We start from the raw sequence: 56,565 nt of genomic DNA on the forward strand, positions 1-56,565 counted from the left end.
CGGGGTTGCCCTTGCCTGGGCAAACGTCACTTCCACGCAACTGCGCGTCGGGACTGAAGTCCCTCCCACAGTGCACCAAGCGCGTTCGCCGCAAGCCCCTGTGGGAGTGACTTCAGTCGCGACGCGTGGAGGCCGAAGCGTCCGGCACTGCAGTCCTTTCCACATCCTCATGCTTACCGATGCGGCAGGGATGGCGGCAGCGTCGACAGACCGGGCATTACCGGCACGCCGGTCGCGGCTGAAGCCGCTCCTACGACGATACTCCCGACTTACTGCGCGTCGGGCTGGTTTTCCGGGCGCGCCGCGTCGAAGGCCGGCAGCGCCAGGCAGGCGCGCTCGATCCGCTCCAGGGTCGGGTAGACCTGCAGGTCCACGCCGAAGCGGCGCGCGTTGTACAGCTGCGGCACCAGGCAGCAGTCGGCCAGCCCGGGTTGCTCGCCATGGCAGAAACTGCCGGTGTCCGGCGATTCGGCCAGCAGTTGCTCCAGCGCATCGAAGCCGACCTGCATCCAGTGCCGCATCCACTCCTCGCGCTCGGGCTGCGGCACGTTCCAGGCGCTCTCGAAGAACTGCGCCACGCGCAGGTTGTTGAGCGGGTGGATGTCGCAGGCGATCAGTTGCGCCAGGCCACGCACGCGGGCGCGATCGATCGGCGCGTCCGGCAGCAGCGGCGGCTCCGGCCAGCGCTCGTCCAGGTACTCCAGGATCGCCAGCGACTGGCGGATCGGCTGGCCGTCGTGGCACAGGGTCGGCACCAGCTCCTGCGGGTTCAAGCGAGCATATTCCGGCGAATGCTGCTGCCCGCCATCGCGCACCAGATGCACCGGCAGCGACTGGTAGGCCAGGCGCTTGAGCTCCAGCCCGATGCGCACCCGGTACGCGGCACTGGAGCGCCAGTAGGTATAAAGCTGCAGTGCCTCGTCCATGCCCGCCTCCGTCTGCGCAATCGACAACGATACCGGTGGACACCGGCGTCGCGGCGCCGCCGGTCGCCCCGGGAGCGCCGCCGGCCGGGTCAGGGCAGCGGCGCCTGCTCGATGCGCTGCTCGATCGCGCCGAAGATGCTCACTCCGTCACGGTCCAGCATTTCGATCCGTACCACGTCGCCGAAGGACATGTACGGCGTGCTCGGCTTGCCGTCGCGCAGGGTCTCCACGGTGCGCTGCTCGGCGAAGCAGGAGGCGCCGCGCGCGGTGTCCTGGTTGGCGATGGTGCCCGAGCCGACCACCGCGCCGGCCGCCAGCGGCCGCGTCTTGGCCGCGTGCGCGACCAGCTGCGCGAAATCGAACTGCATGTCCTCGCCGGCTTCCGGCGCGCCGAACCAGGCGCCGTTGATGTGGGTCAGCAGCGGCAGGTGCACCTTGTTGTCGCGCCAGGCCTCGCCCAGCTCGTCGGGGGTGACGAACACCGGCGACAGCGCCGAGCGCGGCTTGGACTGCACGAAGCCGAAGCCCTTGGCCAGTTCCGGCGGAATCAGGTTGCGCAGCGACACGTCGTTGACCAGGCCGATCAACTGGATGTGCGCGGCGGCCTGCGCCGGCGTCACCGCCATCGGCACGTCGTCGGTGACCACCACGATCTCGGCCTCCAGGTCGATGCCGTAGTCCTCGCTGACCACCTTGACCGCATCGCGCGGGCCGTAGAAACCGGCGCTGACCGCCTGGTACATCAGCGGGTCGGTGTAGAAACTCTCCGGCACCTCGGCGCCGCGTGCGCGGCGCACGCGTTCGACGTGCGGCAGGTAGGCGCTGCCGTCGAGGAATTCGTAGGCGCGCGGCAGCGGCGCCGCCAGCGCCGCCATGTCCAGGTCGAACTGGCCGTCGGCGCTGCCGTCGTTGAGCGACTCGGACAGGGCGTTCAGGCGCGGGGCGAGGTTGCTCCAGTCCTCCAGCGCGCGCTGCAGGGTCGGCGCGATGCCGGTGGCGCGCACCGCGCGGGTCAGATCGCGGGACACGACGATCAGGGTGCCGTCGCGACCGCCTTCCTTCAGGGAACCTAGCTTCATGTCCGTCCAGTGCTGGGGGCTGAGCCGGCGATTGTACGGCCAGACGGCGGCTTGGTTTCAACTGAAACGGACCCGCATTTTGTGCAGCGCGCCAATTCAGGTACACTGCACCGGTCTGCATGCGGCCGTCCGTTTCCCTCAGGGACCGCCGGCGAGGCCAGGATCGCAACGATCCGACTCGCCCGCCCCGCCCGACGCCTTTCGTGGTGCCGACGAACCCCAGCCTCGCGCTGCGGGTTGATCCACCCTCTCGCAGCGCGGTTCACGGGAACGCTCCGAGCCTCACCTACTTGCGCCTGCGCGCCGGGTCCGTCCCGGCGTCGGCGCGTTATCCGGAGCATTCTCATGTCGTTCGAATCCCTGGGCCTTGCGCCCTTCCTGCTGCGTGCGCTGGCCGAGCAGGGCTACGAAACCCCCACCCCGATTCAGGCGCAGGCCATTCCCGTCGCCCTGGAAGGCCATGACCTGATGGCCGGCGCGCAGACCGGCACCGGCAAGACCGCCGCGTTCGGCCTGCCGCTGCTGCAGCACCTGGGCACCTCGCCGCAGCCGGTGGGCACCGGCCCGCGCAAGCCGCGCGCGCTGATCCTGACCCCGACCCGCGAACTGGCCACCCAGGTCCACGACAGCCTGCGCGGCTACAGCAAGTACCTGCGCATTCCCAGCACCACCATCTACGGCGGCGTGGGCATGGGCAACCAGCTCGACGCGCTGCGTCGCGGCGTGGACCTGCTGATCGCCTGCCCGGGCCGCCTGCTCGACCACCTCGAGCGTCGCAGCGTGGACCTGTCGGGCATCGAGATCCTGGTGCTGGACGAAGCCGACCGCATGCTCGACATGGGCTTCCTGCCCTCGATCAAGCGCATCCTCGCCAAGCTGCCCAAGCAGAACCGGCAGACCCTGCTGTTCTCGGCCACCTTCGAGGACGGCATCAAGCAGTTGGCCCGCGAGTTCATGCACGATCCGCAGGAAATCCAGGCCACTCCGAGCAACACCGTGGCCGACACCATCACCCACCGCGTGCACCCGGTGGACGGTGCGCGCAAGCGCGAACTGCTGCTGCACCTGCTGGCCGCCGACTCGCGCAAGCAGACCCTGGTGTTCGCCCGCACCAAGCATGGCGCCGACAAGCTGACCACCTTCCTGGACAAGTCCGGGCTGAAGACCGCCGCGATCCATGGCAACAAGAGCCAGGGCCAGCGCCTGCGTGCGCTCGGCGACTTCAAGGCCGGCCGGATCACCGTGCTGGTGGCGACCGACATCGCGGCGCGCGGCATCGACATCGACCAGTTGCCCAAGGTCATCAACTACGACCTGCCGATGGTCGCCGAGGACTACGTGCACCGCATCGGCCGCACCGGCCGCAACGGTTCGACCGGTGAGGCGATCTCGCTGGTGGCGCAGGACGAGGCCAAGCTGCTGCGCGCGATCGCACGCATGCTCAAGCGCGAGATGGACATCCGCGACGTGCCGGGCTTCGAGCCGGTCACGCCGATCCGCTGGGGCAACAACAACCCGCCGGACGAGCGTCCGGGCGGCCAGCGCCCGCCGCGTCGCGGCAGCCACGCCCGTCGCGGCCATGGCGATGCGCCGGTGCACGCGCATGCGCACGCCGGCAGCAAGAAGCCCGCCGACGGCGCCCGCCGCCAGGGTCAGGGCCGCCGCCAGGGCAACGGCGGCGGCAACCGCCCCGCCGCGCCGCGCTGAGCCTTCCGCGGCCGCGCACTGCGCACGCACCCAGGCCGCCCTTCGGGGCGGCCTTTTTATTCCGCTTCACCTGGCAGCGCGCAGATCGCCCGCCCTGCAGCATGACGCCACCGCCGTCGTTGCGCGCGCCCAGCACCGCGCCATGCCGCCCCACCCCGACCGTAGAATGCCTCCCATGGATATCTTCAAAGTCTTCACCCTCGAAGCCGCGCACCGCCTGCCCAACGTGCCACCCGGCCACAAGTGCGCGCGCCTGCACGGGCATTCGTTCCGCATCGAGCTGCACGTCAGCGGCGAACCCGGCGCCGAGAGCGGCTGGGTCATGGATTTCGGCGACATCAAGGCGGCGTTCCGTCCGCTCTACGACCAGCTCGACCACCATTACCTCAACGACATCGAGGGCCTGGACAACCCCACCAGCGAACGCCTGGCGATGTGGATCTGGGACCGGCTCAAGCCGGCGCTGCCGCTGTTGAGCGAAGTGGTGGTGCACGAGACCTGTACGTCCGGCTGCCGCTATCGCGGTCCGGGCTGAGCAAGGCTGGGATTGGGGAATGGGGATTCGGGAATCGCAAGGGCGGCACCGCGCCTTCTGAGGGGTTTCGATGCCGCCCGCCTTGCGTTGCGTCGTCGCGCGCATCTGGCGCTTTCCAGGCTCGCGGAGGCGTCCGGCAAGGGCTGGCGGAATTGCGCCAAACCATTGAGCAGAAAAGCAGTTTGAACGGATCCTGAGCGGCTTCAGAAAATTTTGTTGCATCGCAGCAGAATGGGCGTATGTTGCACTGCAACAGCAGTCGGCATTCCAATGGAGTTGCATGATGTCCGCTCAATTCAACGACCAGTTCAGCAGCTACACCCAGCAGTTCGCCGCCGCTGCAGCGCGGGCCAACCGCCTGGCGCTGGAGAGCGCCGAGAGCGTGTTCGGCGTGCAGTTGAAGACCTTCGAAAAGAATGTGTCGGCCACCACCGGCTTCCTCGGCGAACTGACCGAGGCGCGCGACCTGGGCACCGTGCAGGCGCTGTGGCCGAAGGGCCTGCAGATCGCCCGCGACAACTTCGAGCGGCTGGCCACGGCCAACCAGGAAGTGTTCGGCCTGGGCCTGAAGACCTCCGAGGCCATCGGCCAGCTCGCCAAGCACCAGTTCGAGGCGGCGACCGAGCAGGCCGCGCCCAAGGCCAAGCCCGCCGCCAAGTAAGACCCGATTCGACGTCGCTGCGGTTCGCCGCCCGACGCACCCTCGGTCTGCACGGGTCCCTCCCCCCGTGCAACCCCAAGGCCCGGTAGATCCCTCCCTCTACCGGGCCTTTTTTATGGGCGGGATTCGGGAGTTGGGGATTGGGGATTGGGGATTGGTCGATCGCGTGCGTCCCGGCGTTCCTGTCTTTCTTTGCGGGAAAGCTGCGGCACCGATGCTTCGTTGGTGAGGCGTCGGGACTGAAGTCCCTCCCACACAACCCGCCCGGCAGTTGGTCAGCCCGGCGACATTCCTGCCCAAGGCTGCAACTGCGCGGCCAGTTGCTCGGCCTGCGGTTGCGGCCGGTACGGCAGGCGCCCCCAGCACGGCATCGGCAGGCGCGCGCGCAGCATCGCCATGTTGTCGTCGATGCGCTCCATCGCCGGGTCGATCTCGTTGCCGATCCAGCCGATGCACTGCAGGCCGTCGTCGGCGATCGCCGCGGCGCTGAGCCGGGCGTGGTTGAGGCAGCCCAGGCGCAGGCCGACCACCAGCACCACCGGCAGCCGCAGCGCGCGCGCCAGATCGGCCTGGTCCAGGCTCGCCGACAGCGGCGCCGCCCAGCCGCCCACGCCTTCCACCACCACCACGTCGGCCTGCGCGCGCAGGCGTTCGAACGCGGCCGCGATCGGCGCCAGTTCCAGTTGCACGCCGGCGTCGGCGGCGGCCAGTTCCGGCGCCAGCGGCAGCGGCAGCGCGTAGGGATTGAGATCGTCATAGCGCGGGCGCGGCGCGCTGGCCTCCTGCAACGCCAGTGCGTCCTCGTTGCGCCAGCCCTCGGCCTCGCGCGTGCAGCCACTGGCCACCGGCTTCATGCCCACCGCGCGCTGGCCGCGCGCACGCAGGGCATGCAGCAGCGCGGTGCTGGCGATGGTCTTGCCGATGCCGGTATCGGTGCCGGTGACGTAGAAGGCGGGAACAGCCATGCGAACGAAACCCTGTCGGTTGGCCGGCGGGACGCGCGGCGGCGCGCAGGATAGCCGGGCGCGCCGCGCGCGTCAGCCGCGGCGGTGCCGGCGGACCCAGCGCGCTGCTAGACTCGGGCGATGTTCGCCTCGTCCTCGCTCACCGGCAGCAAGCCGGAACAGTACGCCCAGTTGCTCGACCAGGCCCGTGCCCTGGTCGCCGGGGAGCCCGACCGCATCGCCAATGCCGCCAACCTGGCGGCGCTGGTGTATCACGCGCTGCCGCGGCTGAACTGGGTCGGTTTCTATCTCTACGACGGCAAGGAACTGGTGGTCGGGCCGTTCCAGGGCCTGCCGGCCTGCGTGCGCATTCCGCTGCACAAGGGCGTATGCGGCGCGGCCGCCAGCAGCGGCCAGACGCAGCGCATCGACGACGTGGAGGCCTTCCCCGGGCACATCGCCTGCGATGCCGCCTCGCGTTCGGAGCTGGTGGTGCCGCTGCTGCGCGACAGCGCGCTGGTCGGCGTGTTCGACCTGGACAGCCCCGACCTGGCCCGCTTCGACGCCGACGACCAGCGCGGGCTGGAAGCGATCGCCCAGGTCTTCGTCGACAGCCTGCGATGAGCACCACCAAGCTGCGCAACATCGGCCCCAAGAGCGCGGCCTGGCTGCGCCAGGTCGGCGTGCGCACGCAGCAGGACCTGGAGGCGGCCGGCGCGGTCGGGGCCTTCGTCAAGGTCAAGCGCGCCGGCTTCAAGCCCAGCCTCAACCTGCTGTACTCGCTGGAAGGCGCGCTCAGCGGCTGCCACTGGCAGGAACTGTCCGAGGCGCGACGCGCGCAGTTGCTGGGCGAGCTGGAAACGGCGACGGCGGCGCTGCCGGCGCAGCGCGGCCTGCCGGTCGCCGGGCCGGTGGCGACCACCCATTTCGACCGCGCCGACACGCGCGGCGACGATGACGCCGACGGCGCCTACGCGCCCGACCCGCACGACGCGCCGGCGAGCGACCATCACGGCGACGACGACGGCCACGGCCCCCACGCCGACTGAGCCGCGCAGGCAGCGGCGATCGCGTACAATCGCGCCGCTTCAAGGTGACCCGCCGGCTCCGGCCAGCGGGTTGAAACGGGAAGCCGGTGCGTCTTGCGACAAGGCCGGCGCTGCCCCCGCAACGGTAAGCGATCCGCGCTGACGACCTGCGCCACTGTGCCTGGGCATGGGAAGGCGTCGCAGCCGGGAGGTCCGCCTCCCCGATCGCCAGCCCGGAGACCGGCCTTGCAGTTCACTGGTTGCGATGCGGAGGGCGTCGCGGCGTGCCGCGCCGTGTCCGGCGCCGTCCGCTTGCACCTTCCGTTCGCGACTCCCTTGCCGTCACAGCGCGCAGCCGCGCGCCGGAGTTGCCACCCATGTCGTCCCGCCTGCTTTCGGTCGCGATCGCGTCCGCCCTGTCCCTGCCCGCGCTGGCCCACGCCGCCGATGCCGCCACCGACCTCGACCAGGTCCTGGTCACCGCCACCCGTACCCAGATCTCGGTGGAGGACAGCGTGGTCCCGGCGCAGGTCATCGACCGCGCCGAGATCGAGCGCAGCCAGGCCGATTCGCTGGCGCAGCTGCTGCAGGGCCGCGCCGGCATCGGCATCTCCAACCAGGGCGGCCTGGGCAAGCTGACCACGCTGAACCTGCGCGGCAGCGAATCGGACCACGTGCTGGTGCTGGTGGACGGCGTGCGCATCGGCTCGGCCAGCGCCGGCCTGGCCGCGTTCCAGGACCTGCCGCTGAGCCAGATCGAGCGCATCGAGATCGTGCGCGGCCCGCGTTCGAGCCTGTACGGCTCCGACGCGATCGGCGGCGTCATCCAGATCTTCACCCGCCGCGGCGGCCAGGGCTTCCAGCAGAACCTGAGCCTGGGCGGCGGCAGCCACGGCCTGCGCGAGGCCGGCGCCGGCTTCAGCAACCGCGGCGAGCGCGGCTGGCTGGCCGTGCAGGGCGGCTACCAGAAGACCGACGGCATCAATGCCTGCAACGGCTCGGCCACGCTGTTCGCCGGCTGCTTCGTCGACCAGCCCGACCGCGACGGCTACCGCAACGTCTCGCTGAGCGCGCGCGGCGGCTACGCCCTGACCGACACGCTGCGCATCGAGGGCCAGGCGCTGAACATCGACAGCCGCAACGAGTACGACGGCGACGCGCTGTTCGCCGGCAACGAGGCCGACAACACCCAGCAGGTGTTCAGCGGCAAGCTCGACTGGACGCCCTCCGATCGCCTGCACCTGGCCGCGCAGCTGGGCCGCAACGTCGACGACGCCGACAGCTACTACCGTGCGCCGGGCGCGCGCACCCGCAGCTTCATCAGCACCTTCGACAGCCGCCGCGACACCGCCGCGCTGCAGGGCGACATCACCCTGGCCGAAGGCCACCTGCTCAGCGTCGGCAGCGACTGGCAGCGCGAGCACGTCGCCAGCACCACCGCCTTCGACGTCGACAGCCGCGACAACACCGGCGTGTTCGCCGAGTACCAGGGCCGCTTCGGCGCGCAGCAGGTGCAGGCCAGCGTGCGCAGCGACGACAACGAGCAGTTCGGCGAGCACACCACCGGCAGCCTCGGCTGGGGCCTGGCGTTGGCGCATGGCCTCAAGCTCACCGCCAGCGTCGGCACCGGCTTCAAGGCGCCGACCTTCAACGACCTGTACTACCCGTTCGCCGGCAACCCTGACTTGAAGCCGGAGCGCTCCAAGAGCGGCAACCTGGGCATCGCGCAGTATGCCGACAGCTGGAACTGGACCTTCAACGCCTACGAGACCCGGGTCAAGGACCTGATCTCCTACGACGCGGTCAGCTTCCTGCCGGTCAACGTGGACGAGGCACGCATCCGCGGCGCCGAACTGACCGGCTATGCGTTGCTGGCCGGCTGGGAACTGTCGGCGCAGCTGAGCCACACCGACCCGCGCAACCGCAGCGACGGCGACAACCGCGACAACTGGCTGGCGCGGCGCGCGCAGAACACCGCGCGCCTGGACGTGGACCGCGGCATCGGCCCGGTCAAGCTCGGCGTCACCGTGTTCGGCAGCGGCCACCGCTTCGACGACGCGGCCAACCGCGTGCGCCTGGCCGGCTATGGCACCGTCGACCTGCGCGCGGAATACGCGTTCACCCCGGACTGGACGCTGCAGGCCAAGGCCAGCAACGTGTTCGATCGCGACTACCAGACGGTGAACTGGTACAACCAGCCGGGCCGCGAATATGCGCTGACCCTGCGCTACGCGCCGGCGGCGCGCTGACCGCACGCAGCACGCTGCAGGAAGAAACGCAGCCGCGAACGGGGATCACCAGCAACGCTCCGTTCGCGGCTGAAGCCGCTCCTGCAGGGGCGGTGACGCGGCTGCCTGCGGGCGGGCGCAGCGTGCCCATGGCATGCTGCGCACCCACCGGCAGTGCCGGCCGATGCAACGGATTGCCAGCATGCATGTCGACTATCGCCCTGCCGTTCCCGCCGATGCGGCCGCCTGCATCGACCTGCGCGCACGCACCCGCGAGAACGCATTCTCCGCCGAGCAGTTGGCCGCGCTCGGGATCGATGCGGGCAGTTGGCAGGCGTGGATCGCCGATGGCAGCGTGCCCGGGCACGTGGCCGAGGTCGCCGGGCGCATGGTCGGCTACTGCTTCGGCGACCGCCACAGCGGCGAGATCATGGTGCTGGCGCTGTTGCCCGAATGGGAGAACCACGGCATCGGCAAGGCGCTGTTGGCGCGGATGATCGAGGATTTCCGCCGCTGGGGCTTCGCACGCCTGTTTCTGGGCTGCGCGGCCGACCCGGCGCTGCGCTCGCATGGGTTCTATCGCCACCTCGGCTGGCGCCCGACCGGCGCGATCGACGCCCTGGGCGATGAAGTGCTGGAGTATCGGCTGCCGCACTGAGCGACTCGCGCCGCCATCGGCGACGCCGCGCTCGTCGCGGTCAGTGCGCAGTGGCGGTGGCGCGCGCCTCCTCCAGCAGCCAGTCGACGAACCGCTGGAGCGGCGCATCGCTCAGTTGCACCGGCTCCGGCAGCACCAGGCAGAAGGTCTTGGCGATCGAGGTGGCCGCGGGCCACGGACTCAGCAAGCGGCCGTCGGCCAGTTCGGCCTCCACATACAGGCGCGGCACCAGCGCGACCCCCAGGCCGGCCAGTGCGGCTTCGATCGCCATGGCATGCAGATCGTAGCGTGCGCCGCGCGCGGGGTGGCTCAGGGCGATCCCGGACTCCTGCGCATAGCGTTGCCAGGCATCCGGATTCTGCCGGCGCTGCAGCCGCGGCAGCGCATCCAGCGCGCTGGTCGCGTCCTTCCCGTGCAACAGTCGCGGATGGCACACCGGCACCAGCACTTCGTGCAGCAGGCGCTGCACGCGCATCCCCGCCCAAGCCGGGTGCTCGAAATGCAGCGCGGCATCGAAGCCGCTGCCAACGAGCACGAACGGCTCCATCCGTTCGGCCAGATGCACGGTGATCTGCGGATGCCGCGCCTGGAACCGGCCCAGTCGTGGAATCAGCCAGCGCATGGCGAACGTCGGCAGCGCGGCGATGTCGAGACTCGCGCCGTCGCGCGGCCGCCCCATCAGATCGCGGCTGTCGCGCTCCAGCCGGTCCAGGGTCTCGCGGACCTGCGCCGCATAGCGCCGGCCGTTCGGCAGCAGCCGCACGCGATTGCCGATGCGCTCGAACAGGCCCACGCCGAGGAAGCTTTCCAGGCGGCCGATCTGGCGGCTGATGGCGCCTTCGGTCAGGACCAGTTCCTCGGCCGCGCGCGCGAAACTGCCATGGCGGGCCGCCGCCTCGAACGCCATGAGCGCGGAATGGCTGGGGATCTTGCGGCGCATGTCGGGTCCCGTGGCAGGCGGCGCACTTTACCAGCCCGAGCATGACATGCAGTCACGGAAGGGTGACCGAATATCGATATCAACGCGGAAAACACAGGACTAGGATGAGTCATCCTCAACCATGACACGCCGGCACGCACCGTTCCGGCCCAGGACGATCCGATGCTCTACACCGTGGAATGCAGCTTCGCCGATCCCGCCAGCGAAGCGGAATGGAACGACTTCTACAGCCGGGAAAAACTGCCGGCGCTGATCTCGGTCGAGGGCTTTCGCAGTTCGCAGCGCTTCAAGGCGCTTCGCGACGGCGGTCCGACCTATCTTGCGCTGCACGCCATCGACGGCCTGCACGTCCTCAGCGGTGCGGAATACCGGCACAAGGGCGGCGGCAACTTCGCCCGCTGGCAACGCCACATCGCCGACTGGCACCGCAATCTCTATGACGGCCTGGAGCGCGCGCCGGCCGTGGCGCGCGACGAGGTACTGCTGGTCAGCGCCGACGGCCCCGCATCGCTGCTGCGGCTCGGTCTCGCGCCGCATGGCCTGCATGCGGTGGAACTGGACAAGGTGCCGGCGCAGCGCTGGCTCGCCAGGTGTGACCGCGCCCGGCTGCCGGCCATCGGCGAGCTGGCGCAGGATCTCCAGGCCTATGCGCCAATGACCGCGCAACTGGTCGCAGCCCGCGGCATCGCCAGCACGCTACCGCAGTAGGCGCACGATGCCGAACCTCACCCTTTTCATCCCCGCGCAGGCCATGCCGGCCGATCCGGTGCTGGCCGCGCTGACCGACCACTGCACCGCGCTGTGCACGGACGTGCTGTTGGCCGCGGTGCAGAACGTGCACATCATCTATGTGCCGGTCCGGCACGGTCGCGGCCACCCGGTGTTCGCGGAACTGCGCTACCGACGCGCCGACGCGCGCACGCCGGCGGTCATGCAGCGGTTCATGGCCGCAATCGACGACGCCATCCGCGGTGCGACCGGCGCCACCGCACGCATCCGCTGCGTCGGCCACGCGCCCGCCGAACTGCACGCACGCAACTGAGCCCCGGGATCCGCATGTCCATCCCCACGTTTCCGCACCTGCAGCTCGGCGATGTCAGCGTCACCGCCCTCAGCGATGGCTATCTCGCCACCGGCCTCGAGATCCTGTCGCCCATCGCCGCGGCCGATGCGCTGCAGATGCAGCAGGCCGCGCGGGTGCTGCAGCCCAGTGCGGTGCACATCAACTGCTACGTGGTGCGCATCGGCGGCCGCACCGTACTGATCGATGCCGGCGCCGGCGGCTTCCGCGACGGTGCCGGCCGGTTGCGCGGCAACCTGGCGTCGGCCGGGCTGCAGCCGGCGCAGATCGATGCGGTACTGCTGACCCACGCCCATCCCGACCATGTCGGCGGGCTGATCGAGGCATCCGGAGACGCCGCGTTCCCGAATGCGGAGTTGCTCGTGCAGCGTCGCGAAGTCGGGTTCTGGCAGGACGACGCCAACCTGAGCCGCGCGCCCGCACGTGCCCGCGGCAACTTCCTGCTCGCGCGGCAGGTGTTCGCGGCCTATCGCGACAGGTTGCGCAGGTTCGACGACGGCGAAATCCTGCCCGGCATGCACGCGTTGCCGCTACCGGGACACACCGCCGGGCACACCGGCTATCGGCTCGATTCCGGCGGCCGCGGCCTGCTGGTATGGGGCGACATCGTGCATTTCCCCGACATCCAGATCCCGCGCCCGGACGTGGCGGTGGTCTTCGACCACGATCCGCAGCTCGCCACCGCGACCCGCGCGGCGCTGCTGGACCTGGTCAGCGCGGAGCGGCTGCCGATCGCCGGCATGCATCTGCGCGAGACCGGCTTCGCCCACATCGAACGCCGCGGCACCGGCTACGCAATCGCCAACGTTCGGTCGTGACCGGTCGATGGCGACCTGCGGCCGATGTCCGTCGGCACGCAGGCAGCGGCCATGCCAGCCGCGTTCCATCGCCGGCATCAACGCAGCGTCAGCAACTCGCGCAGATCGTCCATCAGCAGCACCACGTCGGCGGTGGCCAGATCCAGGTCGCGCGGATAGCCGTAGCGCACCAGCGCCACCGGCATGCCGGCGGCGTGGCCGGCCTGCAGGTCGGTGGGCGAATCGCCGACCATCAGGCAGTGCGCCGGCGGCTGCCCGAACTGCTGCGCCAGGTGCAGCAACGGCGCCGGGCTGGGCTTGCGCTCGGGCAGGCTGTCGCCGCCCAGCACCGCGGAAAACAGCGCGGCCACGCCCAGATGCTGCAATAGTGGCGGCACCATCGCCGCCGGCTTGTTGGTGCACAGCGCCAGGGTCACGCCTTCCGCACGCAGCTGCGCCAGCGCCTCGGCCGCCCCCGGATACAGCCGCGGGCTGCGCAACAGGCATTCGGCGTAGTGGCGCATGAAGGTCGGCATCACCGTGTCGAGCGGCGTGGCGTCGCCGGCGTGCCGCCAGGCGATCTCGACCAGTGTGCGCACGCCCTCGCCGATCCAGCCGAGCACGGTCGTCTCGGGCACGCGCGGCAGGCCGAAGTCGACCAGGGTGCGGTTCAGCGCCTCGGCAATGTCGGCGCCGCTGTCGACCAAGGTGCCGTCCAGGTCGAACACCACCAATGCGTACGGGAACGTCATGTCGTGCCAATGCGGGAGAAGAAGTGCGCATTGTAGGTGGCGCCTACCCGCCGCGCCGCCGCGCCGCCGCGAGGCACTGTCCTTGTAACCGTTTCAATCAACGCACCCGTGAGGGTGCGACGCACTAACCATCGCCGTCTGCCAGCGCGTGTATCCGGATGCCCGCTGGTTGAATCCCACCGTTCAGACCAGCCGGCCGCCGCCGTCGATGTGCAGGATTTCGCCATTCATGAAGCGGTTTTCCAGCAGGAACGCGATCGCTTCGCCGACTTCGTCGGCGCGGCCGACGCGGCCGCCCGGTAACGCCGCCGCGGCGCCCGCGAGGATCGTGTCGCGCGCTTCCGGGCCAAACGCATCGTACAACGGCGTCTCGACGAAGCCCGGCGCGACAACATTGACACGAACCGGCTTCAGTTCCAGCGCGAGCGATTGCGCCAGCGCCTCGACGCCGCGCACAGCGGCGGCGATGACGGACGTGCCGTGAGCGGCCGGACGATCAGACAATTGTCCGCCGGTCAGCACGATGGAGCCTGTCGCGGGCATCAGCGGCAGCACCGAGCGAATCGCGTACACCGGCCCGGCGATGCGCTCGTGCAGCGCGGCGAGAAGATGGTCTGGATCGGTCTCGTTCAGCTTGCCGGCAATGAAGCGGCCGGCCGTGACGACCAGATGATCGACCCGCGTCAGCGTGTCGAATACGGCCTGCACCGCATGCCGATCCGCGATATCGGCCATTGCGATGCTCGCGCCGCCGAGCGACCTTGCTGCGGCCTCGAGTTTCGCGCGGGTTCGGCCGACCAGGGTAACGCTGGCGCCTCGGGCCTTCGCGGCGGCCGCAGCCCCGAGCCCGATGCCGGAACCGGCGCCAAAAATCACCACGTGCGCGCCGTCCAGCGCCGAAGATTGCAGGGGTTCGTTCATGTCGACTTAATCAAGGGATTGATGGTTCGCGAACGCTAGGTCATTGTTTAATGCACCGTAATACGGTAAATGTGCATATAGTTCATTCCATAAAGGAATAAAGTGGATTCACTGCGCGCCATGCGCGTGTTCGTTCGCGCGATCGAACTGGGCAATTTCTCAGCGGTCGCGCGCGAGGAAGGCACCGGACAGCCGAGGATCAGCAAGCTCGTCGCGGCGTTCGAGCAGGCGCTGGACGTGCGCCTGCTCGAACGCTCGACGAAGAGCCTCGCACCGACCGACGAAGGCCGCCGGTTCTACGATCGCTGCAAGCGCGTGCTCGACGAATACGACAGCGCTGTGGCCGACGTGCGCGGGCAAACGAGGCGGCCGGCCGGCAAACTAGTCGTCAACGCGCCGCTCGGACTCGGCGAACTGAGGCTGAATGCGCTGGTGCTCGAATTCCTTGCCGCGTGGCCGGAGATCGACGTCGAACTGCACCTGACCGATCGCATGATCGACTTGGTCGAGGAAGGCGTCGACGTCGCCATTCGTCTCGGCCACGTGCTGCCGCCGGACGTCGTCGCGCGCCCCATCGCGGCGTCGCCGCGCCTGCTGGTGGCTACGCCCGCGTATGTGGCGCGCGCGCCGAAAATCCGCCGCCCGGAGGATCTGGCGAAGCACGAGTACGTCGGTTATGCACGTGCGGACATCATCGGCAGCGAACTGGTCTTCGCGCGGAGCGGCGAGAAGGTGGGCGTCGCGGTACGCGGCCGATATCGCGTGGACAGCTCGATGGCGCTGCGCGAATGCTTCCTGGCCGGGCACGCGCTCGGCAGCGCGCCGGCATGGCTCGTCCAGGATCTGATCGACGCCGGGCAACTCGAGCGGCTGCTGCCGAAGTGGGACATGCCGCCGCCGCATACACTGCATCTCGTCTACGCGTCGCGCCGGCATCTGCCGCTACGGACCCGCACTTTCCTGCAGTTCATGGCGCAACGCATTCCGGAACTGCCCGGCTTCCGCGCGGTCGCAACGCCAAACGCGATCGCCACGCAGCCGATGCGCTGATCGCCGGGTGCCGATCACGCCACTCTTCCGCGCTCGACAGAATCTCACTATTGCGGCAAGTCAAGGCCGCACTTGGGTCGGGTTTCAATCCACGTCCCCGTGAGGGTGCGACTCCGTTCTTCCGACCCGATCAAGGTCGCCCGCCTGTTTCGATCCACGTCTCCGGAGCAGCACGATGCGGCGGCACAGCAGCATCAGCCGAACAACTGCCCCTGCGCCTGCCCCGGCTCGCGCTCGTGGAAGCCCGACAGGCCCACGCCGACCAGGCGGTAGCGGGTGGACGCCGGCAGGTCCACGCGCGCGCGCAGCGCCAGGGCGATGTCGATCAAGGCCTGCAGCGATTCGGGCGGATGCTCCGGGGTGAAGCTGCGGGTGAGGATGCGGAACTGCGCGGTCTTCAGCTTCAACACCACGGTGCGCGCGATGCGCTCGGTGCGGCGGGTGGCGTTCCAGGTCTTTTCCGCCAGTTGCCGGATCGCCGGCTCCAGCGCCTCCAGCGCCAGGTCTTCGGCGAAGGTGTCCTCGGAGGAGATCGACTGCACCGGCTGGTCCGACTCCACCGGGCGTTCGTCGATGCCGCGCGCGCGCTGGTACAGGCGCAGGCCGAAGCTGCCGAAGCGCGCCTCCAGTTCCGCCTCGCTGCGCCCGCGCAGATCGCCGACGGTGGCGATGCCCAGTTCCGCCAGCTTGGCCTCCATGACCTTGCCCACGCCGGGCACCTTGTTCACCGGCAACGGCGTCAGGAACGCGTCCACGCGATGCGGACGGATCACGAACTGGCCGTCGGGCTTGCGCCAGTCCGAAGCGATCTTGGCCAGGAACTTGTTCGGCGCGATCCCGGCCGATGCGGTCAATTCGGTTTCGGCGCGGATCTGCGCGCGGATGGTCTGCGCGATCTCGGTGGCGGTGCGCAGTTCGCCCTTGGGCGCGGTGACGTCCAGGTAGGCTTCGTCCAGCGACAGCGGCTCGATCAGGTCGGTGTGGCGCTGGAAGATCTCGCGCACCTGCCGCGACACCGCCTTGTAGCGGGCGAAATCCGGCGGCACGAAGATCGCGTCCGGGCACAGCCGCTCGGCGCGCAGCGCCGGCATCGCCGAGCGCACGCCGAACACGCGTGCCTCGTAGGAGGCGGCGCACACCACCGAGCGCATGCCGCGCCAGGCCACCACCACGGGCTTGCCGCGCAGCGCCGGATCGTCACGCTGCTCCACGGACGCGTAGAACGCATCCATGTCGACGTGAATGATCTTGCGCATCGACCCCAACCCTACGCCTGCGAACGGTGAGCACATGATAAGCCCGGCACTGCGCACGGATTGAGAACGCGCGCCTTGATCCGGCGCAGTGCGCGCGCCGTCGCCGCTGCCGACACTACGCGTGCGTACGGATAAAACGTTTGATTGAACGCGCGACGCTCATGCACTCTTGCGCGCCTCGACTGTCTCGCCTGGGAATGTTCCGCTCATGAGTCGTCTGTCCTCCTATTCGCGCGAGCAATTGCTTGCCAGCGCACGCGGCGAGTTGTTCGGCGCCAATGCCGGGCGCCTGCCCAATGATCCGATGCTGATGTTCGACCGCATCGTCGCCATCGACGAGACCGGCGGCGCGCACGGCAAGGGCGTGATCCGCGCCGAACTGGATATCCGTCCGGACCTGTGGTTCTTCGGCTGCCATTTCATCGGCGATCCGGTGATGCCCGGCTGCCTGGGCCTGGATGCGATGTGGCAGCTGACCGGCTTCTTCCTGACCTGGTTGGGCGCACCCGGTCGTGGCCGTGCGCTGGGCGTGGGCGAGGTGAAGTTCACCGGCCAGGTGCTGCCCACCGCCAAGCAGGTGGTGTACGAGATCGACATCAGCCGGGTGATCAACCGCAAGCTGGTGATGGCGGTGGCCGACGGCCGCATGTCGGTGGACGGGCGCGAGATCTATACCGCCAAGGACATGCGCGTGGGCCTGTTCACTTCGACGGAGGCATTCTGATGCGGCGCGTGGCCATTACCGGGATGGGCATCACCTCGTGCCTGGGCAACGATCTGGACAGCGTGGCGCGCGCCTTGCGCGAGGGCCGCTCCGGCATCCGCTACAACGCGCAGGCGGCGGAGTTCGGCCTGCGCAGCCAGGTCGGCGGCGATGTGCAACTGGACCTGGACGCGGCGATCGACCGCAAGCTCAAGCGCTTCATGGGCGACGCCTCGGCCTACGCCTACCTTGCACTGCGCGATGCCTTGGCCGACGCCGGCCTGGACGAAGCGGCGATCAGCGATCCGCGGATCGGCCTGATCGCCGGTTCCGGCGGCGGCTCCAGTCACTGGCAGGTGGAAGCGGCGGACCTGCTGCGCAACCGCGGCGTGCGCAAGGTCGGCCCGTACATGGTGCCGCGCACGATGTGTTCGGCGGTGTCGGCCAGCCTGGCCACCGCGTTCAAGATCAAGGGCGTCAGCTACTCGCTGTCGGCCGCGTGCGCGACCTCGGCGCACTGCATCGGCGCGGCGGCGGACCTGATCCGCCACGGCCAGCAGGACGTGATGTTCGCCGGCGGCGGCGAGGAACTGGACTGGACCATGAGCCTGATGTTCGACGCCATGGGCGCGCTGTCCACCGGCTTCAACGACACGCCGGCGGTGGCCTCGCGGCCCTACGACGTCGCGCGCGACGGCTTCGTCATCGCCGGCGGCGGCGGCATGCTGGTGCTGGAGGACTACGACCGCGCGGTGGCGCGCGGCGCGCGCATCCATGCCGAACTGGTCGGCTACGGCGTGACCTCCGACGGCGCCGACATGGTCGCCCCGTCCGGCGAAGGCGCGGTGCGCTGCATGCGCATGGCGCTGCAGGGCGTGGACGCGCCGATCGACTACCTCAACACCCACGGCACCTCCACGCCGCTGGGCGACGTCACCGAACTGGAGGCGGTGCGCGCGGCGTTCGGCGACGCGGTGCCGCCGCTGTCCTCGACCAAGGCGCTGTCCGGGCATTCGCTGGGCGCGGCCAGCGTGCACGAGGCGATCTACTGCCTGCTGATGCTGCGCGACGGCTTCATCGCCGGCTCGGCCAACATCGACACGCTGGATCCGCGCGCCGAGGGCTTCCCGATCGTGCGCGAAAGCCGCGACGCCGCGTTGCGCACGGTGATGTCCAACAGCTTCGGCTTCGGCGGCACCAACGCGGCGCTGGTGTTCGCCAAGACCTGAGTCGGGCCACGCCTGCACGGTGCCGGCAGCGGCAGCGTGCCGCGCGTCAGCGCTCCAGTTGCCGGACGTCGCGACGCCCGGCGTCGTCGTCCTTGTGCGCTTCCGGCTTGGTCGGTGGCGCTGAAGGCGGTGGCGGTGGCGGTGGCGGTGGAGGCGGTGGCGGTGGCGGTGGTGGCGGCGGAGGCGAGGTCGGCTTCGGCGAATGCCGCTCGACCCACTGGATGGTCGCCGGCGACGGCGGCCACGCCGGCGATGCCGACGGCGCGGACGCAGCGGGCGGCACCGGCTGCAGTCCCATCGCTTCGCGCTGGCGGCGGTCGCTGTCCTGGCGTTGCAACTCCTTCGCCAGTTCCTTGTTGTAGCGGGGATTGAGCGCATCCGGCGGCGGGATCTGATGCATCCGTTCGCCCGGCGGCGTCCATTGCGGCGCGCTGCTCACGGCCTCGGAGGCAGACGCCGCTGGCGGCGGCGCCCGCCATTGCGGCCCCAACTGCCGCTGCAACGGGGCCGGGATCTGCGCCGGCCCGGCCGCGCTCGCGGCGCTTTCCAGTGGCCGATAGCGCGCGCGTTCGCGCGCCCACGGCTGACCGCGATAGTGCGTGTCCCAATAGCGATCCAGCGCAAAACCGACGGTGGGCACGCCGGGTGCGATGCCCTGTTCCTGTGCGCTGAAATCGATCGCGCCGGCCGGCAGCCAACCGCGTTTTTCGCGCCAACTGACATCGCACCAGGTCCAGTCGCGGGTGCAGCCATGCACCCGCAGTGCATCGTCGGTGACCGGCGTGGCCACGCGCGGATACTCCGGCGCCGGGCCGGCGCGCAGGCTGGCGCCGATGCGCACCGTGCCGCTGCCGTCCTGCGCCAAGGCCGGCGCGACCATGCTCAACAGCAACGGCGTCCACCACCCTGCTCGCTTCATGCGGTCCTCCTTGTGCGGTGCGGCAGTGTCCTATGCCGCGATCGCGGCGGCGACGATCGCCGTGCCGCTGTGCTGTGTTCTAGCACAGAGGAGCTGGGATTGGAGATTGGAGATTGGGGATGACCAGCCTGCGGCTGTTGAGAGCCGGGATTGGGGATCGAGAACGGGAACGGGGTCGTCCTGCACGGAACAACATCGCCATCAAGCGATCTGACGAACGTGGCCGCCTTCCGATGAAAAGTCGCCGCTTTTTGTGGGAGGGGCTTTAGCCCCTCCCACAAGATCCTCGCAACTGCCCGAAACCCGCGAAGAATCCCGACTCCCTAACCCGAATCCCGGCTTTCAACAGCCGCAGGCTGGTCATCCCGAATCCCGAATCCCAGCTTATCCCGCCATGCCGCTGTGCCGCAGCAACGCCTCCAGCTCCGGCGCGCGGCCGCGGAAGGCGGTGAAGTTCTCCAGCGCCGGGCGGCTGCCGCCGCGCGAGAGGATCTCGCGCAGGAAGCGCGCGCCGGTGTCCGCCAACTGGTCCGGCGCTTCCTCGAATGCGGCATAGGCATCGGCGCTGAGCACCTCGGCCCATTTGTAGCTGTAGTAGCCGGCCGCATAGCCGCCGGCGAAGATGTGGCTGAACTGGTGGGGGAAGCGGTTCCATGCCGGCGGCCGGTTCACCGCCACTGCGTCGCGCACGCGCTCGAGCAACTGCAGCACGCTGTCGGTCTGCGCATCGAAGCTGTGGTGCAGTTGCATGTCGAACAGCGCGAACTCGAGCTGGCGCACGGTGAACATGCCGCTCTGGTAGTTCTTCGCCGCCAGCATCTTGTCGAACAGCGCGCGCGGCAGCGGCTCGCCGCTGTCCACGTGCGCGGTCATCGCCTGCAGGCGCGGCCATTCCCAGCAGAAGTTCTCCATGAACTGGCTGGGCAGTTCCACCGCGTCCCATTCCACGCCGTTGATGCCGGCCACGCCCAGTTCGCCGACCTGGGTCAGCAACTGGTGCAGGCCGTGGCCCATCTCGTGGAACAGGGTGGTGACCTCGTTGTGGGTGAACGTGGCCGGCTTGCCGTCGCTGCCGCGGCCGAAGTTGCAGACCAGGTACACCAGCGGGGTCTGCACGCCGTCGGCGCGCTCGCGACGGTTGCGGCAGTCGTCCATCCAGGCGCCACCGCGCTTGCCTTCGCGCGCGTACAGGTCCAGGTAGAACTGCCCGACCAGGCGCCCCTGCGCGTCGCTGAGGCGGAAGAAGCGCACGTCCGGATGCCACACCGGCGCGCTGTCGGCCTCCACGCGCAAGCCGTACAGGTCGTGGATCAGGCCGAACAGGCCGTCCAGCACCTTGGGCTCGGTGAAGTAGCGCTTCACCTCCTGCTCGGAGAAGCTGTAGCGCGCCTGCTTGAGCTTTTCGCTGGCATAGAGCAGGTCCCAGGCTTCCAGCGTGTCCAGGCCCAGGTGCTCGCGCGCGAAGGCTTCCAGTTCGGCGCGGTCGCGCTGCGCGTAGGGCTTGGCGCGTGCGGCAAGGTCGTGCAGGAACTCCAGCACCTGGGCTGGATCCTGCGCCATCTTGGTCGCCAGCGAATACTCGGCATAGCTGGCGAAGCCGAGCAGCGCGGCCAGTTCGCCGCGCAGGGCGAGGATGCGGCCGATCGCCGCGCTGTTGTCCAGCGCCGCATCGCCGAACTCCGAGGCGCGGATCGCGTTGGCGCGGTACAGCGTCTCGCGCAGCGCGCGGTCCTCGGCATACATCTGCACCGGCAGGTAGCACGGCATCTGCAGGGTCAGCTTCCAGCCTTCCTGGCCGTCGCGCTCGGCCGTTGCGCGCGCAGCGGCGACGCTGTCCTCGGGCAGGCCGGCCAGGCGCGCCGGGTCGTCGATCAGCAGCGACCACGCGTCGGTGGCGTCGAGCACATTCTGCGAGAACTTGGCCGACAGCGCCGACAGCTCTTCCTGGATCGCGGCGAAGCGCTGCTTGTCGGCCTCGCCCAGTTCGGCGCCGCCCAGGCGGAAGTCGCGCAGCGCGTTGTCCAGCACCTTGCGCTGCGCCGGGCCGAGCGTGGCCGCCTCCGGCGATTGCGCCAGCGTGCGGTACTGCGCAAACAGCGCCAGGTTCTGCCCCAGCGCGCTGGAGAAGCGCGTCACCTTCGGCAGGTTGGCGTTGTAGGCCTCGCGCAGCGCCGGCGTGTTGACCACCGCCTGCAGGTGGCTCACCTGGCCCCAGGCGCGCCACAGGCGCTCGGTGGCATCGTCCAGCGGCGCCACGAAGCTGTCCCAGCGCACCGGCGCCACCGTCTCGGCGGCGGCCACGGCGGCCTCGGCCTGCGCCAGCAGCGTGTCGATCGCCGGGCCGATGTGCTCGGGCTGGATCGCATCGAAGCGCGGCAGGCCGGAAAAATCGAGCAGGGGATTGGTCATCGCGGAACTCTCGGTAGCGGGGAAAGGACCGGCACGGCCGGCCATGGAAGACAGATGGCGGTCAGTCCAGCGCGGCACAAGGCAGCGGCGGCAAGCCGGCGCCGGCCACCGCCGCGGCCAGCTGCGCGTCGGCCTGTTCGACGTCGATGCCGTGCTCGGCGTACCACTGCGGCCGGTAGTAGCTGTGCACGTAGCGCTCGCCGCTGTCGCACAGGATGGTGACGATGGCGCCACTGCGGCCCTGTTCGCGCATGCGCGTGGCCGCCTGCAGCACGCCGACGAAGTTGGTGCCGGTGGAGCCGCCCACGCGCCGGCCCAGGCGCGCGCTGACGTAGCGCATCGCCGCCAGGCTCAGCGCGTCGGGCACCTTGACCATCGCATCCACGCAGCTGGGGATGAAGCTCGGCTCCACCCGCGGCCGGCCGATGCCTTCGATACGCGAGCCGCCGGTGCTTTCCAGGCCGGCATAGTCGCGCCCGGCCAGCGCCTCGCGGTAGCCGTCGAAGAACAGCGACACCTCCGGGTCGGCGCACAGGATGCGGGTGGGATGGCGCCGGTAGCGCACGTAGCGGCCAAGCGTGGCCGCGGTGCCGCCGGTGCCGGGGCTGCACACGATCCACGCCGGGATCGGATGCGGCTCCTCCTGCATCTGCCGGAAGATCGACTCGGCGATGTTGTTGTTGGCGCGCCAGTCGGTGGCGCGTTCGGCGTAGAGGAACTGGTCCATGAAATGGCCGCCGGTCTCGCGCGCCAGCTGCACCGAATCGGCATGCAGATCGCAGGCGCGCCCGACCAGGTGGCAGCGCCCGCCCTGGAACTCGATCGCGGCGATCTTCTCCGGCGAGGTCGTTGCCGGCATCACCGCGATGAACGGCAGCCCCAGCAGGCGCGCGAAGTACGCCTCGGATACCGCGGTGGAACCGCTGGAGGCCTCGATCACCGGCCGCCCCTCGCGCAACCAGCCGTTGGCCAGCGCGTACAGGAACAGCGAGCGCGCCAGGCGGTGCTTGAGGCTGCCGGTGGGATGGCTGGACTCGTCCTTGAAGTACAGGTCGATGCCGGGAAACCCGGGCAGGTCCAGCGGGATCAGGTGGGTGTCGGCCGAGCGGTTGAAGTCGGCGTCGATCTTCTGGATGGCGGCGGCCACCCAAGCGTGATGGGTCATGGCGATGCGGGAGCGGAGAAATCGCGCCCACGATACACGCCCAGCCAGGCGCCAGGACCATGCGCCGCGCAGGCCGCCACCCCGGCGTTCACCCGGCGCGGCGCACGGCCCAGCGGCGGCGCTCAGCCGGCGGCGGCCACGCTGAAGCCGGCGTCGGCGATCGCCTGCTCCAGCGCGGCCACGTCGATGCGCGCGGGGTCGTAGTCGATGCCCACGCGCCCGCCCTCCAGCACCACCGTGCTGGCGGCCACGCCCGGGCAGGCGTCCAGCACCCGCTGCAGCCGTGCGCTGCAGCCGCCGCAACTCATGCCGTGGACGAGAAGATCGAGATGTTGCATGTCAGGCTCCAGGAAGAAGAAATCGAGTCCGCGCTCACCGCGCCCGCCAGCGATTCAGCAGCAGCGCGTTGCCCAGCACCGAGACCGAACTCAGCGCCATCGCCGCGCCGGCGATCACCGGATTGAGCAGGCCGAACGCGGCCAGCGGGATGCCCAGGCCGTTGAAGACGAAGGCGAAAAACAGGTTCTGGCGGATCTTGCGCACGGTCGCCGCGGACAGGTCGATGGCGGCGGCGACGCCGGCCAGGTCGCCGTGCATCAGCACCACGTCGGCCGCTTCGATCGCAATGTCCGAGCCGCTGCCGATGGCGAAGCTGACATCGGCCGCGGCCAGCGCCGGGGCGTCGTTGATGCCGTCGCCGACCATGCCCACGTGCGCGCCCGGCACGGCCTGCAGCTCGCGCACATGCGCGGCCTTGTCCTGCGGCAATACCTCGGCCTGCACCTGGGCGATGCCGAGCCGCGCGGCCACCGCCTGCGCCGCGTGGCGGTTGTCGCCGCTGAGCATGGTCACCGCGATGCCGCGCGCCTGCAGCAACGCCACCGCCTCGGCAGCGCCCTCGCGCAGCGGATCGGCGATGGCGATATAGCCGGCCACGGCGCCGTCCACCGTCACCCCGACCACGCTGTGGCCCTGCGCCTGCGCCGCCTCGGCCTGGCGGCGCAGCGTCGGGTCGGCCGGCACGGCGATCAGGCCATCGAGCCACGCCAGCGCGCCCAGCGCGACCTCGCGCCCGTCGACGCGGCCGCGCACGCCTTGCCCCGGCAGGGTCTGCACCGCCTCGGCGCGCGGCGCCGGCGCAGCCGTGCGCACCCCCAGGTCGGCGGCGCGCTGCACGATCGCACGCGCCAGCGGATGCGCCGACCCGGTCTCCAGCGCGGCGGCCAGCCGCAACAAGGGCGCGGACTCGGCCTCGTCGGCGACCAGCACCGCGGTCACCTGCGGCTGGCCCAGGGTCAGCGTGCCGGTCTTGTCGACCACCAGCGCGGTCAGCGCGCGGGCGCGTTCCAGCACCTCGGCGTCGCGGATCAGGATGCCGGCGCGCGCGCCGACGCCGGTGCCGACCATGATCGCGGTCGGCGTGGCCAGGCCCAGCGCGCACGGGCAGGCGATCACCAGCACCGCCACCGCGTGCACCAGGGCGTCGGCGAAGCTGCCGCCCAGCGCCCAGGTCGCGCCCAGGGTGACCGCGGCGATGGCCAGCACCGCCGGCACGAACACCGCGGCGATGCGGTCGACCAGGCGCTGGATCGGCGCACGCGAGCCTTGCGCGGCATCGACCATGCGCACGATCTGCGCCAGCAGGGTGTCGGCGCCGACGCCGGTGGCGCGCGCGCGCAGCAGGCCGAGCTGGTTGACCGTGGCCGCATGCAGGCGACTGCCCGGCGCCTTGGCCACCGGCAGCGCCTCACCGGAGAGCATCGCCTCGTCCACGCTGGAATGACCCTCGAGCACCTCGCCGTCCACCGGCACGCGCTCGCCGGCGGCGACCACGAACACGTCGCCGACCACCAGTTCCGCCGCATCCACCTCCACCATGGCGCCGTCGCGCTCGACCCGCGCGGTGGTCGGCGCCAGGTCGAGCAGCGCGCGCACCGCGGCGGTGGTGCGGCGCTTGGCGCGGGCCTCCAGCAGGCGCCCGAGCAGCACCAGGGTGATGACGCTGGTGCTGGCCTCGAAGTACACGTGCTGGCCGTGCAGGCCGGCGACGGTGACCACGGCGCTGTACAGATAGGCCATGCCGGTGCCCAGCGCGACCAGCACGTCCATGTTGGCGCTGCCGTTGCGCAGCGCGCGGTAACCGGCGCGATAGAAGCGCGCGCCGATCCAGCACTGCACCGGCGTGGCCAGCAGCAGTTGCAGCCAGCGCGGCAGCGGCTCGGCATGCGCACCGCGCAGGGCGTCGCCATCCAGCATGCCGAGCATCTGCCCCCAGAACGGCAAGGTCAGCAGCACCGCCGCGGCGAACATGCCCAGTTCGCGCCGCCAGGCACGGCGCTCGCGGCGCTCGCGCTCGGCCAGCTGCGCCGCGTCCATGGCCTCGGCGACACGCGCACCGAATCCGGCGCGGGCGATCCGCGCGATCAGCTCCGCCGGCGCGACCGCGCCCGGCAGGATCTCCACCCGCGCCTTGGCCGAGGCCAGGTTGGCGTGGCCGCTGAGGACGCCCGGGGTCTTCGCCAACACGGCATCGATCGACGCCACGCAGGAGGCGCAGTGCAGGCCGCTGAGTTCCAGGGTCAGGGTCTGGGTCGGTACGGCATAGCCAGCCTGCTCGATGCGCTGCCGCAGCGTCGGCAGGTCCACCTGCTGCGGGTCGTAGTCCACCTGCACGCGCGCGCCGGCATAGCTGGCCTGCGCCGCCACCCCGGGCAGGCGCTGCAGCGCCTTTTCCACGCCAGCCGCGCAGGCGGCGCAGGTCATGCCCTGCACCGGCAGCGTCAGCGACGTGGTGGTCCGGTCCGCACTCATCGCGACGGCTCGCCGGCGGCATCGCCACGGATGTCGCCCAGGATCGGGCAGGCGTCCGGCACGCCGCGGCCGGGGCAGTCCTCGACCAGGGCGGCCAGGGTGTCGCGCATCTCCGTGAGTTCGGCGATGCGCCGGTCCAGTGCCTGCAGGCGCGCATTGGCGCGCTGCTTGATGCCCTCCACGCCGTGCACCTGGTCGTCCTGCAAGGCCAGCAGTTCGCCGATCTCCTCCAGCGAGAAGCCCAGTTCCTTGGCGCGGCGGATGAAGCGCACCCGCTGCACCGCCGCGGCGTCGTACTCGCGGTAGCCGGAGGCGCGGCGCGGGGCCGGTGGCAGCAGGCCCTGGCGCTCGTAGTAGCGCACGGTATCGATGGCGACGTCGGCCTGGCGGGCGAGCGCGCCGATGGTGAAGCGGGCGGTGGCGGGGTCGGATCGCATGCGCACACCCTACTCCCTGGAGTCGGGTCCAGAGTCAAGCCTTGCCGTGCGGCGGTCGCTTGCCGCGCACGCCGGCTTCGGTATCCTCTGCGCTTCCTGCCGCCACGCTGCTGCCTGTGCCGACCTTCGCCGTCCTGCTGCGCCTGCTGCTGTGCCTGAGCCTGCTGCTCAACGGCACCGCGGCCGCCATGGCGATGCCGGGCATGGCGGCGCACGGCACCTCGATGCACGACACGGCTGTCACGGTCGCCAGCACGGCGCCGGCGCATGCGGCGATGCCCTGCCACGACGCGCCGCCACCGCCGCCAATGGATCACGACGGCCACTGCCACGACCATGCCGGCAAGCATGGCGGCTGCGGCGGCATGGCCGGCTGCCAATGCCCGCATGCGCAACCGCTGCCGGCCCTGCTGGCGATGCCGCTGGCGCTGCCGCGCCTGCCCCGCGCCTTGATCTCCTCCACTCCCCAGGCTGCGCACGGCGCGCCCGGCCTGCCGCGGCTGGAACGCCCTCCCAGCGCCTGAGCGCGCGCGGCCGCCCCGCGGGCGGCCTCCTGGCGGCGGCGCACAGGCGCTGCCGCGCCCGTGCCTGCAGCGCCGCCATCGGCGCTGCCTGGCGCATCGCATCCGCTTATGGACATCGCACATGAACGCATCTTCTTCCGGCCTGCCGGCGCTGCCGTCGCGGCGCCGCTTCGTCACCGGGCTGGCGCTGGGCGCCGCCGCCGGCCTCACCGGGCTGCCGCTGCGCCACGCCCAGGCCAGCGCGCTCGCCCGCAACGGCGCCGCGCCCTACGTGCTGCACGGCACCGACCTGGACCTGAGCATCGGCAGCACGCGGGTCAATTTCACCGGGCGCGAGCGCCCCGCCATCGCCGTCAACGGCAGCGTGCCGGCGCCGCTCCTGCGCTGGCGCGAAGGCGACACGGTGACCATCCGCGTGGCCAACCGCCTGCCCGGCCACACCCAGACCTCGGTGCACTGGCACGGCCTGCTGCTGCCGGCCAACATGGACGGCGTGCCAGGCATGAGCTTCGACGGCATCTACCCGGGCGAGACCTACCAGTACCGCTTCGCCCTGCGCCAGTCCGGCACCTACTGGTACCACAGCCATTCGCTGCACCAGGAGCAGGCCGGGCTGTACGGCGCCATCGTGATCGACCCGCGCGAGCCGCCGCCGTACCGCTACGACCGCGAACACGTGCTGCTGCTGTCGGACTGGACCGACCTGGATCCGGCGGCGCTGTTCCGGCGGCTGAAGCAGATGCCGTCCTACGACAACCTGTACCAGCGCACCGTCGGCGATTTCCTGCGCGACGCGCGCGAGGACGGGCTGCGCGCCACCCTCGCCGACCGCGGCATGTGGGGGCGCATGCGCATGACCCCCACCGACCTGTCCGACGTCAACGGCAACACCTACACCTACCTGCTCAACGGCATGACCCCGGCCGGCAACTGGACCGGGCTGTTCCGCCCCGGCGAAAAGGTGCTGCTGCGCTTCATCAACGCCTCCAGCATGAGCTACTTCGACGTGCGCATCCCCGGGCTGAAGATGACCGTGGTCGCCGCCGACGGTCAGTACGTGCATCCGGTGAGCGTGGACGAGTTCCGCATCGCCGCGGCCGAGACCTTGGATGTGCTGGTCGAACCCAGCGGCCAGGACGCCTACACGGTATTCGCCCAGGACATGGGCCGCACCGGCCACGCGCGCGGCACCCTGGCCGTGCGCGAGGGGCTGCAGGCGCCGGTGCCGGCGAACGACCCGCGCCCGCTGCTGCGCATGCAGGACATGGGCCACGCGATGGCCGGCCACGCCGGCATGGACCACGGCGCAGGCGCAGCCATGCACGGCATGGAGGGCGGCTGCGGCGCGACCATGCACATGGCGGGCATGCCGGGCATGGAGCACGCCGCGCACGCGCCTGCCGCCGCACCTGCGCATCCGCGCAGCGAACGCGGCAATCCACTGGTGGACATGCAGTCCTCCGCCACTGCGCCACGGCTGGACGACCCCGGCATCGGCCTGCGCGACAACGGCCGCCGCGTGCTGACCTACGCCGACCTGCACAGCCTGTTCGAGGACCCGGACGGACGCGAGCCGGGACGCGAGATCCAGTTGCACCTGACCGGCAACATGGAGAAGTTCGCCTGGTCGTTCGACGGCATTCCCTTTGCCAGCGCCGAACCGCTGCGACTCAACTACGGCGAGCGCCTGCGCATCGTGCTGGTCAACGACACGATGATGCAGCACCCGATCCACCTGCACGGCATGTGGAGCGACGTGGAGGACGCCGCCGGCCGCTTCCAGGTGCGCAAGCACACCGTGGACATGCCGCCGGGCACGCGCCGCAGCTACCGCGTGCGCGCCGACGCGCTGGGCCGCTGGGCCTACCACTGCCACCTGCTGTACCACATGGACGGCGGCATGATGCGCGAAGTGCGGGTGGACGCATGAGCCGCCGCCACTTGTCGCCGCTCGCGCAGGCCACCGCTCTGGCGCTGCTGCTCGCCCACGCGCCGGTGTATGCGCAGCATGTCCACGCGGCCGGCAACGGCACGGACGTACCGGTAGCGCGCTGTGCCTGCCCGGCGTCCACTGCCACCATGCCCATGGCGAACGCGGAGACGGCACAGCCCGACACGGCAATGCACGGCGCCATGGACCATGCAGCCATGGGGCATGCCACGCAGGCGCCGGCCATGCACGGCGCGCCTGTGACGCGGACCACGGCAGAGCACGCCGACGCCCTGTCGCACGAGCACATGGACCACGCCACGCTGGACCACGCGGCGGCACCGCCGTCGCAGGGCGATCACCGCGGGCACGCACACGCTGCACACGACGGCATGGACTATGACGGCATGGGCAATGCGATGCCCACCGCGCCGGCACCGACCGCGAGCGCGAGCGCGTGCCAGTGTCCTGCGCGTGCCGGTACGCCGCTGCCACGCGACCCCATCCCGCCGATCACCGCCGCCGACCGTGCCGCCGCATTCCCGGTGCTGCGCGACCACGGCATGGCGCACGGCGCGTCGCGCACCGGCTACCTGCTGGTCGACCGCCTGGAGGGCTGGGACAACGCGCACGGCAGCGGCCAGGCCTGGGAAGCGCGTGGCTGGTACGGCGGCGACATCGACCGGCTCTGGCTGCGCAGCGACGGCGAACGCGAGGGCGGCCGCACCACGGCGTCGACGCTGGAACTGGCCTATGGCCGCGCGATCTCGCCGTGGTGGGACGTGCTGGTCGGCGCCAGGCAGGCGTTCGCGCCCGGCCATGCGCGAACCTCGGCCGCGTTCGGCGTGCAGGGCATGGCGCCGTACAAGTTCGAGGTGTCGGCCATGCTGTACGTCGGCGAAGGCGGCCATGCCAGCGTGCACCTGGAGGGCGAGTACGACGTGCTGCTGACCAATCGCCTGATCCTGCAGCCACGGCTGGAGGCGGAACTGGCCGCGCGCGACGATGCGGCGCATCGCACCGGCAGCGGGCTGACCACCATCGAAGGCGGCGTGCGCCTGCGCTACGAGATCACCCGCCGCTTCGCGCCGTACATCGGTGTGGACCACGTCCGCAGCTTTGGCGATACCGCCGACCTGCGCCGCGCCGACGGCGACGCGGCACGCGAGACGCGCTGGGTCGCCGGCCTGCGGTTCTGGTTCTGACCGGCAGCAGCGCGCCGTAGGACATGGCGAACGGCGGCGCGGAAAACGCGCCGCCGCAGGATGCCGGCACTGCCGCCAAACCGACGTTCGCGATGCGCCAGGGCATGTGCGCCCATCGCCCCCCCAGCCACCGCGAACGGCTGTGCATTTGTAGGCGCGGCTTCGGCCGCGACCGGCGTTACCGGGAATGCCCGTCGCGGCTGAAGCCGCGCCTACGACACACCGAACCGGATCGCGGCACGGCGCATCCCGCATGGACGGCGCAGGATGGACCGCGCGCCGCGCCGCCGCTCACGCGTGCAGCGCCGCCTGCAGCGCCTCCACCTCGTGCCGTGGCGGGCGCAGCGCCCCCAGCGTGCCGACCAGCTCGCGATAGCTGCGCGCGAGCTGCGCGAACAGCCCCGCATCGCTGGCACGGGTCTCGGCGACTTCGGCATAGGCGCCGCGGCCGAGATCGATGAAGTAGTCCACGCTGACCCGGCGCCGCGCCGCCACGCCCGGGAACAGCCCGGCGATCAGCAGGCAACCGTCACCGACCTCGCGCAAGGCATCGGCGCGGGCGCGCCCGACCTGCTCCTGCGCATGCAGCCAGGCCAACGCCTGGATGCGCGCCAGCAGCTGCGCGTCGCGCTGGTACCGCAGCAGCACGAACACCAGATAGTGCTCGCGCGATTCGTCCAGCGGCCGGCCCAGGCGCTGCCCGGCCTCGTGCACCAGCGCCTGCCACACCTCGGCCGGCGCCCCCTGTCTGAAAGACTCGTACATGCGTCCTCCTGCGTGGTGGGAACCCTCGCAGGAAGCTTATGCACAACCCGGGCCAGTGCGCTGGCAGCCGACCATGCCGTCTGCCAAGGCACCGCTGCGGCGGTTATTCCACCGTCACCGACTTGGCCAGGTTGCGCGGCTTGTCCACGTCGGTGCCGCGCGCCAGCGCGGTGTGGTAGGCCAGCAACTGCACCGGCACGGTGTGCAGCACCGGGCTGAGCACGCCGGCGTGGCGCGGCGTGCGGATCACGTGCACGCCGTCTGATTCGTTGAAGTTACTGTCCTGGTCGGCGAACACGAACAGCTCGCCGCCGCGTGCGCGCACTTCCTGCATGTTCGACTTCACCTTCTCCAACAGGGTGTCGTTTGGCGCGATCACCACCACCGGCATGTTGGCGTCGACCAGCGCCAGCGGGCCGTGCTTGAGTTCGCCGGCCGGGTAGCCTTCGGCATGGATGTAGGTGATCTCCTTGAGCTTGAGCGCGCCTTCCAGGGCGATCGGGTAGTGCAGGCCGCGGCCGAGGAACAGCGCGTTGTGCTTGTCGGCGAAACGCTCGGCCCACACCGCGATCTGCGGCTCCAGGTTGAGCACGTGCTGCACGCTGCCGGGCAGGTAGCGCAGCTGTTCCAGGTAGTCGGCCTCCTGCTCCGCGCTCAGCCGCCCGCGGCGCTTGGCCAGCACGCAGGTGAGCTGGAACAGCGCCGCCAGCTGGGTGGTGAAGGCCTTGGTCGAGGCCACGCCGACCTCGGCGCCGGCGCGGGTGTACAGCACCATCGCGCTGGCGCGCGGGATCGCGCTCTCGGGCACGTTGCAGATCGACAGGGTCTTGGCATGGCCCAGTGACTTGGCGTACTTGAGCGCCTCCATCGTGTCCAGGGTTTCGCCGGACTGGGAGATGGTCACGATCAGCTGCCGCGGATTGGCGCAGGCGTCGCGGTAGCGGTATTCGCTGGCGATCTCCACGCTGCACGGCAGCCCGGCGATGCCCTCGATCCAGTAGCGCGCGGTCAGGCCGGCGTAGTAGCTGGTGCCGCAGGCCAGGATCTGCACGGCGTCCACGTCGGCCAGCAGCGCCTCGGCCTTGCTGCCGAACAGCGCGGTGTCGAACCCGCCGGCGTCGAACAGCGCCTCCAGCGTGTCGGCCAGCGCGCGCGGCTGCTCGTGGATTTCCTTCTGCATGAAGTGGCGGTAGGGGCCCAGTTCCAGCGAGGCCAGCGACACGTCGGACACGTGCGGCTCGCGCTGCACCGGCTGGTCCTGCGCGTCGTACACCTGCACGCCGTCGCGGCGCAGCTCGGCGGTATCGCCTTCTTCCAGGAAGATCACCCGGCGCGTGGCCTGGATCACCGCCGAGACGTCGGAGGCGATGAAGTTCTCGCCCTCGCCCAGGCCAATCAGCAGCGGGCAGCCCATGCGTGCGCACACCAGCAGGTCCGGGCACGACTTGCTGACCGCGGCCACGGCATAGGCGCCGGTCAGCTCCTTCACCGCCGCCTGCAGCGCGCCGAGCAGGTCACGGCCCTGGGCGATGTAGTGATGGATCAGGTGGGCGATAACCTCGGTGTCGGTCTGCGACTCGAACACGTAGCCCAGCGCGGTCAGGCGCTCGCGCTGCTGTTCGTGGTTCTCGATGATGCCGTTGTGGACCAGAGCCAGGTCGCCGTGGCTGATGTGCGGATGCGCATTGGCCTCGGTGACGCCGCCATGGGTGGCCCAGCGGGTGTGGCCGATGCCCAGCGGCGCATGCAGGCCCTCGGCCAGCGCGGCACTTTCGGTCTCCGCCACGCGGCCGGTGCGGCGCACGCGGCGCACCTGCCCGTCGGCGATGGCGGCGATGCCGGCCGAGTCGTAGCCCCGGTACTCCAGGCGCTTGAGCCCTTCGATCAGGACCGGAACCACATCGCGATCCGCGATCGCACCGACGATACCGCACATAGCCACGCCCTTCGCCGAAAAGTCCGCCATTCTAGCCAAGTCCGCTGAATGTCTCGCCGCTGTCCGCTGCAGGACCTGGCGTGTCACCAATTCCCCAACATGCCGCGTTGGGTCTGGCAGGCGCGCGGCCGGCGTTGCGGGGCGCAGCGCCTGACTGGCCGTCAGGTCAAGCCGCGCGGCGCCGGCCGCGCGCCTGCCAGGCCCAACCCGAAGGGCCGCGGTTGCGCGCGCCCGTGGCCGCGTCACCGCTCGGGCGTGGACGGACGTCCACGTCCTCGCGCTTCCTTGCCACAGGCACGCGCAATCGCGGCGCGGCATGCTCGGGAATTGGTGGCACGCCCGAGTGTCCGCGAACGTGTCCGCGGACACTCGGACACCTGTCCGCGCCGGCCACCTCCATGCAATTCAATGGGTTGCAGTTGGCACGCGCTGTGCTTTGGAGTTCCCGTCCTCACCGCTGCGACCGTACCGATGATCCGTGACACCTCCGCCCAGGACCAGGTTCTCGCCCGCCCCCGCTCCGCGGCCTGGCGCCGCTGGCTGTGGCCCGGGCTGATCGTCGCGCTGGTGCTGCTGGGCATCGCCTTCGCCGCCCGCGGCTGGATCGCCGGCAGCCGCTCCTTCGACGCGCAACGCGTGCGCATCGCCACGGTGACCCGCGGCGACCTGGTCCGCGACATCTCCGCCGACGGCCGCCTGATCGCCGCCAACAGCCCCACCCTGTACGCCATCTCCGGCGGCACCGTGACCCTGAAGGTGGTCGCCGGCGACGTGGTCAAGCAGGGCCAGGAACTGGCCGAGATCGACAGCCCCGAATTGCGCAGCAAGCTGGCCCAGGAAGAGGCCACCCTGGCCGGCCTGCAGGCGGAGGCCGGCCGCGCCGACCTGGACGCGACCCTGGCCCGCGCCAACGCCAGCAAGCTGATCGACCAGGCGCAGATCGAGCGGCAGGCCGCCAGCCGCGACCTGGAGCGCTACCAGCGCGGCTACGAAGGCGGCGCGGTGCCGGCGGTGGAACTGGCCAAGGCCCAGGACACGCTGAAGAAGGCCGACATCGCGATGAGCCACGCGCAGAAGGATTCGGGCCTGCAGGCGCAGGGCGCGTCGCTGGACGCGCGCAACAAGCGCCTGCTCGCCGAGCGCCAGCGCGCGGTGGTAGCCGAGGTGCAGCGCCAGGTCGACCTGCTGACCCTGCGCTCGCCGTTCGATGGTCAGGTCGGCCAGGTGCAGGTCTCGCAGCACACCAACGTCGCCGCCAACGCGCCGGTGCTGAGCGTGGTCGACCTGTCCAAGTTCGAACTGGAGATCAAGGTGCCGGAGAGCTTCGCCCGCGACCTGGCGATCGGCATGCCGGCGCAGTTGACCAGCGGCGCCGGCGAACCGTTCGCCGGGGCGATCTCGGCGGTATCGCCGGAAGTGGTCAACGGCGAGGTCAATGCGCGCATCCGCTTCACCGACAAGCAGCCGCCGGGCCTGCGCCAGAGCCAGCGCATGAGCGCGCGGGTGCTGCTGGATACCCGCAAGAACGTGCTCAAGCTCGAGCGCGGCCCATTCGTCGAACAGTCCGGCGGCCGCTACGCCTACGTCATGGACGGCGACTCGGCGGTGCGCCGCCCGGTCGAACTGGGCGTCACCAGCCTGGGCGAAGTCGAAGTGCGCTCGGGCCTGCAGCCGGGCGACCGGGTGGTGGTCTCCGGCAGCGATCTGTTCGGCGACGCACCGCAGGTCACGGTGCATTGAGAGCCGGGATTGGGGAGTCGGGATTGGGGATTCGTCAGCCCCTCCCGTTCTCCTTTCCCGACTGCTGATTCCGAATCCCGACATCCCCAATTCCCAATTCCCAATCCCCGCTCCACCACCACAGGAACTCATGCCATGCTCGAAATGCGCGCCGTCTCCAAGGTCTTCCGCACCGAACAGGTCGAGACGCATGCGTTGCGCTCGCTGGACCTGCATGTCCGCGAGGGCGAGTTCGTCGCCGTCACCGGGCCGTCGGGCTCGGGCAAGACCACCTTCCTCAACATCGCCGGGTTGCTGGAAACCTTCACCAGTGGGCAGTACCTGCTTGATGGCCAGGACGTCAGCAACCTCAACGACGATGCGCGCTCGCGCATGCGCAACCAGAAGATCGGCTTCATCTTCCAGGGCTTCAACCTGATCCCCGATCTCAACCTGTTCGACAACGTGGACGTGCCGCTGCGCTACCGCGGCATGGGCGCGGCCGAGCGCAAGCAGCGCATCGAGGAGGCGCTGAGCCGGGTCGGGCTGGGTTCGCGCATGAAGCACTATCCGTCCGAACTGTCCGGCGGCCAGCAGCAGCGCGCGGCGATCGCCCGCGCCCTGGCCGGCAGCCCGCGCCTGCTGCTGGCCGACGAACCGACCGGCAACCTCGACTCGCAGATGGCGCGCGGGGTGATGGAACTGCTGGAGGAGATCAACGCGCAGGGCTCGACCATCGTCATGGTCACCCACGATCCGGAACTGGCCGCGCGCGCCCAGCGCAACGTGCACATCGTCGACGGCCAGGCCACCGACCTGCAGCGCGAACCGGTGCTGGCGCACGGCGGCAGCGACGCCGCGGCCGCGCGCTGACCGGCACGGCGACGGCGCGGGGACCGGCATGCTCGGCTACTACTTCCAGCAAGCGTGGCGCAGCCTGCGCCGCAGCCCGGTGCTTACCGCGCTGATGGTGCTGTCCATCGCGGTGGGCATCGGCGCGGCGATGACCACGCTGACGGTGATGCGGCTGCTGTCCGGCGATCCCTTGCCCGGGCGCAGCCAGCAGATCTTCTTCGCGCAACTGGATCCACGGCCCAGCAACGGCGCCAACCAGAAGCCGTACGACAAGCTCGACTACATCTCGGCCTTTGACCTGTGGACGCGCGGGCGCGCCGATCGCCAGGCCATGGTCGCCGAGAGCGAGATCAAGGTGCACGCGGCGGACAGCGCCGCCCCGCCCTTCATGACCCAGTTGCTGATGACCCAGGCCGATTTCTTCCCGATGTTCCAGGTGCCGTTCGCCTACGGCAGCGGCTGGCGCGCGCGCGACGATCAGGACCGGGCGCGGGTGGCGGTGATCTCGTCCGACCTCAACGCCAAGCTGTTCCAGGGCCGCAACAGCGTCGGCCGCAGCCTGCTGGTGCGCGGCACCGCGGTGCGCATCGTCGGCGTGCTGGCACCGTGGCGGCCGTCGCCGCTGTTCTACACGTTGGCCGGCGGCAGCTTCGCCCATGGCGATACCGCCAGCTTCTATGGACGCACGCAGGACGTGTTCATGCCGCTGTCCAGCAGCCTGGAGGTCAACGACGGCCACATCCAGCCGTGGACCTGCTTCAGCAAGCCCGAGGCCACCATGGACCTGCGCAGCGCCCCGTGCGTGTGGCTGCAGTTGTGGGTGCAGTTGGACACGCCGGCGAAGGTCGCCGACTACCGCCGCCTGCTGGCCGACTACGCCGCGCAACAGCAGGCCGCCGGGCGCATCGGCCGCGCCGACACCGCGCGCCTGCTGTCCCTGCCGCAATGGCTGGACCACAACCGCGTGGTGCCGGGCGACGTGCGCCTGCAGAGTTGGCTGGCGCTGGCGTTCCTGGGCCTGTGCCTGTTCAACAGCGTCGGCCTGCTGCTGGCCAAGTTCCTGCGCCGCGGCGGCGAGATCGGCGTGCGCCGCGCGTTGGGGGCTTCGCGCCGCGCGATCTTCGCGCAATGCCTGACCGAGGCCAGCCTGATCGGCCTGATCGGCGGCATCGGCGGCTGGCTGCTGACCCTGCTCGGCCTGTGGAGCGTGCGCCAGCAGCCGACCGCCTACGCCGACCTGGCGCATCTGGACCTGACGACCTTCGCCGGCACCTTCGCGCTGGCGATCGCCTGCAGCCTCGCGGCCGGCCTGTTCCCCGCCCTGCGCGCCAGCGGTATCGCGCCAGCCATGCAACTCAAGAGTCTGTAAGCGGGGGACGCGACGATGCAGATCACTCCCATCCTCAGCGCGCTGTCGCGCCACCGCGTCGCCGCGACGCTGATCGCGCTGGAAGTGGCGCTGGCCTGCGCCGTGCTGTGCAACGCCTTCTTCCTGATCGGCAACCGCCTGCAACTGGTGCACCTGCGCAGCGGCATCGACGAGGCCGCGCTGGGCCTGGTGTCGCTGTCCGGCTGCGACGGCTGCAACGATGCCGACGTCAACGCCCGCGCCCTGGATGCGGTGCGGCGCACGCCCGGCGTGCGCGCGGCCGGCGCCATCAACACGGTGCCGTTCGCGCCGCCGGCGTTCAACAACGGGCTGTGCCTGGACCAGGACTGCACCCAGGTGGGCGGCGTGCCGCACTTCTACATGCTCAGCCCGGGCGCTGTCGCCGCGCTGGAACTGAAGCCGGACAGTGGCCGCGCGTTCGGCGACGCGGACTACCAGCCGCTGGTCAACGGCATCCCGACCGCGGCCGGCGTGTGGATCACGCGGGCGCTGGCCGCGCACCTGTGGCCGGGCCAGGATCCGCTGGGGAAAGAGTTCTGGGCCGGCGGCCATTTCCGCGTGATCGGCACGCTGGCGCACCTGGCGCGCCCCGATCCGGGCCGCAGCGAGGATGGCGTGATCGGCAGCGACTGGTCGGTGGTGATCCCGGTGCGCGAGGCCGCGCAGTCCGGCACCTACGTGCTGCGCGCCGATCCGCGCGACCTGCCGCGGGTGTTGGCCCAGGCGCGCGCGGCAGTGGCGCGAGCAGTGCCCGAGGCCGTGCTGGACAACGCCAACAGCAAGCCGCTGGGCGAACTGCGGCAGACGTATTTCCAGAGCGACCGCGCGATGACCGGGCTGCTGGTCGCGATCATCGTCGCGATGCTGCTGGTGACCGCGCTTGGCATCGTCGGCCTGGCCAGCTTCTGGGTGCAGCAGCGCACCAAGCAGATCGGCATCCGCCGCGCGCTCGGCGCCACCCGCCGCGACATCCTGCGCTATTTCCAGACCGAGAACCTGTTGCTGGTCGGCGCCGGCGTGGCCCTGGGCATGCTGCTGGCCTACGGCGGCAACGTGCTGCTGATGCACGTCTTCGAACTGGAGCGGCTGCCGGCCAGCTACCTGCCGGTGGGCGCGCTGCTGCTGTGCGCGCTCGGCCAGCTCGCCGTGCTCGGCCCGGCCCTGCGCGCCGCCGCGGTCGCTCCCGCCATCGCCACCCGCAGCGCCTGACCCGGAGTCCGCATGCTCGCTTACTACCTACGCCTCGCGCTGCGCAGCTTCGGCCGCAACCGCATCCTCACCGCGCTGATGGTGCTGGCCGTGGCGCTGGGCATCGGCGCGTCGATGACCATGCTGACGGTGCTGCACACACTCTCCGGCGATCCCTTGCCCGGGCACAGCGCCACGCTGTTCCACCCGCAGCTGGATCCGCGTCCGCGCAACCTGCCCAGTGCCGACCCCGAGCCGCCGGACGAGTTGACCTGGCAGGACGCGACCGCGCTGTACCGGGCGCAGGCGGCGCCGGCGCAGACCATGACCAGCGGGAACTGGCTGCCGGTGCGCCAGACCGTGTCCAACAGCCCCTTGCGCATGCTCACCACCCGCGCCGCCACGGCCGATCTGTTCGGCATGTTCGGCATGCGCTTCCTCTACGGCAGCGGCTGGAGCCATCGCGACGATACGCAGCGCGCGCTGGTGGTGGTGCTGAGCCGCCAGCTCAACGACGCGCTGTTCGGCGGCGCGGACAGCGTCGGCAAGACCCTGACCATCGCCACCCGCCCGTTCCGGGTGATCGGGGTGATCGACGCCTGGGATGCGCAGCCGCGCTTCTACGATCTCAACTCCGGCGCGTACACGCCGCCGGAGGCGCTGTACATGCCGTTCGAGACCTGGCTGGACCTGCCGCAGGACTACGGCTACGGGCCGATGCAGTGCTGGGGCAAGGATGGCGAGGCCGGCCTGCACGACCCCAAGGCCGCGCAATGCACCTGGGTGCAGTACTGGGTGCGGTTGGACACGCCGGAGCAGGTGCGGCGCTACCGCGCGGCGCTGGATGCCTACAGCGCGCAGCAGCGCCAGCTCGGCCGTTTCGAGCGCACGCCCAACACGCGCCTGCGCAGCCTGGTCGCGTGGCTGGATTACAAGCGGGTGGTGCCGGCCACGGTGCGCATGCAGACCTGGATCGCCTTCGGCGTGCTGTTGGTGTGCCTGCTCAATGCGGTCGGCCTGCTGGTCGCCAAGTTCATGCGCAAGGCCGGCGAGATCGGCGTGCGCCGTGCGCTCGGTGCCAGCCGCCGCGCGGTGTTCGCGCAATGCCTGGCCGAGTCGGCGCTGATCGGCTGCCTGGGCGGCCTGCTCGGCATTCCGCTGACCTGGATCGGCCTGTGGCTGGTGCGCCAGCAACCGGTGGCCTATGCGCAACAAGCCCATGCCGATCCCGCGATCCTGGGCATCGCCCTGGCCGTGGCCACGCTCTCGGCGCTGGCCGCCGGCCTGTGGCCGGCCTGGCGCGCCTCGCGCATCGCCCCCGCCCTGCAGGTGAAATCGCTATGACCTCGCTGCCTCCGGTACGCCCCATCCTGTCCGCGCTGGGCAGCCATCGCGCCGCGGTGGTGCTGATGGCCCTGCAGATCGCCCTGACCCTGGCGGTGCTGTGCAACCTGGTGTTCATCATCGCCCGCACCTACCAGCGCGTGCACACGCCCACCGGGGTGATGGAGCAGGACATCGGCCTGATCCAGAGCATCGGCGTGATCGGCGAGCCGGGCAACGTCAGCAGTGTCGGCCGCAACCTGGACCTCCTGCAAGCGGTCCCCGGTGTGGAAGCGGCGGCGTTCGGCCCGCCGCCGCTGGCCGGCCCCAACCGGGCACAACTGTTCCTGCAACCGCAGGCCACGCAGCCGGTCGCACGGGCGACGCTGTTCAACGGCAGCCAGGGCCTGAACCGGACCCTGGGCATCCGCATCGTCGCCGGCCGCGACCTGCGCGATGCGGAACTCCCTGGCGCCTCCGCATTGTTCGGCGCGCCTGCCGGGGTCGAGCGGCGCCTGCCGGCGCTGATCACCCCGTCGCTGGCCGCCAAGCTGTTCCCCGGCGTCTCGCCGCTGGGACGCACGCTCTACGCCAGCCTCTTCAACCAGCAGGTGGGTCTGGACGTCGTCGGCGTGATGGCGCCGGTACGCGGCAGCATCACCGGCCACGACGACGACGCCGACGCGCTGCTGACCGAAGTCGCCGCCCGCAGCGAAGGCTGGGGTGGCATCTACCTGATCCGCAGCAAGCCCGGGCAACTGGCGCAGGTGCTGCCGCGCGCCGCGGCGGCGATGCAGCGCGCCAATCCCACCTACGTGCAGCAGGAGGTCTCCACTCTGCAGGAAATGCGTGCGGATTACTTCAAGAGCGACAGCGCAGTGGCGCGGATGCTGCTGGCGATCATCCTGATCCTGCTCACCGTCACCGCACTGGGCATCGGCGGGCTGGCCAGCTTCTGGGTGCAGCAGCGCACCCGGCAGATCGGCATCCGCCGCGCGCTCGGCGCCACCCGCGGCGACATCCTGCGCTACTTCCAGTTGGAAAACCTGCTGATCGTCGGCGGCGGCGCGCTGCTCGGCGCGGTGCTCGCTTACGTCATGAACCAGTGGCTGATGCAGCGCTTCGAACTGGAGCGGCTGTCTTCGCCCACCGTGCTGACCGGCATCGTCGCGGTGTGGCTGCTCGGCCAATGCGCCGTGCTCGGCCCCGCCCTGCGCGCCGCCGCCGTCCCGCCCGCCACCGCCACCCGCAGCGCCTGACCCCGGAGCTCCCATGTTCGGCTACTACGTCCGCCTCGCCTTGCACAGCTTCCGCCGCAACACCGTCCTCACTGCGCTGATGGTGCTGGCCATCGCCTTGGGGATCGGCGCCAGCATGACCACGCTGACCGTGTTCCACGTGCTCTCCGGCGACCCGATCCCGCAGAAGAGCGATCGCCTGTTCTACGTGCAGGTGGATGCCCAGCCCAAGGCCGGCTACCAGCCGGGCGAGGAACCGGATTCGCAGAACACCCGCTTCGATGCCGAGGCCCTGCTGCGCGAGAAGCGCGCCAAGCGCCAGGCGCTGATGACCGGCGGCAGCGTGGCGATCGAACCGCGCAAGAGCGGCCTGAAGCCGTTCAAGTCGGAAGCGCGCTTCACCTCGGCGGACTTCTTCCCGATGTTCGACACGCCGTTCCTGTACGGCCACGGCTGGACCGGCACCGAAGACAAGCGCCACGACCGCGTGGTGGTCATCAGCAAGACGCTCAACGAGAAACTGTTCGACGGCGCCGACAGCGTCGGCCGCGAACTGCGCGTGGACCAGAACACTTTCCGCATCGTCGGCGTGCTCGACGCCTGGGACCCCAAACCGCGCTTCTACGACGTCACCAACACCTACGGGTCGGACGAACAGGCCTACCTGCCGTTCTCGGTGGCGATGGACCTGAAGATGGACCGCAACGGCAGCATGAACTGCTTCGGCGACAGCAACGGCGACCAGACCGCGCTCAATGCACCCTGCACCTGGGTGCAGTACTGGGTGGAACTGGAAAACCCGGCGCAGGCCGCCGACTACAAAGCCTACCTGGAGAACTATTCCTCGCAGCAGCGCGCCGCCGGCCGCTTCCAGCGCCCCAACAACGTGCGCCTGCGCAACGTCATGCAGTGGCTGGACCACAACGAAGTGGTGCCCGGCGACGTGCGCCTGCAACTGTGGCTGGCGATGGGCTTCCTGCTGGTGTGCCTGCTCAACACCGTCGGCCTGCTGCTGGCCAAGTTCCTGCGCCGCAGCGGCGAGATCGGCGTGCGCCGCGCACTGGGCGCTTCGCGCGGAGCGATCTTCGCGCAATGCCTGGTGGAGGCCGGCGCCATCGGCCTGGTCGGCGGCATGGCCGGCCTGGCACTGGCCACGCTCGGCCTGTGGGCCGTGCGCCAGCAGCCGGCCAGCTACGCCAAGCTGGCGCACCTGGACCCGAGCATGCTGGCGCTGACCTTCGCGATGGCGGTGGGCGCCAGCCTGCTCGCCGGCCTGTTGCCGTCGTGGCGCGCCATCCAGGTCGCGCCCGCCCTGCAGCTCAAGTCCTGATCCTGCGCGCCCTGCGCCTTCCACGCATCCTCACAAGGTCATCGCCATGGATATCCGCCCCATCCTGTCCACCCTGCGCCGGCACAAGACCGCCGCCGCGCTGATCGTGCTGGAGATCGCCCTGGCCTGCGCGATCGTGTGCAACGCGCTGTTCCTGATCGGCAACCGCATCGAGACCCTGCACCGGCCCAGCGGCATCGCCGAGTCGGAACTGGTGACGATCTCGCTGGGCGGCATCGGCCAGCAGGTCAACGCCGCCGCGCGCACCCGCGAGGACCTGGCCGCGTTGCGCGCGGTGCCCGGCGTGCGCAGCGCCACGTTGCTCAACCAGGTGCCGTTCGTGCACTACTCCTGGAACACCAGCCTATCGCTGACCGCGGACCAGGAGCGGCCCACGCTCAACGCGGCGCAGTACATGGCCGAGGAAGGCACGTTGAAGACCCTGGGCCTGAAGCTGGTGGCCGGGCGCGATTTCGCCCCCGACGAATACATGGATCTGGAAGCCGCCCAGACCGACAAGCGGATCCAGGAGAAAGGCACCGCCATCATCCTCAACCGCGCCACCGCCGAAAAGATGTTCCCGGGACAGAACGCGCTGGGCAAGACCGTGTATACCGGGCCGGTGGGCGCCCGCGTGGTCGGTATCGTCGAGACCCTGGCGCGGCCCACCGCCACCAGCGGCCTGGCCGAGATCGATTACGCGATGCTGCTGCCGTTTCGCCTGAACTACACCGACGGGCTGTACGTGCTGCGGGTCACCGACCCGTCACGGCGCCAGGAAGTACTGAACGCGGCCACCGCGGCACTGATGAAGGTCGACAGCAGCCGGCTGGTGCTCAAGCAGCAGACCTACAGCGAGATTCGCGACGCCTACTTCCAGGGCGACCGCGCGATGGTGTGGCTGCTCGGCGCGGTCTGCGTGGCGTTGCTGGTGGTGACCGCGCTGGGCATCGTCGGCCTGGCCAGCTTCTGGGTGCAGCAACGCACCAAGCAGATCGGCATCCGCCGCGCGCTCGGCGCCACCCGCGGGCAGATCCTGCGCTACTTCCAGACCGAGAACTTCCTGCTCGCCAGCACCGGCATCGTGCTCGGCATGCTGCTGGCCTACGCCATCAACCAATGGCTGATGGGCAAGTACGAACTGCCGCGGCTGCCGCTGTCCTACCTGCCGATCGGCGCGGTGGCGCTGTGGCTGCTCGGCCAGCTCGCCGTGTTCGCGCCGGCGCGCCGCGCCGCCGACGTGCCGCCGGCCGTCGCCACTCGCAGCACCTGACCCATCCCGTTGGCCGGCTTCGGCCGGCCTTTTTTCCTCAGGACGCACGATGCTCGGCTACTATTGCAAACTGGCGCTGCGCAGTTTTCGTCGCAATCGCCTGCTCACCGCCCTGATGGTGCTGGCGATGGCGGTGGGCATCGGCGCGTCGATGACCACGCTGACCGTGTTCCACGTGCTGGCGGCCGATCCCATTCCCGGCAAAAGTGCGCAGCTGTTCAACGTCGAACTCAATCTTCAGCCGGACGACCACTACGATCCGAACGACACCGATCCGCAGCAACTGAGCCGGCGCGATGCCGAGACGTTGCTGCGCGACCGGCGCGGCGACCGCCAGGCGATGATGTCGGCCGGCGGCGTGACCGTGATCCCTGCGCAAGCGGCGCAGACCCCGTTCGGCGCCGAAGCGCGCTACACCAGTGCCGATTTCTTCCCCATGTTCGCGGTGCCGATGCGCTACGGCCACGCCTGGACCGCGGACGACGATGCCCGGCGCGCGCGCGTGGTGGTCATCTCGCAACGCCTCAACGCGCAACTGTTCGGCGACGTGGACAGCGTCGGCCGCGAACTGCAGCTCGGCGATAGCGCGCTGCGGGTGGTCGGGGTGATGGACGACTGGAACATGAATCCGCGCTTCTACGACCTGACCAATACCGAGTACGGCAACAGCGAGGACGTCTTCGTGCCGTTCTCCACCGCACGCGACCTGGACCTGGACGTCAGCGGCTCGATGTCCTGCTGGGGCGACACGGCCGATGGCAAGACCAGCGAAAACGCGCCGTGCGCCTGGATCCAGTACTGGGTGGAACTGGACAGCCCCGGCAAACGCGTCGCCTACCTGGACGCGCTGCAAGCGTATGCGCAACAGCAGCGCGATGCTGGCCGCTTCAGCCATCCGCCGGACATCCGCCTCAGCGACGTGATGACCTGGTTGGACCGCAACCACGCGGTGCCCTCCGACGTGCGTCTGCAGGTGTGGCTGGCGCTGGCGTTCCTGGGCATCTGCCTGCTCAACACCGCCGGCCTGATGCTGGCCAAGTTCCTGCGCCACAGCGGCGAAATCGGCGTGCGCCGCGCGCTGGGCGCCTCGCGCCGGGCGATCTTCGCCCAGCACCTGGTCGAGGTGGCGGCGATCGGCGTGGCCGGCGGCAGCGCCGGCCTGCTGCTGGCCTGGATCGGCACCTGGCTAGTGCGGCAGCAGCCGGCCGAGTACGCGTCGCTGGCGCACCTGGATGGCCGCATGCTGCTGCTCGCGCTTGGCCTGAGCCTGGGCAGCAGCCTGCTGGCCGGCCTGCTGCCGGCCTGGCAGGCGATGCGCGTGCCCACCGCCCTGCAACTCAAGTCGCAATGACGCGCCGCGTGCGCCCCTCTCAGCCAGGACTCCCGCCGTGTCTCTTCATCCCATTCTCTCCAGCCTGCGCAAGCACCGCGTCGCGGCCAGCCTGATCGTGCTGGAAATCGCCTTCAGCTGCGCTGTGGTCTGCAATGCGCTGTTCCTGATCGACCAACGGCTCGAGCGCATGCACCGGCCCAGCGGCGTCGCCGAGCAGGAGCTGGTGCAACTGCGCACCCGCAGCGTGGTCAAGGACGGCAACAGCGCCGCATTGACCCAGTCCGATCTGGACGCGCTGCGACGCATTCCCGGCGTGCGCGATGCCAGCAGCATCAACATGGCGCTGTTCGGCGATTCGATCGGCTACAGCGGCGTGTCGCTGCAGCCGGACCAGGAGCGCAGCACCCTGCATGCCGTGCACTACTTCGGCGATGCGCATCTACTCGACACATTGGGGCTGCGCCTGATCGCCGGACGCGGTTTCCGCCCCGACGAGTTCGTCGACGAAGCGCAGTTGACCAGCACCGTCGACAAGCGCGCGCCGCCGGCGGTGATCCTCAGCCAGGCGCTGGCGCAGCGCCTGTTCCCCGGCCGGGACGCGGTCGGCCGCAACCTCTATGTGTTCGGCGAACATCGCGTGGTTGGCGTGGTCGAGCGCCTGGTGCAGCCGCGCGACATGGGCGCCGAGTCCCAGTACGACTTCGCCATGCTGTTCCCGGTGAACGTGGCCTCCTCCAGGAGCACCTACCTGCTGCGCGTGCGCGACCCGGCGCAACGCGAGGCGGTGCTGCGGCAGGCCAAGGCGGTGCTGCAGCAGCAGGGCCCACGGCGCATGGTCAGGAGCGCCAAGACCCTGGAGCAGGCGCGCTCGGACTATTACCGCAACGACCAGGCGATGGCCTGGCTGCTGGTGGGCGTGAGCGCGGCGCTGCTGCTGGTCACCGCGCTGGGCATCGTCGGCCTGACCAGTTTCTGGGTGCAGCAGCGCACCAAGCAGATCGGCATCCGCCGTGCGCTCGGCGCCACCTGCACGCAGATCCTGCGGCATTTCCAGCTGGAGAACTTTCTGCTCGCCAGTACCGGCATCGTGCTCGGCATGCTGCTGGCCTACGCCGCCAACCTGTACCTGATGAGCGCCTACGAGTTGCCGCGGCTGCCGTTGTGGTACCTGCCGGTCGGCGCGGTGGTGCTGTGGCTGCTCGGCCAGCTCGCGGTGCTGCCGCCCGCGCGCCGCGCCGCCGCGGTGCCGCCGGCGGTGGCCACGCGCAGTGTCTGAGCGAGCGCGGCCACCCATCGAGCGAGGAGACGCGGGATGCTGAACTATTACCTGCCGCTGGCCTGGCGCAGCCTGCTGCGCACGCCGGTCGCCACTGCGTTGATGGTGCTGGCGATCGGCCTGGGCATCGGCGCGAGCATGACCATGCTGACGGTGCTGCACGTGATGTCGCGCGATCCGCTGCCGGGCAAGAGCGATGCGCTCTACACCCCGCATCTGGATCCGTTGCCGTCCAGCTATCCAGAAAACCACGAGTGGGGCGATCCGGCCGACAACCTCACATGGCCCGACGCCATGGCGCTGCTACGCGCCGCACCCGCCACGCCGCAGGCGGCGATGACCGGCGGGCAGGTCTTGCTGTGGCCGCCGCGCGCGGCGCAAGCGCCGCTCGACCTGAGCGGCCGCTACACCAGCGCCGGGTTCTTCGCCCTGTTCGGCATCCCCTTGCAGCGCGGCCACGGCTGGAGCGCGGCGGACGACCAAAGCCACGCCCGCGTCATCGTGCTGAGCCGCACCCTGGCCAACACCCTGTTCGGCGCGCACGATCCGATCGGCCAGCGGGTGGCGCTGGGGGAAAAGCGCATCGGCTTCCAGGTGATCGGCGTGACCGGCCAATGGGATCCGCAACCGCTGTTCTACGCCGACCCTGGCAGCAAGGGCAGTTTCGGCCAGCACGACGATTTCTTCCTGCCCCTGTCGACCGCGATGGAACTGGCACTGGACGTCAACAGCAACATCAGCAGTTGGAACAGCTTCAACGGCGACGACGCGGCGCGACGCAAGGATCCGTCGACCAGCTGGCTGCAGTTCTGGGTGCGCCTGGACACGCCGCAGCAGGTCGCCGCCTACCAGCGCCTGCTCTACGACTACGCCGCGACACAGCACACCAGCGGCCGCTTCCAGCGGCCGCCGGAGCGGGCGCGCCTGTACGCGTTGATGGACTGGCTGCGCCACCTGCGGATGGTGCCCGACGATGTGCGCCTGCAGACGCTGCTGGCGCTGGGTTTCCTGTGGATCTGCCTGGTCAACGTGATCGCCTTGCTGCTGGCGAAATTCCTGCGCCGCGGCGGCGAGATCGGCGTGCGGCGCGCGCTCGGTGCCCGCCGCGGCCGCGTGTTCCTGCAGTTCGGCAGCGAGGCCGCGCTGATCGGTCTGCTCGGTGGCGCAGTGGGCATCGCCATCGCCGAACTGGGTCTGTGGAGCGTGCGGCAGCGCCCGGACGACTACGCCAGGTTGGCGCGGATGGACCTGCAAATGCTGCTCGCCACCGTGGCACTGGCGGTGATCGCCGCACTGCTGGCGGGCCTGCTGCCCGCCTGGCGGGCCAGCCGGATCGACCCCGCCCTGCAGATCAAGGACCTGACATGAATCTGCCAATCCGTCCCATCCTCTCCAGCCTGCAGCATCACCGCCTGACCGCCGCGCTGCTGGCGCTGCAGGTCGCGCTGACCTGCGCCTTCGTCGCCAACGCCGTGTTCCTGATCGGTGGGCGCATCGAACGTCTGCGGGTCTCCAGCGGCTTGCCCGAGGAAGAACTTTCGCTGATCTCGGTGCGCGGCGTCCAGAGCGATGGCAACGCGCCGGCCCAGCAACAATCCGACCTGCGGGCGTTGCGCAGCATTCCCGGTGTCACCGCGGCCGCCGCGATCGGCTTCAGCCTGCCGCTGTCCGGCGGCGCCAACGACTATGGCGGTTGCCCCGACCGGCAGACGCTGGACCGCGCGATGGCGCAGCAGTCGATGGACAATACAGGGTGCATCCAGGCCACGTATTACTCCGGCTCGCCCGGTTTCGTGCAGGCCATGGGCGCACACCTGGTCGCTGGCCGCGACTTCCGTGCCGACGAATATTCCACCGCCACACCGAGCGCCGTGATCGTCACCCGCGCGCTGGCGCGGCAACTGTGGCCAGGTCAACCTGCGGTCGGCAAAACGCTGTATGGCGGAGTCCACGGCGCCATCGTCGTCGGTGTCGTCGACGATCTGCTGCGCACGACGCTGCGCGGCGCAGCGGTCGACCATCTGGCCGCGCTGTCGCCGCAGCTGCCCGCGGGCAACCAGGCGCAATACCTGTTGCGCAGCGCGCCGCAGGACCGCGAACGGATCCTGGCCGCAGCGGCCGGCGCGCTGACACAGGCAGGACCGCTGCGGCTGATTCCGGCCGAAGCGCGCCGCAGCTATTCCCAGCTGCGGCAGCGCTATTTCCAGCGCGATGCCACCATGATCGGGTTACTGCTCGCGGCGACCACCGGCCTGTTGTTCGTGACCGCCCTGGGCATCGGCGGACTGGCCAGTTTCTGGGTGCAGCAACGCACGCGCCAGATCGGCATCCGCCGCGCCATCGGCGCCACCCGTCGCGACATCCTGCGCCATTTCCAGACCGAAAACCTGCTGATCGTGAGCGCCGGCAGCGCCGCGGGCATGGTGCTGGCGGTGCTGCTCAATCAAGCGCTGTTGCAGCGCTACGATCTGCCACGCCTGCCGCTGGGCTACCTGCCGACCGTCGCTGCAACGCTCTTGCTGCTCGGCCAGCTGGCGATCCTGGCGCCCGCCCGCCGCGCCGCCGCGGTGCCGCCGGCGGTGGCCACGCGCAGTGTCTGAGGCGCCGATGCACGCAGGCACGACAAGCCGCGCGCGGACTGCGATGATGCCGCCTGGTCCGTTTTTCTTCGCCAGCGCGCCCGCCCGCGCCCAAGGTGCACGATGCCCTGCCTGCTGATCATCGACGACAACCCCGCAGTCGCCACCGCGCTGGAAGTGCTGTTCTCCCTGCACGACATCGATACCGTCTACGCCGACAGCCCGCAGGCCGGCCTGCAACGCCTGAGCGAGGGCGACATCGACCTGGTGCTGCAGGACATGAACTTCACCGCCGACACCACTTCCGGCGAGGAAGGCGTGGCCCTGTTCGATGCGATCCGCGCGCGCCACCCGGACCTGCCGGTGATCCTGCTGACCGCCTGGACCCAGCTCAGCAGCGCGGTGGAACTGGTCAAGGCCGGCGCCGCCGACTACCTGGCCAAGCCCTGGGACGACCGCAAGCTGCTGACCACGGTCAACAACCTGCTGGAACTGTCCGAGACCCGCCGCGAACTGGAGCGCCGCCGCGACGGCGAGCGCCGCCACCGCCAGCAACTGGCGCAGCGCTACGACCTGTGCGGCGCGGTGTTCGCCGACCCCGCCAGCGAGCGCGCGATCGCCCTGGCCTGCCAGGTCGCGCGCTCGGAGCTGCCGGTGCTGATCACCGGCCCCAACGGCAGCGGCAAGGAGAAGATCGCGCAGATCATCCAGGCCAACTCCTCGGTGCGGCGCGGCCCGTTCGTGGCGCTGAACTGCGGCGCGATCCCGGCCGAACTGATCGAGGCCGAGCTGTTCGGCGCCGAGGCCGGCGCCTACACCGGCGCCAACAAGGTGCGCGAGGGCAAGTTCGAGGCCGCCGACGGCGGCACCCTGTTCCTGGACGAGATCGGCAACCTGTCGCTGGCCGGGCAGATGAAGCTGCTGCGGGTGCTGGAAACCGGCCGCTTCGAGCGCCTGGGCTCCAACCGCGAGCGGCAGGTCAAGGTGCGGGTGATCAGCGCCACCAATGCCGACCTGACCGCGATGATCCGCGAGGGCACGTTCCGCGAGGACCTGTACTACCGGCTCAACGCGGTGGAACTGTCGCTGCCGGCGCTGGCCGAGCGCCCTGGCGACATCGTGCCGCTGGCCGAGCACTTCCTGTCCGGCGACAAGCCGCTGTCGGCCGGCGCCTGCCAGGCGCTGCAGCGCCACGCCTGGCCCGGCAACGTGCGCGAACTGCGCAACGTGGTGCAGCGCGCCGAACTGCTGGCCGGCGGCACACAGATCGAGGCCGCCGACCTCAACCTGCCGAAACCGGCCACGCCGCGCGTGACCGCAGCCGCCGAACCCGACCGCGAGCGCATCGTGGCGGAACTGGGCCGTGCGCACGGCGTCATCGCCCAGGCCGCCGCCGAACTGGGCATGAGCCGGCAGGCGCTGTACCGGCGCATGGACCGCTACGGCATCCCGCGCGAATGAAACTGCGCCGCTCCTTCACCGTCATGCTGTTCCTGCGCCTGCTGCCGGTGCTGGCGCTGGCCGCCGCCTTGCCGTGGTTGCTGGCCTACTGGATGGACCGCGGCTGGGAAGTGGTGACGGCCTCGGCGCTGGCCCTGCTGCTGTTGATGTGGTGGACCCTGCGCCGCGCCACCGCGCCGATGCGCTCGCTGTTCCGCGCCCTGGCCGGCACCGTCAGCAGCTACCGCGACGGCGAATACAACTTCGGCGTGCACTGGCGCGGCGACGACGAACTCGGCGAGATGGTCGCCGCGCATGCACAGTTGGGCGAGATCCTGCGCGAGCAGCGCCAGGGCCTGGCGCAGCGCGAACTGATGCTCGACACCATGGTGCAGAACACCCCGGTGGCGATGCTGCTCACCTCCAAGGGCGGCGACGGCCTGCGCCGCGTGGTGTTCTCCAACCTGGCCGCGCGCAAGCTGCTGCACAGCGGCTGGAAGCTGGAAGGACAGCGCCTGGACGACCTGCTGCTGGGCGTGCCGGCGCCGCTGCGCGAAGCGATCTCGCGCGGCGGCGACAGCCTGTTCGCCATCGAGGGCGGCGACGAGGATCCGGACGAGGAGCAGATCTACCACCTGTCGCAGCGCCGCTTCCATCTCAACGGCCGCCCGCACGAGCTGCTGCTGATCCGCCTGCTCACCGCCGAGTTGCGTCGCCAGGAAGTGCATACCTGGAAGAAGGTGATCCGGGTGATCAGCCACGAGCTCAACAACTCGCTGGCGCCGATCGCCTCGCTGGCGCACTCCGGTGCCGAGCTGGTGCGGCGGCAGAAGGTGGAACGGCTGGAAGAGGTGTTCGGCACCATCGAGGAACGCGCGCGGCACCTGGAAGGCTTCATCCGCGGCTACGCGCGCTTCGCCAAGCTGCCGCAGCCGCAGCTGCAGACCGTGCACTGGGCGCAGTTCCTGGCCGGGCTGCAGCAGCACATCCCGTTCGCGCTGGAACTGGAGGCGCCGGACCTGCACAGCCGCGTCGATCCGGCACAACTGCAGCAGGCCCTGCTCAACCTGGTCAAGAACGCGCACGAATCCCTGCCCGAGGGGCAGACACCGGCCGATGGCGTGCGGGTGCGCGTGTCCACCCGCCCGGACTGGCTGCGCCTGGAAGTGCTGGACCGCGGCAGCGGCATGAACGAAGCAGTGCTGCACAACGCCCTGATGCCGTTCTATTCGACCAAGCGCAACGGCACCGGCCTGGGCCTTGCCCTGACCCGCGAGATCGTCGAGGCCCACGGCGGCCGCCTGTCGCTGCACAACCGCGACGAAGGCGGATTGTGCGTGACCGTGCAACTGCCGCAGGGGGAGCGCGGCTGATTTTTTGGGGCCGGGATTGGGGATTGGGGATTGGGGATTGGGGATGGAAGACCCGGCTCCCTAGGAATGCAGCGGTTGCGGCGAGCTGAGAAGCGGCGAGCCGGCGCGAAGCTCAGGGCGACGACAACGGACAACGCATCGCCACTCGCAGGTGCATCGGGAAGCCGAGCGCGGCTTCCTGTTGCCAGGTGGCGAGCAACTGCGGCCCCCATTGCCCAGGCGGCAGCTCGGCGAAGCCTTCGCTGGCGTAGAACAGGGCATTCCACGGCACATCGCGCAAGGTCGTGAGCAGCATGCACGGGAAGCCGGCCTCCATCGCGGCCGCGCGCGCATGCCGCAGCAGCGCACGACCAAGGCCACGGCGGCCTGCAACGGGGTCCACATCCATCTGCTGCACATGGAAGCCGTCGTCCAGCCGCCCGCCGAGCAGATAACCGGCGCAACGACCGTCTTCGTCCAGCGCCACCCACAGCTGCCCGCGTGCAAGCCCGGCGCGCAACGCCTGCGCATCCAGCGTGTGTGCCGCGAACACGGCCTGTGCCGCATGGCCCTGCAACAGGGCGCCGGCGCGCCGCTCGATCTCCAGCAACCGCGCCAGCTCCTGCTCGCGCGCCAACCGAATGCGTCCGGCCATGCCTCAGTCGCGTTTGCCCGGGCGCTTCCAGCCCTCGACCGTTTCCTGGCGGACCCGCGCCACGCTCAGCTTGCCGGCCGGCGCGCTGCGGGTGATCACCGAGCCGGCGCCGATGGTCGCGCCCTCCCCGATCTCCAGCGGCGCCACCAGCGCGCTGTTGGAGCCGACGAACACGCCATCGCCGATCGACGTCTGCGACTTGTTCACGCCGTCGTAGTTGCAGGTGATGACGCCGGCGCCGATGTTGACGCCGCTGCCGATCGTGGCATCGCCCAGGTAGGTCAGGTGATTGGCCTTGCTGCCGACGCCGAGCACCGCCTTCTTGGTCTCGACGAAGTTGCCGATGTGCACGCCGTCGGCCAGCACCGTGCCCGGGCGCAGCCGCGCGAATGGCCCGATCTGCACCGCGCCCTCGGTCACCACGCCTTCCAGGTCGCAATGCGCGCGCACCTCCGTCCCCGGTCCCAGCACCACGTCCTTCAGGCGCACGAACGGGCCGATACTGACGCCGTCGCCCAGTTCCACCTCGCCTTCCAGGATCACGTTGGCGTCGATGCACACGTCGTGGCCGGCGCGCACCCGGCCGCGCTGGTCCAGGCGGTTCGGGTCGATCAGTTGCACGCCCTGTTCGCACAGCGCACGCGCCGCCCGCAGTTGCCAGGCGCGTTCCAGTTGCACCAGTTGCCAGGGATCGTTTGCGCCCTCGGCCTCGATCGGATCGGCCACCAGCACCATCTCCGCCGGCGTGAACTCGGCGGCGGCGGCGGCGAACACGTCGGTCAGGTAGTACTCGCCCTGCGCATTGTCGTTGCGCAGCTGCGCCAACCAACGCTTCAGCGCGGTGGACTCGGCGGTGACGATGCCGGTGTTGATGGTGCGGATGCGCCGCTGCTCGTCGTCGGCGTCCTTCTGCTCGACGATCGCCGCGACCTTGCCGGCGGCATCGCGCACGATGCGGCCGTAGCCGGTGGGATCCTCCGGCTCGGCGACCAGCACCGCCAAGCGCCCCGGCGCATGCAGCAGGCGGATCAGGGTGTCGGCGCGGATCAGCGGCACGTCGCCGTACAGCACCAGCACCGTGGCCGCGTCGGGCACGGCCGCCATCGCCTGCTGCACCGCATGGCCGGTGCCCAGCTGTTGCGCCTGCTCGGCCCACAGCAGGTCCGGCTGGTCGGCGAAGGCCGCCAGCACCGCCTCGCCGCCGTGGCCATGGACGATGTGGATCGCATCGGGCTGCAGGTGGCGCGCGGTCTCGATCACATGCGCCAGCATCGGCCGGCCGGCGATCGGCTGCAGCACCTTGGGCTTGACCGACTTCATCCGCTTGCCCGCGCCGGCGGCGAGGATCACGACGTGCAGGGGCAGGCTCATGGGGCGGTTCCGTTGCGGGTGGACGACGAATTCTAGAGCGTGCCGGCCGCGCTTGCCGTCACGACCGCCGCACGCACGGCGGGCTGTACATCGGCGCGGCAAGCGCTAGCATGCGCGATCGTCTTCTCCTGCGGATGTTCATGGGTCTCCTGCGCCAGGGCAGCCAGTTCCTGCTGATCGGCCTGCTGCAATTGCTGGTCGACTGGAGCGTGTTCGTCGCCGCCACCGCGGCCGGCATGCCCGCCGTGCCGGGCAACGTGCTGGGCCGCGTCTGCGGCGCCCTGCTCGGGTTCTGGCTCAACGGCCGCATCACCTTCGCCAACGGCGACGATGCGCGCCTGGGCTGGCGCCGCTTCGGCCGCTTCATGGCCATGTGGCTCGTGCTCACCGCGCTCAGCACCTGGCTGGTGGCGTTGTGCGCCCACGCGCTGGGCCTGCGCCTGGCCTGGCTGGCCAAACCGCTGGTCGAAGGCATGCTGGCGGTGGTGTCGTTCTTCCTGGGCCGGCAGCTGGTCTACCGCTAGCGCTGGCGAGCGCGGCAGGCGGAAAGAGGTCTCCGATCGACGCGCTCCTCGCGGACGACTTCGGGGCGGAAGCCCCTCCCACGATAGGCCCAGCGGATGTCAGAAGCATCCGTGTGGGAGCGACTTCAGGCGCGACGAGCAAAGAACGGGCAAAGGCCGACGTCGAAAGCTTCTGGACTGAACACTCCTCTCGCAGAAGACCAACCACACACAGCAATGCTCCCATGGGAGCGGCTTCAGGGCGCCTCCCTCCACCTTTTCCGCCAATAACCATTGGTGCACCGTAGGAGCGGCTTCAGCCGCGACAGGGCGTTACAGGTAGAGCATGTCGCGGCTGAAGCCGCTCCTACGAGCGTGCCTTCTATCGCTACGGGAGCTGCCTTCAGCCGAGAAGAACCAAGACCGGGCAATGATCAGCGTCGATGGCTGTCGGGGCTGAAGCCCCTCCCACACAGGCCCAGCGGATGCCAGGAGCATCCCTGTGGGAGCGACTTCAGTCGCGACGCGTGGAGCGCGGACGACAGACCCACATCAGGAGCGCGGAGAGCCAAAGCAACTCCGCCGCTCCGACGCAGGCCAGACGTCGCCGGCCAGGCTCTCCGCGACTCAGTGGCAGAAATCGCCCAGGCTGCGCACCAGTGCGGTGCGGTGCAGTTGGTCCAGCTGCCAGCGCAGCGCATAGGCCTCGGCCGCGCGCGCGGTCGTGGCCGGGCAGTCTGGCGCCTGGCGCACCGCGGCACTGGCCTGCAGCGCATCCAGCATCTCGCCCTGCAACTGATCCAGGCGCGCACGCAGCGCGGTCAGGTCCGGGCGCGGGCTGTTGGGCGCGCGGCCGCGCAGGTGCCACCGCGACAGCAGTTCGTACTGCACCAGCTTGTTGGATTCGATCTGCATGCCGAAGAAGCGCGCCGCATCGTCCGGATCCACGCCGTGGGCCGGCGCCTGCTCGCGCACGCTGGCCAGCACCGCGGCCTCGCGCGTGGCATCCAGCACCGGCTTGCCGCTGTCCCACTTGCTCAGCGCGACCTGGTCGCCGATCGCATTGCGCTCGACGATGCGGTCCAGCAGCGGCTCCAGCGGGGTGGCGCTGCGCGCGGGCAAGGCGCATCCCATCAACATGGCACCGGCCAGCATGGCGGTCAGCGCATGGACGCAGGGACGAGGAACGGAAGCGGACAGGCTCATCTCGATTCTCCGGTAACCGTCTGCGGATGGGGGATGGACCGCAGATCGGGCCGCCATCTTGCCGCAGTCCACGGACCGGACGATGACCACACTCGCGTCTTGTCGCATTGGCGGCACTGCCGAGTCAGCGACCAGCAAGCCAGCGCCGTGCGCTGCGTCGCAGTGCGCGGCGGCGGCGCGACGAGCGTCAAAGAATGCGCATAAGCGCAGCGTGTCCATAAAACGCTTGGCCGACAGGTCGCAGAACAAGGGCGAGCCGTCGAACTCCCGGGCGAAAGCAGTCAGCGCGGCACGGCACCATGGCTGAGCGGCTGCATGGAACGCGACGACGCCCGCAAACGCCGATGCGTCCGCCGCACTTGTCGAACAATCGCTCTTGCGCGTGCCACTGCCTGCGTGACCTGCAGCAGGCCGCCTGCACGCCATCGGTGCCGGCCGGGGCAAAGCGGATAGGCTTGGCCTACTGAAGGACCCGCCGGCTCGTCTCGAACGCAGCCAATGTGTCGCCGTGGAACGTGAAGTTCAGTTGCAGCGTCACCGGATGGCCAGCCGTGCCGCCCTTGGCGGTCGGATCGACGCCATTGCATTCGGTGACGGGCGGGGTGAGCGAGGAACTGAAACACTCGAGCACGACACCATGGCGCGACGCGAGCGCCTCCACCGCCGTCTTTGCGGTTCCGACCGGGGCTTCTGCACTGGCGGTCTTCTGCCAGAAGTCGTCACGCTCCTGCAGATTGCCGCGACTGAACATGCCATCGAACAGCCCGGTGCTGCGCAGCAGCAGCACGCCGACCAGGACGATAACGAGATAGGCGATCGCCTTGCCCACAGCTGCCCCCTGGTCTACCGGCGCGCGCCGTGTCAGTGCTTGAGGTTCTTGCGCAGGCGCTCCAGCGCCTGCAACTGCGCGGTGACTTCGGCCAGCTTGGCCTGCGCCTCGGCCACGTCCATGCCTTCGCCGCGGTTGGCGAGCAGGCGCTCGGCTTCTTCCTTGGCCTTGCGCACCGACGCCTCGTCGATGTCCTGCGCGCGGATCGCGGTATCGGCCAGGATCGTCACCACCTGCGGCTGCACCTCGAGGATGCCGCCGGAAATGGCGAAATCCAGCTGCTCGCCGCTCGGGGTGGTCACCACCACCTTGCCGGGCTTGAGCCGGGTGATCAGCGGCGCGTGCTTGGGCGCGATGCCCAGCTCGCCCAGTTCGCCGGTCGCGACCACCAGGGTGGCGTCGCCGTGGTAGATCTCATGCTCGGCGCTGACGATGTCGCAACGGATGGTGCTCATGGTGCCTCACTGGGTGAGGCGGGATTCGGGATTCGGGAATCGGGAATGGTGAGAAGCAGATTGCCACTGACCATTTGCGCGATGCCTCGGATGCCGCGTGTCCCGCCTTGACGATTCTCTATTCCCGATTCCCCATTCCCGGATGCCGGCCGCATGCGGCCGGCGTCCAGATCAGGCCTTCTCGGCCATCTTCTTGGCCTTCTCGACCGCTTCCTCGATGCCGCCGACCATGTAGAAGGCCTGCTCCGGCAGGTGGTCGTATTCACCGTCGACGATGGCCTTGAAGCCGCGGATGGTGTCCTTCAGCGACACGTACTTGCCCGGCGAGCCGGTGAACACTTCGGCCACGTGGAACGGCTGGCTGAAGAAGCGCTCGATCTTGCGCGCGCGCGACACGGCCTGCTTGTCCTCTTCGGACAGTTCGTCCATGCCCAGGATCGCGATGATGTCCTTCAGTTCCTTGTACTTCTGCAAGGTGGACTGCACGCGGCGGGCGGTGTCGTAGTGCTCGTGGCCGATCACGTTCGGGTCCAGCTGGCGGCTGGTCGAGTCGAGCGGGTCCACCGCCGGGTAGATACCCAGCGAGGCGATGTTACGCGACAGCACGACGGTGGCGTCGAGGTGGGCGAAGGTGGTCGCCGGCGACGGGTCGGT

Annotated in this window: 52 protein-coding genes and 1 riboswitch (1 of these 53 only partly in view); of the genes, 31 read left to right on the forward strand and 21 right to left on the reverse strand. The window is 70.1% G+C overall.

Going from position 1 to position 56,565, the window contains the following annotated elements; translation table 11 throughout:
* Positions 1–269 precede the first annotated feature (269 nt).
* Both maiA and M3U25_RS11470 read right to left on the reverse strand, forming a co-directional pair.
* A complete protein-coding gene (gene maiA / locus M3U25_RS11465; RefSeq protein WP_242159707.1) occupies positions 270–926 on the reverse strand; it encodes a maleylacetoacetate isomerase in 657 nt (218 codons plus the stop codon).
* A gap of 89 nt (positions 927–1,015) precedes the next feature.
* Entirely contained in the window at positions 1,016–2,005 is a 990-nt protein-coding gene (locus tag M3U25_RS11470; RefSeq protein ID WP_160948159.1) for a fumarylacetoacetate hydrolase family protein, read from the reverse strand.
* 345 nt (positions 2,006–2,350) lie between these two features.
* Here M3U25_RS11470 and M3U25_RS11475 point away from each other — a divergent pair, with 345 nt between their 5' ends.
* From M3U25_RS11475 to M3U25_RS11485, 3 genes are all read left to right on the forward strand, one after another.
* Positions 2,351–3,712, forward strand: a complete 1,362-nt coding sequence (locus M3U25_RS11475) for a DEAD/DEAH box helicase (protein WP_355501421.1) — start codon at positions 2,351–2,353, stop codon at positions 3,710–3,712.
* A 175-nt stretch (positions 3,713–3,887) separates the two neighbouring features.
* Positions 3,888–4,247, forward strand: a complete 360-nt coding sequence (gene queD, locus M3U25_RS11480) for a 6-carboxytetrahydropterin synthase QueD (protein ID WP_355501418.1) — start codon at positions 3,888–3,890, stop codon at positions 4,245–4,247.
* 283 nt (positions 4,248–4,530) lie between these two features.
* Positions 4,531–4,908, forward strand: coding sequence for a phasin family protein (locus tag M3U25_RS11485; protein WP_010343827.1), 378 nt, complete (start codon positions 4,531–4,533; stop codon positions 4,906–4,908).
* A gap of 275 nt (positions 4,909–5,183) precedes the next feature.
* Here M3U25_RS11485 and bioD read toward each other — a convergent pair whose 3' ends face one another.
* Entirely contained in the window at positions 5,184–5,873 is a 690-nt protein-coding gene (bioD, locus tag M3U25_RS11490) for a dethiobiotin synthase (protein ID WP_355501413.1), read from the reverse strand.
* A gap of 120 nt (positions 5,874–5,993) precedes the next feature.
* On the opposite strand from bioD, the gene M3U25_RS11495 reads away from it, so the two are divergent.
* The 4 genes from M3U25_RS11495 to M3U25_RS11510 all read left to right on the forward strand — a co-directional run bounded on the left by M3U25_RS11495 (position 5,994) and on the right by M3U25_RS11510 (position 9,766).
* Positions 5,994–6,476 (forward strand): GAF domain-containing protein, encoded by a 483-nt coding sequence (locus M3U25_RS11495; protein ID WP_160948164.1) that lies wholly within the window; start codon positions 5,994–5,996, stop codon positions 6,474–6,476.
* Positions 6,473–6,901, forward strand: coding sequence for a TfoX/Sxy family protein (locus tag M3U25_RS11500; protein WP_355501410.1), 429 nt, complete (start codon positions 6,473–6,475; stop codon positions 6,899–6,901). Before M3U25_RS11495 ends, M3U25_RS11500 begins: the two co-directional genes overlap by 4 nt.
* Positions 6,902–6,926: 25 nt before the next feature.
* Positions 6,927–7,144: riboswitch (cobalamin riboswitch) on the forward strand.
* 113 nt (positions 7,145–7,257) lie between these two features.
* On the forward strand, positions 7,258–9,129 hold the full coding sequence (gene btuB, locus M3U25_RS11505; protein WP_355501407.1) for a TonB-dependent vitamin B12 receptor: 1,872 nt from the start codon (positions 7,258–7,260) through the stop codon (positions 9,127–9,129).
* Positions 9,130–9,310: 181 nt separating this feature from the next.
* Complete coding sequence (locus tag M3U25_RS11510; RefSeq protein ID WP_355501404.1) at positions 9,311–9,766, forward strand: GNAT family N-acetyltransferase; 456 nt, start codon at positions 9,311–9,313, stop codon at positions 9,764–9,766.
* Positions 9,767–9,806: 40 nt separating this feature from the next.
* On the opposite strand, the gene M3U25_RS11515 is transcribed toward M3U25_RS11510, so the two are convergent.
* A complete protein-coding gene (locus tag M3U25_RS11515; protein WP_355501401.1) occupies positions 9,807–10,706 on the reverse strand; it encodes a LysR substrate-binding domain-containing protein in 900 nt (299 codons plus the stop codon).
* Between the two features lie 162 nt (positions 10,707–10,868).
* Between M3U25_RS11515 and M3U25_RS11520 the strand changes: the two genes are divergently transcribed.
* The 3 genes from M3U25_RS11520 to M3U25_RS11530 are packed head-to-tail and all read left to right on the forward strand — an operon-like array spanning position 10,869 to position 12,605.
* Positions 10,869–11,414, forward strand: a complete 546-nt coding sequence (locus M3U25_RS11520) for a hypothetical protein (protein ID WP_355501397.1) — start codon at positions 10,869–10,871, stop codon at positions 11,412–11,414.
* 7 nt (positions 11,415–11,421) lie between these two features.
* Positions 11,422–11,748, forward strand: coding sequence for a hypothetical protein (locus tag M3U25_RS11525; protein WP_254459222.1), 327 nt, complete (start codon positions 11,422–11,424; stop codon positions 11,746–11,748).
* A gap of 14 nt (positions 11,749–11,762) precedes the next feature.
* Positions 11,763–12,605, forward strand: a complete 843-nt coding sequence (locus M3U25_RS11530; RefSeq protein WP_355501392.1) for an MBL fold metallo-hydrolase — start codon at positions 11,763–11,765, stop codon at positions 12,603–12,605.
* Positions 12,606–12,682: 77 nt separating this feature from the next.
* Here the strand turns inward: M3U25_RS11530 and gph are convergent, their stop codons facing one another.
* Positions 12,683–13,336 (reverse strand): phosphoglycolate phosphatase, encoded by a 654-nt coding sequence (gene gph / locus M3U25_RS11535; RefSeq protein ID WP_355501390.1) that lies wholly within the window; start codon positions 13,334–13,336, stop codon positions 12,683–12,685.
* 183 nt (positions 13,337–13,519) lie between these two features.
* Positions 13,520–14,257, reverse strand: a complete 738-nt coding sequence (locus M3U25_RS11540) for an SDR family oxidoreductase (RefSeq protein WP_355501387.1) — start codon at positions 14,255–14,257, stop codon at positions 13,520–13,522.
* Between the two features lie 120 nt (positions 14,258–14,377).
* Here M3U25_RS11540 and M3U25_RS11545 point away from each other — a divergent pair, with 120 nt between their 5' ends.
* The gene (locus M3U25_RS11545; protein ID WP_355501384.1) at positions 14,378–15,307 is read left to right on the forward strand and encodes a LysR family transcriptional regulator; all 930 of its coding nucleotides are present in this window, start codon (positions 14,378–14,380) and stop codon (positions 15,305–15,307) included.
* Positions 15,308–15,501: 194 nt separating this feature from the next.
* On the opposite strand, the gene dinB is transcribed toward M3U25_RS11545, so the two are convergent.
* A complete protein-coding gene (gene dinB / locus M3U25_RS11550; protein WP_355501382.1) occupies positions 15,502–16,572 on the reverse strand; it encodes a DNA polymerase IV in 1,071 nt (356 codons plus the stop codon).
* A 199-nt stretch (positions 16,573–16,771) separates the two neighbouring features.
* Between dinB and fabA the strand changes: the two genes are divergently transcribed.
* Both fabA and fabB read left to right on the forward strand, forming a co-directional pair.
* Positions 16,772–17,287, forward strand: coding sequence for a 3-hydroxyacyl-[acyl-carrier-protein] dehydratase FabA (gene fabA, locus M3U25_RS11555; RefSeq protein WP_242159698.1), 516 nt, complete (start codon positions 16,772–16,774; stop codon positions 17,285–17,287).
* The gene (gene fabB, locus M3U25_RS11560; RefSeq protein ID WP_355501378.1) at positions 17,287–18,495 is read left to right on the forward strand and encodes a beta-ketoacyl-ACP synthase I; all 1,209 of its coding nucleotides are present in this window, start codon (positions 17,287–17,289) and stop codon (positions 18,493–18,495) included. The genes fabA and fabB overlap by 1 nt, the downstream gene beginning before the upstream one ends.
* A gap of 46 nt (positions 18,496–18,541) precedes the next feature.
* On the opposite strand, the gene M3U25_RS11565 is transcribed toward fabB, so the two are convergent.
* The 6 genes from M3U25_RS11565 to M3U25_RS11590 form a co-directional block, all read right to left on the reverse strand.
* Complete coding sequence (locus M3U25_RS11565; protein ID WP_355501375.1) at positions 18,542–19,414, reverse strand: hypothetical protein; 873 nt, start codon at positions 19,412–19,414, stop codon at positions 18,542–18,544.
* 384 nt (positions 19,415–19,798) lie between these two features.
* Positions 19,799–21,823: a M3 family metallopeptidase gene (locus M3U25_RS11570; RefSeq protein ID WP_355501372.1), complete on the reverse strand. Its 2,025-nt coding sequence runs from the start codon at positions 21,821–21,823 to the stop codon at positions 19,799–19,801.
* Positions 21,824–21,884: 61 nt separating this feature from the next.
* Entirely contained in the window at positions 21,885–22,988 is a 1,104-nt protein-coding gene (locus M3U25_RS11575; RefSeq protein ID WP_355501369.1) for a PLP-dependent cysteine synthase family protein, read from the reverse strand.
* Between the two features lie 122 nt (positions 22,989–23,110).
* The gene (locus M3U25_RS11580; RefSeq protein WP_184502392.1) at positions 23,111–23,326 is read right to left on the reverse strand and encodes a heavy-metal-associated domain-containing protein; all 216 of its coding nucleotides are present in this window, start codon (positions 23,324–23,326) and stop codon (positions 23,111–23,113) included.
* Between the two features lie 34 nt (positions 23,327–23,360).
* The gene (locus tag M3U25_RS11585; protein WP_355501365.1) at positions 23,361–25,799 is read right to left on the reverse strand and encodes a heavy metal translocating P-type ATPase; all 2,439 of its coding nucleotides are present in this window, start codon (positions 25,797–25,799) and stop codon (positions 23,361–23,363) included.
* Complete coding sequence (locus M3U25_RS11590) at positions 25,796–26,236, reverse strand: heavy metal-responsive transcriptional regulator (RefSeq protein WP_355501362.1); 441 nt, start codon at positions 26,234–26,236, stop codon at positions 25,796–25,798. The genes M3U25_RS11585 and M3U25_RS11590 overlap by 4 nt, the downstream gene beginning before the upstream one ends.
* A gap of 116 nt (positions 26,237–26,352) precedes the next feature.
* Between M3U25_RS11590 and M3U25_RS11595 the strand changes: the two genes are divergently transcribed.
* The 3 genes from M3U25_RS11595 to M3U25_RS11605 all read left to right on the forward strand — a co-directional run bounded on the left by M3U25_RS11595 (position 26,353) and on the right by M3U25_RS11605 (position 29,895).
* Positions 26,353–26,760: a CopL family metal-binding regulatory protein gene (locus M3U25_RS11595; protein WP_355501359.1), complete on the forward strand. Its 408-nt coding sequence runs from the start codon at positions 26,353–26,355 to the stop codon at positions 26,758–26,760.
* A 121-nt stretch (positions 26,761–26,881) separates the two neighbouring features.
* Positions 26,882–28,690 carry a copper resistance system multicopper oxidase gene (locus tag M3U25_RS11600; protein ID WP_355501356.1) on the forward strand — a complete coding sequence of 603 codons (1,809 nt, stop codon included), beginning with the start codon at positions 26,882–26,884 and terminating at the stop codon, positions 28,688–28,690.
* A complete protein-coding gene (locus M3U25_RS11605) occupies positions 28,687–29,895 on the forward strand; it encodes a copper resistance protein B (protein WP_355501353.1) in 1,209 nt (402 codons plus the stop codon). Before M3U25_RS11600 ends, M3U25_RS11605 begins: the two co-directional genes overlap by 4 nt.
* Before the next feature lie 291 nt (positions 29,896–30,186).
* Here M3U25_RS11605 and M3U25_RS11610 read toward each other — a convergent pair whose 3' ends face one another.
* Together M3U25_RS11610 and glmS are read right to left on the reverse strand one after the other, a co-directional pair.
* Positions 30,187–30,660, reverse strand: a complete 474-nt coding sequence (locus tag M3U25_RS11610) for a hypothetical protein (RefSeq protein WP_355501350.1) — start codon at positions 30,658–30,660, stop codon at positions 30,187–30,189.
* A gap of 103 nt (positions 30,661–30,763) precedes the next feature.
* Entirely contained in the window at positions 30,764–32,596 is a 1,833-nt protein-coding gene (gene glmS / locus M3U25_RS11615) for a glutamine--fructose-6-phosphate transaminase (isomerizing) (protein ID WP_355501438.1), read from the reverse strand.
* 471 nt (positions 32,597–33,067) lie between these two features.
* Here glmS and M3U25_RS11620 point away from each other — a divergent pair, with 471 nt between their 5' ends.
* The 14 genes from M3U25_RS11620 to M3U25_RS11685 all read left to right on the forward strand — a co-directional run bounded on the left by M3U25_RS11620 (position 33,068) and on the right by M3U25_RS11685 (position 50,913).
* Complete coding sequence (locus M3U25_RS11620) at positions 33,068–34,336, forward strand: efflux RND transporter periplasmic adaptor subunit (RefSeq protein ID WP_355501347.1); 1,269 nt, start codon at positions 33,068–33,070, stop codon at positions 34,334–34,336.
* Between the two features lie 135 nt (positions 34,337–34,471).
* Positions 34,472–35,188, forward strand: a complete 717-nt coding sequence (locus M3U25_RS11625) for an ABC transporter ATP-binding protein (protein ID WP_242083751.1) — start codon at positions 34,472–34,474, stop codon at positions 35,186–35,188.
* Between the two features lie 28 nt (positions 35,189–35,216).
* Entirely contained in the window at positions 35,217–36,539 is a 1,323-nt protein-coding gene (locus tag M3U25_RS11630; RefSeq protein WP_355501344.1) for an ABC transporter permease, read from the forward strand.
* A 15-nt stretch (positions 36,540–36,554) separates the two neighbouring features.
* Positions 36,555–37,769 (forward strand): FtsX-like permease family protein, encoded by a 1,215-nt coding sequence (locus M3U25_RS11635; protein WP_355501341.1) that lies wholly within the window; start codon positions 36,555–36,557, stop codon positions 37,767–37,769.
* A gap of 12 nt (positions 37,770–37,781) precedes the next feature.
* On the forward strand, positions 37,782–39,092 hold the full coding sequence (locus tag M3U25_RS11640) for an ABC transporter permease (protein WP_355501339.1): 1,311 nt from the start codon (positions 37,782–37,784) through the stop codon (positions 39,090–39,092).
* Positions 39,089–40,330, forward strand: a complete 1,242-nt coding sequence (locus M3U25_RS11645) for an FtsX-like permease family protein (RefSeq protein WP_355501336.1) — start codon at positions 39,089–39,091, stop codon at positions 40,328–40,330. The genes M3U25_RS11640 and M3U25_RS11645 overlap by 4 nt, the downstream gene beginning before the upstream one ends.
* A gap of 13 nt (positions 40,331–40,343) precedes the next feature.
* Positions 40,344–41,639 carry an ABC transporter permease gene (locus tag M3U25_RS11650; protein WP_355501333.1) on the forward strand — a complete coding sequence of 432 codons (1,296 nt, stop codon included), beginning with the start codon at positions 40,344–40,346 and terminating at the stop codon, positions 41,637–41,639.
* Positions 41,640–41,685: 46 nt separating this feature from the next.
* Complete coding sequence (locus M3U25_RS11655) at positions 41,686–42,912, forward strand: FtsX-like permease family protein (protein ID WP_160946295.1); 1,227 nt, start codon at positions 41,686–41,688, stop codon at positions 42,910–42,912.
* 49 nt (positions 42,913–42,961) lie between these two features.
* On the forward strand, positions 42,962–44,263 hold the full coding sequence (locus M3U25_RS11660) for an ABC transporter permease (RefSeq protein WP_355501329.1): 1,302 nt from the start codon (positions 42,962–42,964) through the stop codon (positions 44,261–44,263).
* 37 nt (positions 44,264–44,300) lie between these two features.
* Complete coding sequence (locus M3U25_RS11665) at positions 44,301–45,521, forward strand: FtsX-like permease family protein (RefSeq protein WP_355501327.1); 1,221 nt, start codon at positions 44,301–44,303, stop codon at positions 45,519–45,521.
* A 36-nt stretch (positions 45,522–45,557) separates the two neighbouring features.
* Positions 45,558–46,889, forward strand: coding sequence for an ABC transporter permease (locus tag M3U25_RS11670; RefSeq protein ID WP_355501324.1), 1,332 nt, complete (start codon positions 45,558–45,560; stop codon positions 46,887–46,889).
* Complete coding sequence (locus M3U25_RS11675) at positions 46,886–48,121, forward strand: FtsX-like permease family protein (protein ID WP_355501321.1); 1,236 nt, start codon at positions 46,886–46,888, stop codon at positions 48,119–48,121. Before M3U25_RS11670 ends, M3U25_RS11675 begins: the two co-directional genes overlap by 4 nt.
* A 102-nt stretch (positions 48,122–48,223) precedes the next feature.
* Positions 48,224–49,561, forward strand: a complete 1,338-nt coding sequence (locus tag M3U25_RS11680) for a sigma-54 dependent transcriptional regulator (RefSeq protein WP_355501318.1) — start codon at positions 48,224–48,226, stop codon at positions 49,559–49,561.
* Positions 49,558–50,913: a HAMP domain-containing sensor histidine kinase gene (locus tag M3U25_RS11685; protein WP_019797852.1), complete on the forward strand. Its 1,356-nt coding sequence runs from the start codon at positions 49,558–49,560 to the stop codon at positions 50,911–50,913. The genes M3U25_RS11680 and M3U25_RS11685 overlap by 4 nt, the downstream gene beginning before the upstream one ends.
* Before the next feature lie 112 nt (positions 50,914–51,025).
* Here the strand turns inward: M3U25_RS11685 and M3U25_RS11690 are convergent, their stop codons facing one another.
* Positions 51,026–51,547, reverse strand: a complete 522-nt coding sequence (locus M3U25_RS11690) for a GNAT family N-acetyltransferase (RefSeq protein ID WP_355501313.1) — start codon at positions 51,545–51,547, stop codon at positions 51,026–51,028.
* 3 nt (positions 51,548–51,550) lie between these two features.
* Positions 51,551–52,918 (reverse strand): bifunctional UDP-N-acetylglucosamine diphosphorylase/glucosamine-1-phosphate N-acetyltransferase GlmU, encoded by a 1,368-nt coding sequence (gene glmU / locus M3U25_RS11695; protein ID WP_355501310.1) that lies wholly within the window; start codon positions 52,916–52,918, stop codon positions 51,551–51,553.
* A gap of 140 nt (positions 52,919–53,058) precedes the next feature.
* On the opposite strand from glmU, the gene M3U25_RS11700 reads away from it, so the two are divergent.
* Positions 53,059–53,442 carry a GtrA family protein gene (locus M3U25_RS11700; RefSeq protein WP_242159675.1) on the forward strand — a complete coding sequence of 128 codons (384 nt, stop codon included), beginning with the start codon at positions 53,059–53,061 and terminating at the stop codon, positions 53,440–53,442.
* 606 nt (positions 53,443–54,048) lie between these two features.
* Here M3U25_RS11700 and M3U25_RS11705 read toward each other — a convergent pair.
* From M3U25_RS11705 to atpD, 4 genes are all read right to left on the reverse strand, one after another.
* Positions 54,049–54,627, reverse strand: a complete 579-nt coding sequence (locus M3U25_RS11705) for a chorismate mutase (RefSeq protein ID WP_242159674.1) — start codon at positions 54,625–54,627, stop codon at positions 54,049–54,051.
* A 460-nt stretch (positions 54,628–55,087) separates the two neighbouring features.
* Entirely contained in the window at positions 55,088–55,456 is a 369-nt protein-coding gene (locus tag M3U25_RS11710; protein WP_242159673.1) for a hypothetical protein, read from the reverse strand.
* Positions 55,457–55,488: 32 nt separating this feature from the next.
* Complete coding sequence (locus M3U25_RS11715) at positions 55,489–55,911, reverse strand: F0F1 ATP synthase subunit epsilon (RefSeq protein ID WP_019796279.1); 423 nt, start codon at positions 55,909–55,911, stop codon at positions 55,489–55,491.
* A gap of 171 nt (positions 55,912–56,082) precedes the next feature.
* Positions 56,083–56,565 carry the 3' end of a F0F1 ATP synthase subunit beta gene (gene atpD, locus M3U25_RS11720; protein ID WP_017910295.1) on the reverse strand. Its footprint extends 924 nt past the window's final position, so only the last 483 of its 1,407 coding nucleotides appear in the window; its start codon lies off the right edge, out of view; it ends in the stop codon at positions 56,083–56,085.

It is taken from the genome of Xanthomonas sp. PPL134, assembly GCF_040595915.1.
Lineage (GTDB): Bacteria > Pseudomonadota > Gammaproteobacteria > Xanthomonadales > Xanthomonadaceae > Xanthomonas_A > Xanthomonas_A indica.

Coding starts and splice junctions, on each gene's coding strand:
- M3U25_RS11685 (WP_019797852.1), top strand. CDS start 49,558: ATGAAACTGCGCCGCTCCTTCACCGTCATGCTGTTCCTGCGCCTGCTG.
- queD (WP_355501418.1), top strand. CDS start 3,888: ATGGATATCTTCAAAGTCTTCACCCTCGAAGCCGCGCACCGCCTGCCC.
- M3U25_RS11640 (WP_355501339.1), top strand. CDS start 37,782: ATGCTCGCTTACTACCTACGCCTCGCGCTGCGCAGCTTCGGCCGCAAC.
- fabB (WP_355501378.1), top strand. CDS start 17,287: ATGCGGCGCGTGGCCATTACCGGGATGGGCATCACCTCGTGCCTGGGC.
- gph (WP_355501390.1), bottom strand. CDS start 13,336: ATGACGTTCCCGTACGCATTGGTGGTGTTCGACCTGGACGGCACCTTG.
- M3U25_RS11645 (WP_355501336.1), top strand. CDS start 39,089: ATGACCTCGCTGCCTCCGGTACGCCCCATCCTGTCCGCGCTGGGCAGC.
- M3U25_RS11610 (WP_355501350.1), bottom strand. CDS start 30,660: ATGTACGAGTCTTTCAGACAGGGGGCGCCGGCCGAGGTGTGGCAGGCG.
- M3U25_RS11520 (WP_355501397.1), top strand. CDS start 10,869: ATGCTCTACACCGTGGAATGCAGCTTCGCCGATCCCGCCAGCGAAGCG.
- M3U25_RS11590 (WP_355501362.1), bottom strand. CDS start 26,236: ATGCGATCCGACCCCGCCACCGCCCGCTTCACCATCGGCGCGCTCGCC.
- M3U25_RS11655 (WP_160946295.1), top strand. CDS start 41,686: ATGGATATCCGCCCCATCCTGTCCACCCTGCGCCGGCACAAGACCGCC.
- M3U25_RS11575 (WP_355501369.1), bottom strand. CDS start 22,988: ATGACCCATCACGCTTGGGTGGCCGCCGCCATCCAGAAGATCGACGCC.
- M3U25_RS11650 (WP_355501333.1), top strand. CDS start 40,344: ATGTTCGGCTACTACGTCCGCCTCGCCTTGCACAGCTTCCGCCGCAAC.
- M3U25_RS11660 (WP_355501329.1), top strand. CDS start 42,962: ATGCTCGGCTACTATTGCAAACTGGCGCTGCGCAGTTTTCGTCGCAAT.
- M3U25_RS11470 (WP_160948159.1), bottom strand. CDS start 2,005: ATGAAGCTAGGTTCCCTGAAGGAAGGCGGTCGCGACGGCACCCTGATC.
- M3U25_RS11620 (WP_355501347.1), top strand. CDS start 33,068: ATGATCCGTGACACCTCCGCCCAGGACCAGGTTCTCGCCCGCCCCCGC.
- M3U25_RS11675 (WP_355501321.1), top strand. CDS start 46,886: ATGAATCTGCCAATCCGTCCCATCCTCTCCAGCCTGCAGCATCACCGC.
- bioD (WP_355501413.1), bottom strand. CDS start 5,873: ATGGCTGTTCCCGCCTTCTACGTCACCGGCACCGATACCGGCATCGGC.
- M3U25_RS11485 (WP_010343827.1), top strand. CDS start 4,531: ATGTCCGCTCAATTCAACGACCAGTTCAGCAGCTACACCCAGCAGTTC.
- M3U25_RS11475 (WP_355501421.1), top strand. CDS start 2,351: ATGTCGTTCGAATCCCTGGGCCTTGCGCCCTTCCTGCTGCGTGCGCTG.
- M3U25_RS11700 (WP_242159675.1), top strand. CDS start 53,059: ATGGGTCTCCTGCGCCAGGGCAGCCAGTTCCTGCTGATCGGCCTGCTG.
- M3U25_RS11635 (WP_355501341.1), top strand. CDS start 36,555: ATGCAGATCACTCCCATCCTCAGCGCGCTGTCGCGCCACCGCGTCGCC.
- M3U25_RS11625 (WP_242083751.1), top strand. CDS start 34,472: ATGCTCGAAATGCGCGCCGTCTCCAAGGTCTTCCGCACCGAACAGGTC.
- M3U25_RS11570 (WP_355501372.1), bottom strand. CDS start 21,823: ATGACCAATCCCCTGCTCGATTTTTCCGGCCTGCCGCGCTTCGATGCG.
- glmS (WP_355501438.1), bottom strand. CDS start 32,596: ATGTGCGGTATCGTCGGTGCGATCGCGGATCGCGATGTGGTTCCGGTC.
- M3U25_RS11530 (WP_355501392.1), top strand. CDS start 11,763: ATGTCCATCCCCACGTTTCCGCACCTGCAGCTCGGCGATGTCAGCGTC.
- M3U25_RS11580 (WP_184502392.1), bottom strand. CDS start 23,326: ATGCAACATCTCGATCTTCTCGTCCACGGCATGAGTTGCGGCGGCTGC.
- M3U25_RS11515 (WP_355501401.1), bottom strand. CDS start 10,706: ATGCGCCGCAAGATCCCCAGCCATTCCGCGCTCATGGCGTTCGAGGCG.
- M3U25_RS11680 (WP_355501318.1), top strand. CDS start 48,224: ATGCCCTGCCTGCTGATCATCGACGACAACCCCGCAGTCGCCACCGCG.
- M3U25_RS11500 (WP_355501410.1), top strand. CDS start 6,473: ATGAGCACCACCAAGCTGCGCAACATCGGCCCCAAGAGCGCGGCCTGG.
- fabA (WP_242159698.1), top strand. CDS start 16,772: ATGAGTCGTCTGTCCTCCTATTCGCGCGAGCAATTGCTTGCCAGCGCA.
- M3U25_RS11670 (WP_355501324.1), top strand. CDS start 45,558: ATGCTGAACTATTACCTGCCGCTGGCCTGGCGCAGCCTGCTGCGCACG.
- M3U25_RS11495 (WP_160948164.1), top strand. CDS start 5,994: ATGTTCGCCTCGTCCTCGCTCACCGGCAGCAAGCCGGAACAGTACGCC.
- M3U25_RS11600 (WP_355501356.1), top strand. CDS start 26,882: ATGAACGCATCTTCTTCCGGCCTGCCGGCGCTGCCGTCGCGGCGCCGC.
- M3U25_RS11525 (WP_254459222.1), top strand. CDS start 11,422: ATGCCGAACCTCACCCTTTTCATCCCCGCGCAGGCCATGCCGGCCGAT.
- M3U25_RS11715 (WP_019796279.1), bottom strand. CDS start 55,911: ATGAGCACCATCCGTTGCGACATCGTCAGCGCCGAGCATGAGATCTAC.
- maiA (WP_242159707.1), bottom strand. CDS start 926: ATGGACGAGGCACTGCAGCTTTATACCTACTGGCGCTCCAGTGCCGCG.
- M3U25_RS11630 (WP_355501344.1), top strand. CDS start 35,217: ATGCTCGGCTACTACTTCCAGCAAGCGTGGCGCAGCCTGCGCCGCAGC.
- M3U25_RS11705 (WP_242159674.1), bottom strand. CDS start 54,627: ATGAGCCTGTCCGCTTCCGTTCCTCGTCCCTGCGTCCATGCGCTGACC.
- M3U25_RS11605 (WP_355501353.1), top strand. CDS start 28,687: ATGAGCCGCCGCCACTTGTCGCCGCTCGCGCAGGCCACCGCTCTGGCG.
- M3U25_RS11510 (WP_355501404.1), top strand. CDS start 9,311: ATGCATGTCGACTATCGCCCTGCCGTTCCCGCCGATGCGGCCGCCTGC.
- btuB (WP_355501407.1), top strand. CDS start 7,258: ATGTCGTCCCGCCTGCTTTCGGTCGCGATCGCGTCCGCCCTGTCCCTG.
- M3U25_RS11540 (WP_355501387.1), bottom strand. CDS start 14,257: ATGAACGAACCCCTGCAATCTTCGGCGCTGGACGGCGCGCACGTGGTG.
- M3U25_RS11690 (WP_355501313.1), bottom strand. CDS start 51,547: ATGGCCGGACGCATTCGGTTGGCGCGCGAGCAGGAGCTGGCGCGGTTG.
- M3U25_RS11545 (WP_355501384.1), top strand. CDS start 14,378: ATGCGCGTGTTCGTTCGCGCGATCGAACTGGGCAATTTCTCAGCGGTC.
- M3U25_RS11585 (WP_355501365.1), bottom strand. CDS start 25,799: ATGAGTGCGGACCGGACCACCACGTCGCTGACGCTGCCGGTGCAGGGC.
- M3U25_RS11565 (WP_355501375.1), bottom strand. CDS start 19,414: ATGAAGCGAGCAGGGTGGTGGACGCCGTTGCTGTTGAGCATGGTCGCG.
- glmU (WP_355501310.1), bottom strand. CDS start 52,918: ATGAGCCTGCCCCTGCACGTCGTGATCCTCGCCGCCGGCGCGGGCAAG.